Origin of the sequence: Mycolicibacterium neoaurum ATCC 25795 (assembly GCF_000691525.1) — a bacterium.
GTDB classification, from domain to species: domain Bacteria; phylum Actinomycetota; class Actinomycetes; order Mycobacteriales; family Mycobacteriaceae; genus Mycobacterium; species Mycobacterium neoaurum.
Genome location: NZ_JMDW01000008.1, coordinates 336,604 through 394,037 on the forward strand (window position 1 = coordinate 336,604; position 57,434 = coordinate 394,037).

Consider the following 57,434-nt stretch of genomic DNA (forward strand, 5'->3'; position numbering starts at 1 on the left):
AGTTCAACCGCCAGCTTTCGGCGACCGGCGCGGCGCGCGTCTGGGTTCCCGCGGTCGCACCGCTGAAACAGCAATGGGTGCCGGGGGCCGACCTGCGCGGCGAGCGCGCGCTGCCGGTCCTCGTCATCGCCGGCGGGCTCACCGCACTGATCGACGATATCGCCGACGCCGAGATCGCGGTGTCACAGCAGACGCCGGCCGGGATGGAACCCTTCGAACCGGCCACGGTCGCGCTGCTCAACCGCGGGGTGCCCGGCTTCGCAGTCGAACCCGACGGCACGCTGCACACGTCGCTCATGCGCTCGTGCACGGGTTGGCCCTCGGGAACCTGGATCGACCCGCCACGTCGCACCGCGCCGGACGGATCCAACTTCGGGCTGCAGCACTGGACGCACACCTTCGACTACGCGCTGGTCGCCGGTTCTGGTGACTGGCGGGACCGCGGAATACCGCGCTGCAGCGCAGAATTCGGCCACCCGTTGATCGCGGTGGTGAATCGGCGGGCGGGAGCGGATCTGCTTCCCGCGCACGGCGCCCTGCTCGATGTCGACGCCGAGGGTGTTCAGCTCGGCGCGCTCAAGGCCGCGGGGAACCCGATGGCGGCAGGCGCGCTCGCCGGTGTCGACGCCGGATCGGTGGCCATGCGGCTCGTCGAGACGCATGGCAGGCACACGCCGTTCGTCATCCGGTCGGGTATCTGCGCGGTCTCCGGTCTGCGCCACGGCGACCTGTTGGAAAACGATTCCGGCCCGGCAACCGATGCGCTGCACGGTTATCAGATCGCCACCATGCTGGCGCACCTGGACGCGGTGCAGATCCTGCACGCCGACCACGACCCCATCGGCCCCGAAGCCGAAGCGGCGCAACCGGTCTACGCGCGATACTGGCTGCACAACCGCGGCCCCGCACCACTGGGCGGGTTGCCCGCGGTCGCCCACGTGCATCCCCGGCAGGCGCAGGTGCAGCCGGGCACAGCGCTGCAGCTACGACTGACCGCCGCCAGCGACTGCACCGATGCCGCACTGCGCGGCCGGGTCCGGCTGATCTGCCCACCGCAATGGTCGGCCGACCCCGACGAAGTGACCTTCGTGTTGCCGCCGGGGGAGTACCTTGACGCCGAGGTCACCTTGGCGGTACCCGCTGCGGCGCAGCCCGGTCTGTACCCGGTGCGTGTGGAGTTGGCGCTCACCGGCGGGCGAGGTCTGCCGGCCGCGTGGCGTCAGGTGGTCGAGGATGTCTGCCTGGTCCACGTCGGCGAGGCGACTGATCAGGAGGTGCTGCGGTTGGTCGACGGGCCGAAGCAGGTGCGGGTCCGACCCGGCGGTCAGGGGCGACTGAGCGTCACCGTCGGCACCGACGCCCGCGCCGACCTCTCGGTGGAGGCGCATCTGATCAGTCCATGGGGCACCTGGGAGTGGTTGGGGCCCGCCGTGATCGGCGCGGAACTGCCGGCAGCGGGTCGGGTCACCCTGGACTTCGACGTCACCCCGCCGGCCTCGGTGGCACCGGGCCGATGGTGGGCGCTGGTCCGGGTGGCCGCGGCGGGTGCGCTGGTCTACTCGCCGGCCGTCGCGGTGGTGGTGACGTGACCGCGGCGCTGGTGGGCGGTGTCGCGATCACCGTCGCCGCAGTCGACGAAAGGGAAAAGCAACTACGAGAAGGTAATTCGGCGGCTGCGCTGCCACGGCCGGGTACCAGCGAGGGCCGGCAGCTGCGACGCTGGCTGACCCAGCTGCTGGCCGCCGAACGGGTCGTCGAACTCGAGACGGGCACCCCGGGCCACATCCCGACGCAGGAGGAGATCCTGCCCGATATGACCGCGCGCCTTGAGATCGGCAGCATCGCCGCGGCCGTCCTGAGCACGTCCGCGGGTCGGGCCGCGTTCGCCGCTGTCACCGCCCGCGTCGACGTGACCGATATCGAGATCGCCGACTACCACCGGCGCAACCCCGGCCGGTTCGGGCCACGCCGATCGGTGCCGCTGCCGCTGGATGAGGCCTATCTGCTGATCGCCGAGCACCTGCGATCGGCGGCGCAGCGGCGCGTGTTCCGACAATGGCTGGACGTCCGCACCGCCGAACTCGTGCAGCTGGCACCCGGATACGAGCACCCCGGCGATCCGCGTCAGCCCGACAACACCCACCGGCACTGATGACGGTCCTCGCGATCGACATCGGTGGCACCAAGATCGCCGCCGCACTGGTCGACGGCAACACCCTGGTGCACCGGACCCAGGTGCCGACACCGCAGACCTCGGCCGAGGACGCCTGGCACGCGACGGCCGACCTGATCACGACCACCCTCGGCGCCGGTGCCGGCGGGGCGGTCGAGGCCGTCGGCATCTCGTCGGCCGGACCGGTGGACCTCGGCGCCGGGGCGATCAGCCCGGTGAACATCGGTGTGTGGCGGGACTTCCCGATCGTGGCACGCGTCGCGGAGCTGACCGGGCTGCGCGTACGACTCGGCGGTGACGGGCTGTGTATGGCGCTCGGCGAACACCGGTACGGCGCGGGACGGGACGCACAGTTCGTGCTGGGCATGGTGGTCTCGACCGGTATCGGTGGGGGACTGGTGCTCGACGGCATGCCCTATGACGGCCGCACCGGCAACGCCGGGCACGTCGGGCACACGGTGATCGAGCTCGACGGGCAGCGCTGTCCGTGCGGGGGCCGCGGCTGCGTGGAGACGGTGGCCTCCGGGCCGTCGATGACCCGCTGGGCCCGCGCGCAGGGCTGGGCGGGCACCGATGCCAGAGAGCTCGCCGCGGACGTCCAACGCGATGATCCGATCGCCGTCGAGGCGTTCCGTCGCGGTGCGACCGCGGTGGCCGCGATGATCGCCTCGACCGGCGCGGTATGCGATCTGGATCTGGTGGTCATCGGCGGCGGGGTGGCCAAAGCCGGGCCGGTGCTGTTCGACCCGCTGCGCGCGGCGCTGGCCGACTACGCCGGGCTGACGTTCCTGCGCGATCTGCGGGTGGTGTCCGCCGAGCTGGGGTCGGATGCCGGGCTCATCGGGGCGGGGGTGCTGGCGATCACCTGACCCGGCGTTCGGCGCTGATTTGGGCTGAGGCCGCCGGGCAGGCTATCCTTCTGCAGTTCCACCGAAGACCGTAGGTCACCTGGTAACAGGTTGAAGGTCCGGGATTTCCCGGCGGCCCACGCAGGAGGACGAGGTAGAAGCATTCTTGCGCGCCCCGACCTTTCTGTGTCGGGGCGTTTGTGATTTCTGGCCCCTCATGCGGTGGACGACCCAACCATCACGAGGAGGCAAGCATGGCCAAGGCTGAAAAGGCCACCGCGGTCGCCGACATCGCCGAGAAGTTCAAGGAGGCGACGGCCACCGTCGTCACCGAGTACCGCGGCCTGACGGTGTCCAATCTTGCCGAGCTGCGCAGGTCGCTGGGCGACGGAACCACCTACACGGTTGCCAAGAACACCTTGGTCAAGCGTGCGGCTGCCGAAGCCGGCATCGAGGGTCTGGACGATCTGTTCGCCGGCCCGACCGCCATCGCGTTCATCAGCGGCGAGCCCGTTGACGCCGCGAAGGCGATCAAGAAGTTCGCCAAGGACAACAAGGCACTGGTCGTCAAGGGCGGCTACATGGACGGAAAGGCTCTTTCCGTCCATGAGGTCAACCGCATCGCCGATCTGGAATCGCGCGAGGTCCTGCTGTCCAAGCTGGCCGGCGCGCTGAAGGCGAAGCAGTCCCAGGCCGCGGCGCTGTTCGTGGCGCCCGCGTCCCAGATCGCCCGTCTGGCCGCAGCTCTGCAAGAGAAGAAGGCTGGCGAAGAAACCGCCGCCTGAGTCCGCACATACCACCACCACCCACAGAGATAAGGAATCACCATGGCAAAGCTGTCCACCGAAGAATTGCTCGACGCGTTCAAGGAAATGACCCTGCTGGAGCTCTCTGAGTTCGTGAAGCAGTTCGAGGAGACCTTCGACGTCACCGCCGCCGCTCCGGTCGCCGTGGCCGCCGGCCCCGCCGCCGGTGCGCCCGCCGAGGCCGCCGAAGAGCAGAGCGAATTCGACGTCATCCTCGAGGGTGCCGGCGACAAGAAGATCGGCGTCATCAAGGTCGTCCGCGAGATCGTCTCCGGTCTGGGCCTGAAGGAAGCCAAGGACCTCGTCGACGGCGCGCCCAAGCCGCTGCTGGAGAAGGTCAACAAGGAAGCCGCTGACGATGCCAAGGCCAAGCTCGAGGCCGCCGGCGCCACCGTCACCGTCAAGTAGTTCACTCGCACTACGGGCCGGGTCGATCATTCGACCCGGCCCGCAGTCGTTTCCGTGCCTGCGCAGGGCAACCGTTCGTAGTTGCTGGAAATGCGCGTAGGTTACAGTGACTCAAGCCACAGGTGCCCCAGGCGAGTGGTAATACCCGGGCTGCAATCGGAAGGAACATGTATGGGCGTCCAAATCGACGTGAACAACCTGAGCAAGTCGTTCGGGTCGTCGAAGATCTGGGAAGACGTCACGATGTCGATTCCCGCAGGTGAGGTCAGCGTTCTGCTGGGCCCCTCGGGTACGGGTAAGTCGGTGTTCCTGAAGTCGCTGATCGGTCTGCTGCGGCCTGAGCGCGGCTCGATCATCATCGACGGCACGAACATCCTGGAGTGCTCGGCCAAGGAGCTCTACGAGATCCGCACCCTGTTCGGTGTGCTGTTCCAGGACGGTGCGCTGTTCGGCTCGATGAACATCTATGACAACACCGCCTTCCCGTTGCGTGAGCACACGAAGAAGAGCGAGTCCGAGATTCGCAACATCGTCATGGAAAAGCTCGAGCTCGTCGGTATGCCCAACGACGGGCACAAGTTCCCCGGTGAGATCTCCGGTGGTATGCGCAAGCGTGCCGGCCTGGCCCGCGCGCTGGTGCTGGACCCGCAGATCATCCTGTGCGACGAGCCGGACTCCGGTCTGGACCCGGTCCGTACCGCCTATCTCTCGCAGTTGCTGATCGATATCAACGCCCAGATCGACGCGACGGTGCTGATCGTGACGCACAACATCAACATCGCCCGTACGGTGCCCGACAACATCGGCATGCTGTTCCGCAAGCAGCTGGTGATGTTCGGCCCGCGCGAGGTGCTGCTGACCTCCGAAGAGCCGGTGGTCAAGCAGTTCCTCAACGGTCGCCGTATCGGTCCGATCGGTATGTCCGAGGAGAAGGACGAGGCGACCGCGGCCGCCGAGCAGGCCATGCTGGAGCAGGGGCAGCACGACGGTGGTGTCGAGGAGATCGAGGGTGTGCCGCCGCAGCTTTCGGCCACCCCCGGCATGCCCGAACGTAAGGGTGTGGCCCGTCGTCAGGCTCGTGTGCGCGAGATCCTGCACACGCTGCCGCCGGCCGCCCAGGAGGCCATCCGCGACGACCTGGAGGGCACCCACCAGTACGCCTCGCACGAGCCCGGCCACGTTGCGGCGCGTCCGCACAACCAGGAGGACGACGCCCCGACGCAGTCCATCCCGGTGAGCAACCAGTAGAACCTGATCCGACAAAGAAACCGCGCGGGCTGTCGCCCGGGCGGTTTCTTTGTCGTGGCCGGACGCAATGTTCCGCTGACAGCTCCGTCGCGGATATATGGGCACGACGCGGCTGTCAGCGGAACATTGCGCCGAGCAAATCTGAAAACTCCACAGCCGACACGGCCTTATCTCTTGACGGACGGAGGCAAACGGGCCAGTCTGTTGGGCAGCAATGTATGAGGAAGAGTGCAGGATCCAGACGCCAGCCAGCGCCGGATGCACCCCATACATGCCGTGGTTGAGGAATGCGCCATGTTCCGCTATTGTTGGACGTTGCGCTGGCTGCATCCTGCCCACCCTTCTGTGCACCTGACATCGTGGACCTAGCCTGAGCCCTGCTCAGCGATCTAGACGCGTGCCGTGGTTCCCCGAAGATTCGGGCTTGAGAGCCAGCCGAACCGATGCAGATATAGCTGGAAGGGTGCATCTTGGCAGTCTCGAGCCAGAGCAAGTCAGATTCCACTAATAGCTCCGTTCCGGGAGCGCCCAATCGTATTTCCTTCGCCAAGCTCCGCGAGCCTCTTGAGGTTCCGGGGCTGCTCGACGTTCAGACCGACTCGTTCGAGTGGCTGGTCGGTTCGGACAAGTGGCGCACCAAGGCAGTCGACCGCGGCGACGTGAACCCCGTGGGCGGTCTTGAAGAGGTCCTTGCCGAACTCTCCCCGATCGAGGACTTCTCCGGCTCCATGTCGCTGAGCTTCTCGGATCCGCGCTTCGACGAGGTCAAGGCCCCGGTCGACGAGTGCAAAGACAAGGACATGACGTACGCGGCCCCGCTGTTCGTCACGGCCGAGTTCATCAACAACAACACCGGCGAGATCAAGAGCCAGACGGTCTTCATGGGTGACTTCCCGATGATGACCGAGAAGGGCACCTTCATCATCAACGGCACCGAGCGTGTCGTGGTGAGCCAGCTGGTCCGCTCGCCGGGCGTGTACTTCGACTCGTCGATCGACAAGGCGACCGAGAAGGACCTGCACAGCGTCAAGGTCATCCCGGGCCGCGGCGCCTGGCTGGAGTTCGACGTCGACAAGCGCGACACCGTCGGTGTGCGCATCGACCGCAAGCGTCGCCAGCCGGTCACCGTGCTGCTCAAGGCGCTCGGCTGGACCAACGAGCAGATCACCGAGCGCTTCGGCTTCTCCGAGATCATGATGAGCACGCTGGAGAAGGACAACACCGCCGGTACCGACGAGGCGCTGCTGGACATCTACCGGAAGCTGCGCCCGGGCGAGCCCCCGACCAAGGAGTCGGCGCAGACCCTGCTGGAGAACCTGTTCTTCAAGGACAAGCGCTACGACCTGGCCCGCGTGGGCCGGTACAAGGTGAACAAGAAGCTCGGCCTGAACGCGGGCCAGCCGATCACCAACTCGACGCTCACCGAAGAGGACGTCGTCGCCACCATCGAGTACCTGGTGCGTCTGCACCAGGGCGACAAGGTGATGACCGCGCCCGGTGGTGTCGAGGTGCCCGTCGAGGTCGATGACATCGACCACTTCGGCAACCGTCGTCTGCGCACCGTGGGCGAGCTGATCCAGAATCAGATCCGGGTCGGCCTGTCGCGCATGGAGCGGGTCGTGCGCGAGCGCATGACCACCCAGGACGTCGAGGCGATCACCCCGCAGACCCTGATCAACATCCGTCCCGTCGTGGCGGCGATCAAGGAGTTCTTCGGGACCAGCCAGCTGTCGCAGTTCATGGACCAGAACAACCCGCTGTCGGGTCTGACCCACAAGCGTCGTCTGTCGGCGCTGGGCCCCGGTGGTCTGTCCCGTGAGCGTGCCGGACTTGAGGTCCGCGACGTGCACTCCAGCCATTACGGCCGGATGTGCCCGATCGAGACCCCTGAGGGTCCGAACATCGGTCTGATCGGTTCGTTGTCGGTGTACGCCCGGGTCAACCCGTTCGGCTTCATCGAGACGCCGTACCGCAAGGTCACCGACGGTGTGGTCACCGACCAGATCGACTACCTGACCGCCGACGAGGAGGACCGCCACATCGTGGCGCAGGCCAACTCGCCGCTGGATGCCAACGGCCGCTTCGAGGAGGACCGCATCCTGGTCCGCCGTAAGGGCGGCGAGGTCGAGTTCGTCTCGGCCGACGATGTGGATTACATGGACGTCTCGCCGCGCCAGATGGTGTCGGTCGCGACCGCGATGATCCCGTTCCTCGAGCACGACGACGCCAACCGTGCCCTGATGGGTGCCAACATGCAGCGCCAGGCCGTTCCGCTGGTCCGCAGCGAGGCCCCGCTGGTCGGTACCGGTATGGAGCTGCGCGCCGCGATCGACGCCGGTGACGTGGTCGTCGCCGACAAGACCGGTGTCATCGAAGAGGTCTCGGCCGACTACATCACCGTGATGGCCGATGACGGCAGCCGCCAGACCTACCGGATGCGCAAGTTCGCCCGGTCCAACCACGGCACGTGCGCCAACCAGCGCCCGATCGTGGACACCGGACAGCGTGTGGAGGCCGGACAGGTCCTCGCCGACGGTCCCTGCACCGAGAACGGTGAGATGGCCCTCGGCAAGAACCTGCTCGTGGCCGTCATGCCGTGGGAGGGTCACAACTACGAGGACGCGATCATCCTCTCCAACCGTCTGGTGGAAGAGGACGTGCTCACCTCGATTCACATCGAAGAGCACGAGATCGATGCCCGCGACACCAAGCTGGGCGCCGAGGAGATCACCCGGGACATCCCGAACGTCTCCGATGAGGTGCTCGCCGATCTCGACGAGCGCGGCATCATCCGCATCGGCGCCGAGGTCCGCGACGGCGACATCCTGGTCGGCAAGGTCACCCCGAAGGGCGAGACCGAGCTGACCCCCGAAGAGCGCCTGCTGCGCGCCATCTTCGGTGAGAAGGCCCGCGAGGTCCGCGACACGTCGCTCAAGGTGCCCCACGGTGAGTCCGGCAAGGTCATCGGCATCCGCGTGTTCAGCCGCGAGGACGACGACGAGCTGCCCGCCGGTGTCAACGAGCTGGTCCGCGTCTACGTGGCCCAGAAGCGCAAGATCTCCGACGGCGACAAGCTCGCCGGACGCCACGGCAACAAGGGCGTCATCGGCAAGATCCTGCCCGTCGAGGACATGCCGTTCATGCCCGATGGCACCCCCGTGGACATCATCCTCAACACCCACGGTGTGCCGCGTCGTATGAACATCGGTCAGATCCTGGAAACCCACCTCGGGTGGGTGGCCAAGGCCGGCTGGAACATCGAGGGTTCACCCGAATGGGCGGCCAACCTGCCCGAGGGCATGCAGTCGGCCCCGTCCGACTCCATCGTGGCGACCCCGGTGTTCGACGGCGCGCAGGAGAAGGAGCTCGAAGGCCTGCTCGGCTCGACCCTCCCCAACCGCGACGGCGATGTCATGGTCAACGCACAGGGCAAGGCCGAGCTGTTCGACGGCCGCAGTGGCGAACCGTTCCCGTACCCGGTGACGGTCGGCTACATGTACATCCTGAAGCTGCACCACCTGGTCGACGACAAGATCCACGCCCGTTCGACCGGTCCGTACTCGATGATCACCCAGCAGCCGCTCGGTGGTAAGGCGCAGTTCGGTGGTCAGCGATTCGGTGAGATGGAGTGCTGGGCCATGCAGGCCTACGGCGCGGCGTACACGCTGCAGGAGCTGCTCACCATCAAGTCCGATGACACGGTGGGCCGCGTGAAGGTGTACGAGGCAATCGTCAAGGGCGAGAACATCCCCGAGCCGGGCATCCCGGAGTCGTTCAAGGTGCTTCTCAAGGAGCTGCAGTCGCTCTGCCTGAACGTTGAGGTGCTGTCTTCGGACGGCGCGGCGATCGAGATGCGGGACGGAGACGACGAGGACCTGGAGCGCGCCGCTGCCAACCTCGGAATCAACTTGTCGCGCAACGAATCCGCCTCTGTCGAAGATCTGGCCTAATTAGTATTTCTAGTCCCGCAAGGGGAAAGGGAGTTACGTGCTAGACGTCAACTTCTTCGATGAACTCCGCATCGGTCTGGCGACCGCGGACGACATCCGCAACTGGTCCTACGGCGAGGTCAAGAAGCCGGAGACCATCAACTACCGCACGCTCAAGCCGGAAAAGGACGGCCTGTTCTGCGAGAAGATCTTCGGACCTACTCGCGACTGGGAGTGCTACTGCGGCAAGTACAAGCGTGTCCGCTTCAAGGGCATCATCTGCGAGCGCTGCGGCGTCGAGGTGACCCGCGCCAAGGTGCGTCGTGAGCGGATGGGCCATATCGAGCTGGCCGCGCCCGTCACGCACATCTGGTACTTCAAGGGCGTCCCGTCGCGCTTGGGCTACCTGCTGGACCTGGCCCCGAAGGATCTGGAAAAGATCATCTACTTCGCGGCCTACGTCATCGTCGCGGTCGACACCGAGATGCGGCACAACGAGCTGTCCACGCTCGAGGCCGAGATGGTCGTCGAGAAGAAGGCCGTCGAGGATCAGCGTGACGCCGACCTGGAGGCCCGGGCCCAGAAGCTCGAAGCCGACCTGGCCGAGTTGGAGAAGGAAGGCGCCAAGTCCGACGTGCGCCGCAAGGTGCGCGACGGTGGCGAGCGTGAGATGCGCCAGCTGCGCGACCGGGCCCAGCGTGAGCTGGACCGGCTCGACGAGATCTGGACCACCTTCACCAAGCTGGCCGTCAAGCAGCTCATCGTCGACGAGGTGCTCTACCGCGAGCTCGTCGACCGCTACGGCGAGTACTTCACCGGCGCGATGGGTGCCGAGTCGATCAAGAAGCTCATCGAGACCTTCGACATCGACGCCGAGGCCGAGTCGCTGCGCGACACCATCAAGAACGGCAAGGGCCAGAAGAAGCTGCGTGCGCTCAAGCGACTGAAGGTCGTCGCCGCGTTCCAGCAGTCCGGCAACTCGCCGATGGGCATGGTGCTCGACGCCGTTCCGGTGATCCCGCCGGAGCTGCGCCCGATGGTCCAGCTCGACGGTGGCCGCTTCGCGACCTCCGACCTGAACGACCTGTACCGCCGCGTCATCAACCGCAACAACCGACTCAAGCGACTGATCGACCTCGGTGCTCCCGAGATCATCGTCAACAACGAGAAGCGCATGCTTCAGGAGTCGGTGGACGCGCTGTTCGACAACGGCCGTCGTGGCCGGCCCGTCACCGGGCCGGGCAACCGTCCGCTCAAGTCGCTGTCCGATCTGCTCAAGGGCAAGCAGGGCCGCTTCCGTCAGAACCTGCTCGGTAAGCGCGTCGACTACTCCGGCCGTTCGGTCATCGTCGTCGGTCCGCAGCTCAAGCTGCACCAGTGCGGTCTGCCCAAGCTGATGGCACTCGAGCTGTTCAAGCCGTTCGTGATGAAGCGTCTGGTCGACCTGAACCACGCGCAGAACATCAAGAGCGCCAAGCGCATGGTGGAACGTCAGCGTCCCCAGGTGTGGGATGTCCTCGAAGAGGTCATCGCCGAGCACCCGGTGCTGCTGAACCGTGCACCTACGCTGCACCGCCTGGGTATCCAGGCCTTCGAGCCGCAGCTGGTCGAGGGCAAGGCCATCCAGCTGCACCCGCTGGTGTGTGAGGCGTTCAACGCCGACTTCGACGGTGACCAGATGGCCGTGCACCTGCCGCTGTCGGCGGAGGCGCAGGCCGAGGCACGCATCCTGATGCTGTCCAGCAACAACATCCTGTCGCCCGCGTCGGGTCGCCCGCTGGCCATGCCGCGTCTGGACATGGTGACCGGTCTGTTCTTCCTGACCACCGAGATCGACGGTGACAAGGGCGAATACACCCCGGCCGCCAAGGACACCCCGGAGACCGGCGTCTACAGCAGCCCGGCCGAGGCCATCATGGCCATGGACCGCGGTGCGCTGAGCGTGCGCGCCAAGATCAAGGTGCGGCTGACCACCCTGCGTCCGCCGGCCGACATCGAGGCACAGCTGTTCCCCGAGGGCTGGAAGCACGGGGATGCCTGGACCGCCTCGACCACGCTGGGTCGGGTGCTGTTCAACGAGCTGCTGCCCAAGGGCTACCCGTTCGTGAACGCGCAGATGTTCAAGAAGGCGCAGGCGTCGATCATCAACGATCTCGCCGAGCGTTACCCGATGATCGTCGTCGCGCAGACCGTCGACAAGCTCAAGGACGCCGGCTTCCACTGGGCGACCCGCTCGGGCGTGACGGTCTCCATGGCCGACGTGCTCGTGCCGCCGCAGAAGACCGAGATCCTGGAGCGCTACGAGGGCGAAGCCGACGCGATCGAGAAGCAGTACCAGCGCGGCAAGCTCAACCATGACGAGCGCAACGGCGAGCTGGTGAAGATCTGGCAGCAGGCCACCGAAGAGGTCGGTAAGGCGCTGGAGGAGTACTACCCCTCGGACAACCCGATCATCACGATCGTGAAGTCCGGCGCCACGGGCAACATCACCCAGACCCGCACGCTCGCGGGCATGAAGGGTCTGGTGACCAACCCGAAGGGTGAGTACATCCCGCGTCCGATCAAGTCCTCGTTCCGCGAGGGCCTGACCGTGCTGGAGTACTTCATCAACACCCACGGTGCCCGTAAGGGTCTGGCCGACACCGCGCTGCGTACCGCCGACTCGGGTTACCTGACCCGTCGTCTGGTGGACGTGTCGCAGGACGTCATCGTGCGTGAGACCGATTGCCAGACCGAGCGCGGCATCAACGTCACGCTGGCCGAGAAGGCAGAGGACGGCACGCTGGTCCGCGATCAGCACATCGAGACGTCGGCGTACGCCCGCACGCTGGCCACCGACGCGGTGGACGCCAACGGCAACGTCGTCATCGAGCGTGGACATGACCTGGGCGACCCGGCCATCGACGCGCTGCTGGCCGCCGGCATCACCGAGGTCAAGGTCCGCTCCGTGCTGACCTGCACCACGGGCACCGGCGTCTGCGCCATGTGCTACGGCCGCTCGATGGCCACCGGCAAGCTCGTCGACATCGGCGAGGCCGTCGGTATCGTCGCGGCGCAGTCGATCGGTGAGCCCGGCACGCAGCTGACCATGCGTACCTTCCACCAGGGTGGTGTCACCGGTGGCGCCGACATCGTCGGTGGTCTGCCGCGTGTGCAGGAGCTGTTCGAGGCCCGCGTTCCGCGGAACAAGGCCCCGATCGCCGATGTCACCGGCCGGGTGCAGCTGGAGGAGACCGACAAGTTCTACAAGATCACCATCGTTCCCGACGATGGTGGCGAGGAAGTCGTCTACGACAAGCTGACCCGTCGTCAGCGCCTGAAGGTGTTCAAGCACGACGACGGTTCCGAGCGCCTGCTCTCCGATGGTGACCACGTCGAGGTCGGCCAGCAGCTCATGGAAGGTGCTGCCGATCCGCACGAGGTGCTGCGTGTGCAGGGCCCGCGCGAGGTGCAGATCCACCTGGTCCGTGAGGTCCAGGAGGTCTACCGCGCCCAGGGTGTGTCGATCCACGACAAGCACATCGAGGTCATCGTGCGGCAGATGCTGCGTCGCGTGACGATCATCGATTCCGGTGCCACGGAGTTCCTGCCCGGATCGCTGACCGAGCGCAGCGAGTTCGAGTCGGAGAACCGTCGCGTCGTCGCCGAGGGCAACGAGCCCGCGGCGGGACGTCCGGTGCTGATGGGTATCACGAAGGCATCGCTGGCCACCGATTCGTGGCTGTCGGCGGCGTCGTTCCAGGAGACCACTCGCGTGCTGACCGATGCGGCGATCAACTGCCGCAGCGACAAGCTGATGGGTCTGAAGGAGAACGTGATCATCGGTAAGTTGATCCCGGCCGGTACCGGCATCGCCCGTTACCGCGACATCCAGGTCAACCCGACCGAAGAGGCCCGCGCTGCGGCGTACACGATCCCGTCCTACGAGGATCAGTACTACAGCCCGGACTTCGGCCAGAGCACCGGCGCTGCCGTGCCGCTGGACGATTACGGTTACTCGGACTACCGGTAGTTCGTTTCGGAGAAGGCCCTCGGGATTCGTCCCGGGGGCCTTTTTCGTGCCCGGGTGCCGGCGAATTTGAATCGTCGTCGGAAACTTGGGCGACTTTCCGCAGCGGTTTCACACTCGGCGCTGCCACGCGTCACCGAGTCGGATCAGGACGCTGTCCTCAGTGTCGGCGGCCGTGACCCGGATGATGGTCCAGCCCTGATGCGTCAGCTCTTCGAGGCGGTGGATATCGCGCTCATAGGTCAACGGGTCGCTCTGGTGATGCCGCCCTTCGTATTCCATACCGATCCGGCGGTCGATCCAGCCGAGGTCGACGCGGGCGAATTCGTAGCCGTACCGATCGCGGATGCGGACCTGGGTCTGTGGACGTGGATAACCGGCGCGGATGACGACCAACCGTAGCCAGGTCTCGCGCGGTGACTCCGCTCCGGCGTCCACGAGGTCGAGGATTGCGGGTGCCCCGCGCAGCCCGCGCCTGCCCGGATACCGGGCCATCAGCTTCTGCACGGCTGTCAGGTCGAGCCGTGTCGTGTGGGCCAGCGCGTCGAGCGCAGCGACCGCCCGGTCCGGCGGGTATCGGCAGGCGATATCGAGTGCGGCCCGCGCCGGTGTGCACGTTGGCATCCCGCGTATCTCGACGATCTCGTCGTCCGCGATCCGATCGGCCCAGGTGTGGATACCCCGCGGTGGGCGACGGTTGGCGTGTATCAATTCTGCGGGGCGATGGGCGTCGACCCACTTCGCGCGATGCAGGGCAGCCGCCGAGTTGCCTGCGACGATGGCGCGGCGCCGGGACCACAGCCACGCGGCCTCGGCGCGCAGAGCCGCGGTCAACGCGATGTCCCTCTGGAGGTAGACGTTGGGATAGAGGGCGTCATGGTGAGTCCGTAACGAGTGGGCCGTCACCCTGCCTTGCGCGACGGCGTCGCTACCGAGAAACGGTCTGCTCATCGACCCAGTCTCGGGCCGCCCAGGTTGTGAGACCTCTGAGAGATCTGCCGCGCGCCGAGTGTGAATCGTCGTCGGACTTTCGGCGGGAACACCGCAACAGATGCACATTCGACGTGACGCCGCCCCCGTAGGCCCGTCGGTGCGCGCGCCTAGACTGGCCGCGTGCTCATCGGATCGCATGTGAACCCCGACGACCCGCTGGCCGCGGCCGCCGACGAGAACGCCGACGTGGTGCAGTTCTTCCTCGGTAACCCGCAGAGCTGGAAGAAACCCAAGCCCCGCGAGGATGCCGAAGCCCTCAAGGCCGCGGCCGTCCCGCTGTACGTACACGCGCCGTACCTGATCAACGTGGCTTCGGCGAACAACCGGGTGCGCATCCCGTCCCGCAAGATCCTGCAGGACACCTGCGATGCCGCCGCCGAGATCAACGCGACCGCGGTGATCGTGCACGGCGGGCACGCCGACGACAACGACATGGAGGCCGGGTTCGAGCGCTGGGCCAAGGCGCTGGACTACCTGGAGACCGACGTGCCGGTGTACCTGGAGAACACCGCGGGCGGCGACCATGCGATGGCGCGTCATTTCGACACCATCGGCCGGTTGTGGGAACGCATCGGCGACAAGGGGATCGGGTTCTGCCTGGACACATGCCACGCATGGGCGGCCGGTGAGGCACTCATCGACGCGGTCGACCGGATCAAGGCCATCACCGGCCGCATCGATCTGGTGCATTGCAACGACTCCCGCGACGCGGCCGGCTCCGGCGCCGACCGGCACGCCAACTTCGGTACCGGGCAGATCGATCCCGACCTGCTGGTGGCCGTCGTGAAGGCCGCCGATGCCCCGGTGATCTGCGAGACGTCCGAGGACGGCCGCAAGGATGACATCGCGTTTCTGCGCGACAACATCTGACACCACACCGCAACCTCGGGCAAACGCCGGGTGACCAGCAGGTGAACTAGGCTCCCGTAACGTGGCCACGATTGACGAGGAACAGTCGATCGTTTCGCTGCCGGACGGTACCGACCGTCGGCCTCAGCGCCTGCGGTACCTGCGCTACGCCGCGATCGCGATCTGGGCGGGCGTCGTCATCTATCGCACGGTGACCGACGGCTTCGCGTTCAACCGCGAGCTGCTGCTGGTCTATATCGGCACCGGTCTGATGGCGGCCAGCATCGGTCAGGGTCGTGCGGTGCTCTACGTCATCCGCGACTGGTTGCCTTTTGCGTTGCTGCTGATCGCCTACGACCTGAGCCGCGGGGCGGCAGATCTGGTCGGCAGACCGACGATGTGGCACTGGCAGGCCGACGCCGATCGATGGATGTTCTTCGGCCATATGCCGACGGTGTGGCTGCAGGAGCGACTCAAGCTGCCCGAGCCGCCGCTGTGGGAAGTGCTCATGAGCTCGGTGTACATGTCCTTCTTCATCCTGCCGTATGTCATTGCCGGCGTGCTCTGGCTGCGCAACCGCGACGAGTGGAAGAGTTTCGTCAAACTGTTCGTTGGCCTGAACTTCGCAGGCCTGCTCATCTACGCGCTGGTGCCCGCGGCGCCGCCGTGGGCCGCCGCACGGTGCACCGCGGCCGATGTGGCCGGGGGACCGTCGGGACCGGAGTGCATGTTCGGTTCCGCGCGTGGTGTGCCCGACGGCGGGGTGTTGGGCGCGATGAGCACCAGCATGGACGGCGCCAACGAGTGGATCGAACGCATCGTCGCGCGGGGCTGGCGCGCGCTGGATCTGCACACCGCAACGGCTCTGCTCGACCAGGGCCAGGCCAGCGTCAATCTGGTCGCGGCCATCCCGTCGTTGCACGCCGGCATGTCGGCCGCTCTGGCCGCCTTCCTATGGACCCGGCTGAGCCGGCGCTGGCGGCCGGTGCTGATCGCCTATCCGCTGGTGATGGCGTTCACCCTGGTCTACACCGCCGAGCACTATGTCATCGACGTCCTGCTCGGCTGGGGGCTGGCCGCGGTGGTGTTCTACGGCCTGCGGGTGCACGAAACGCGCCGCGCCGCGTCCATCGCGGTGGGCTGACCGAACCGCTCAGACACCGGCCGCGGCGATGACCATATCGGCCAGCACGGCGAGGTCGGCCTGCGCGCGCTCGTCGTCGGGGTCACAGGCGTACTGCATCGTCAGCCCGTCGACGCCGGCCAGGATGAGCCGCGCCAGCTGGTCGCAACCGACCGCGCTGTCCTCACCTGCGTTGGTGGCCGCACTCTGGCACCACTGCGCGATGGCCTCGGCGTAGCGCTGGTACTCCCATTGCGCCAGATGCTCCAGACCCGGCTGCCGCAGTGCGTAGTTGACCAGTTCGAATTGCATCAGCTGGGAGTCGACCTGTCCGATGACCAACTCGGACCAGAAGACCGTCAGCCCCTGTCGGATGGCATGTGCCAGCCCCCGGTCGACGTCGACGCTGGCGGTGAGGACGGTCGAGATCTGCTCGATGACGTCCTCGATGACGGCCCGCAGCAGCAGTTCCTTGCTGGGGAACACGTACTGCAATGTGCCGAGTGGCACCTCGGCTTCGGCGGCGACGGCGCGCAGCGCGGTGGCCGCGACACCCTGACGTGACATGACGGCGCGTGCTGCTGCCACGAATTGCTTGCTGCGTATGGACGCCTCGACGTAGGGCATGGCTAGGTGAGGTAGATCTTGCGCAGGGTCTCGGTGACCGTCCACGTGGTGTGAGCGCCGGCGGCGAGACGCCCGACGTCGCCGGCTCGGAGCTCCAGGGTGGGGGAGCCGTCGGCGAAGTCGACGGTGGCGGCGCCGCTGAGCACGACGAAGATCTCGTCGGCCTCGATGTCGGTCATGGTGCCGACGGACATCTCCCAGACGCCGACCTCCAGGCCGCCGAACCGGGTGAGCGCGGACGCCGCGGTGCTCGGATCGCCCGCGACCGATTGCCCGGCGGGCACCGGCTCATGGTCGAGCGGGAGGTCGACGGCGTGGACGACGGTGTTGGGTTGCACCGCACGAGTATGCACCTGTTACGTATCTTGTGCAGTTGTCGAGAAAATGTAACAGTGTCCGTATGGCCACTCATGTCGTCACCAATCAGGTCCCGCCGCTGCGCGACCATAATCCCGCCTCATCACCGGTGCTGATGGAGGCGCTCGTCCGCGAGGGCGGCGGCTGGGGCGCCGACGAGATCACCGAGCTCGGGGCGCTCAGCGGCACGGACAAGGCTCAGCGCTGGGGCGAGCTCGCCGACCGGCACCGTCCCGAGTTGCACACCCATGACCGGTACGGGCACCGCGTGGACGAGGTCGAATACGACCCGGCCTATCACGAGCTGATGAACGTCGCGGTCGGCCACGGCTTGCACGCCGCGCCGTGGGCCGATGACCGCGCCGGATCGCATGTGGTGCGGGCGGCCAAGACCTCGGTGTGGACGCCGGAGCCCGGCCATATCTGCCCGATCTCGATGACCTATGCCGTCGTACCCGCGCTGCGGTTCAATCCGGAGCTGGCCGCCGTCTACGAACCCCTGCTGACCAGCCGGGTCTACGACCCCGAGCTGACGGTGCCGAGCACGAAAGCCGGTATCACCGCGGGAATGTCGATGACCGAGAAGCAGGGTGGCTCCGATGTCCGGGCCGGCACCACCGAGGCGGTGCGCAACGCCGACGGCAGCTACACGCTGACCGGTCACAAATGGTTCACCTCGGCTCCGATGAGTGATGTGTTCCTGGTCCTTGCCCAGACCGCGCAGGGCGTCAGCTGCTTCTTCCTGCCCCGGGTGCTGCCCGACGGCACCCGTAACCGGATGTTCCTGCAGCGTCTGAAGAACAAGCTGGGCAACCACGCCAACGCCTCCAGTGAGGTCGAGTACGACGGCGCGACGGCGTGGCTGGTCGGCGAGGAGGGCCGCGGGGTCAAGACCATCATCGAGATGGTCAACCTCACCCGGTTGGACTGCACACTCGGCAGTGCTACCAGCATGCGCACCGGTCTGGCCCGCGCCGTGCACCACGCGCAGTACCGAAAGGCATTCGGCGCCTACCTGATCGACCAGCCGCAGATGCGCAACGTGCTGGCCGACCTCGCCGTCGAGGCCGAGGCGGCCACCATGTTGGCCATGCGGATGGCCGGCGCCACCGATGCCGCGGTACGCGGTGACGAACGGGAATCGCTGTTGCGCCGCATCGGTCTGGCGGCTGCCAAGTACTGGGTGTGTAAGCGCGCCACCCCGCACGCCGCCGAGGCGATGGAATGCCTCGGCGGCAACGGCTATGTCGAGGATTCCGGCATGCCGCGGCTCTACCGGGAGGCCCCGCTGATGGGCATCTGGGAAGGGTCGGGAAATGTCAGCGCGCTGGATACGCTGCGCGCGATGGCCACCCGGCCGGAATGTGTCGACGTGCTGTTCACCGAACTTGCGCAGGCATCGGACCCCCGCCTGAACGCCCATGTGGCACAGCTGAAGACCGCGCTCGGCGACTTCGCCGATATCGAGTACCGGGCGCGCAAGATCACCGAGGACATCGCGCTGGCATTGCAGGGTGCGCTGCTGGTGCGCCACGGGCATCCGGCTGTCGCCGAGGCCTTCCTGGCCAGCCGCCTCGGCGGACAGTGGGGCGGGGCGTTCGGCACCCTGCCGACCGGATTGGACCTGGCACCGGTGATCGAGCGCGCGATGGTCAAGGGATGAGCGTCGACTCGCTGGAAACCATGCCCTTGAAGACGATGACCTACGAGGTGACCGACCGGATCGCCCGGATCACCTTCAACCGCCCCGACAAGGGCAACGCCATCGTCGCAGACACCCCGGTGGAGTTGGCGGCCTGCGTCGAGCGCGCCGACCTCGACCCGAACGTGCATGTCATCCTGGTTTCCGGTGCCGGAGAGGGGTTCTGCGCGGGATTCGACCTGGGCGCCTACGCCGACGGATCATCATCGCCGGGTAACGACTACCGCGGCACGGTGCTCGATGGAAAGACCCAGGCCGTCAACCACCTGCCAGACCGGCCCTGGGATCCGATGATCGACTATCAGATGATGAGCCGGTTCGTCCGCGGCTTCGCCAGCCTGATGCACTGTGACAAGCCGACGGTCGTCAAGATCCACGGTTACTGCGTGGCCGGCGGCACCGATATCGCGTTGCACGCCGATCAGGTCATCGCGGCATCGGATGCCAAGATCGGCTACCCGCCGATGCGGGTGTGGGGTGTTCCCGCGGCCGGGTTGTGGGCGCACCGACTCGGTGACCAGCGCGCGAAAAGGCTGCTGTTCACCGGGGATTGCATCACCGGGGCGCAGGCCGCCGAATGGGGGTTGGCCGTGGAGGCGCCCGAGCCCCAGGATCTCGACGAGCGGACAGAACGGCTCGTCGCGCGCATCGCTGCCATGCCGGTCAACCAACTCATCATGGCCAAGCTCGCCTGCAATACCGCACTGCTGCAGCAGGGTGTCGCCACCAGCAGGATGGTGAGCACCGTCTTCGACGGTATCGCCAGGCACACCCCGGAGGGGCATGCCTTCGTCGCCGATGCCGTCGAGCACGGTTTTCGCGAGGCGGTCCGCCACCGTGACGAGCCGCTCGGCGACCACGGTCGCCGCGCGTCCGGAGTCTGATGCGGCTGACTGCGCGGTCGGTGGTGCTGAGCGTGCTGCTCGGCGCGCACCCGGCGTGGGCATCGGCAGCCGAGTTGATCACGCTGACATCCGATTTCGGCATCCGCGAGTCGACGCTGCGGGTGGCGCTGACCCGGATGGTCGGGGCAGGGGACCTGGTGCGTTCGGCCGACGGGTATCGGCTCTCGGATCGGCTGATGGCCCGCCAGCGCCGACAGGATGCGGCGATCGAACCGCGGGAACGTGACTGGGACGGGGTGTGGACGACGGTGGTGATCACCCGGGTGGGTGCCGATGCCCGCAGCCGCGCAGAACTCCGGAATATGTTGGCGCAAAATCGCTTCGGCGAACTGCGCGACGGGGTGTGGCTGCGGCCGGACAATCTGGAGGTGGCGCTACCTGCCGACGTGCTGGCCCGGACGAGGGTGTTGCACAGTCGTGACGATGATTCCGCCGGGTTGGTGACGCAGTTGTGGGATCTGGATGGTTGGGCAACCGAAGGTACCCGCCTGATCGACGAGATCGACAGCGCGGAGGACGTCCCCACGCGTTTCGTCGCCGCCGCGGCGATCGTGCGCCAGCTACTGACCGACCCGGTCCTGCCGGCCGACCTGCTGCCGGCCGGCTGGCCGGGGGAGCGGTTGCGCCGCGCCTACCGGAACTTCGCGGCCGAACTGGTCGCGCGGCGCGACGAGAAAGTGGAGGCGATATGAGCGCGGAGACCGGTTCGGTACGGGTGGAGCGCAATGGGCCCGTGACGACGGTGATCATGAACAGGCCCGCCGCACGCAATGCCGTCGACGGGCCGACCGCGGCAGAACTGTATGCGGCTTTCGAGGAGTTCGACGCCGATCCGGACGCCGCGGTGGCGGTGCTCTGCGGCGACAACGGAACATTCTGTGCCGGAGCAGATCTCAAAGCGATGGGCACCCCGCGCAGCAACCGGGTACGCCCCGACGGGCCAGGGCCGATGGGCCCGACGCGAATGGTGCTGTCCAAACCGGTGATCGCGGCGGTCAGCGGATATGCCGTGGCGGGCGGCCTGGAACTGGCGCTGTGGTGCGACCTGCGCGTGGTCGAACGAGATGCCGTGTTCGGGGTGTTCTGCCGGCGGTGGGGAGTCCCGCTGATCGACGGCGGCACGGTGCGGTTACCGCGGCTGATCGGACACAGTCGGGCGATGGACCTGATCTTGACCGGACGCGCGGTCGATGCCGACGAGGCGCTGCAGATCGGGTTGGCCAACCGGGTGGTACCCACTGGTCAGGCGCGTGCGGCGGCCGAAGAGTTGGCGGCCCGGCTCGCCGCGCTGCCACAGGGCTGTATGCGCGCCGACCGGCTCTCGGCACTGCACCAGTGGGGTGAAACCGAGTCTGTGGCAATGGCTTTCGAGTTCGACAGCCTGGAGAAAGCATCGGCCGAGCTGCTGGCCGGTGCCAAGCGGTTCGCCGACGGAGCGGGCCGGCACGGTGAGCAGGCCTGAGCTGTCGGGCTAACCCTTGTCGACCTTGTTGCCGCTGCCCAGATCCTCGATCTTCGGGTCCCCGGCGAGGTAGACGACGGTGTTGTCCAGGCCGACCACGCTGATCTTGGTCTCCACGTTGTCCAGCGTGATCTTGTTGTCCGCACCGCCCACGTTGACGCTCGAGCACGTCCCCTTGACCGTCAGCACGTTGTTGGACCCACCGATGTTCAGCGACTTGCCCTCGGCGCAGTCGATATCGGCGGTGGTGCCCACCGACCCGTAATTGATGGTGTTGCCGATCTGGACCTGCGCACCCGAGGTGCCCGCCGTGACCGACGCCCGGCCCGACTCGTCACCGGATCCGCACGCGGTCAAGCCCAGTGCGAGCAGAACCACCGCCGATACTCCGACGATCTGAGTGCGCATGCTTCCTCGATTCTCTTGGATGTGTGCGGCTAGCCGAGCGGCACGTTGATGATCGGTCGCGGCGCTCCGGCGCCGGGGCCATCGAAATGCCACCACTCACCGTCGTACACCGACAAACCGCCGGCGGCCATGGCCGCACGCAGCACGGCCCGGTTGTGCTGTGCGGCCTGGCTCACACCGGCGGTGGCGTAGGCCAGCGCGTCGGGGGTGAAGGAGTCGAAATCGGTGCCCATATCGGTCAGACCCGTCGCGCCATAGGTCGTGACGTCCACCGACCGGCCGGATTCGTGGCTCTTGGAATAGTCGCCGGGGCGAGCCACCCACGCCGGATTCGAGACGACCTCGAACATCCGTACCTGCACGTCATGCGGCCGGTAGCAGTCCCAGAACACCAGCCGCAGGCCTTGCGCGCGCAGTTGCGCGGCGGCCACGGCCAAACCCTGTGCCAGCGACTCGTGCACCAGGCAGCGGGCTCCCTGCGGGTACAGCGGCACCCCCACGAAGTTGTTCGGGGTGGCATAGCGCAGATCGATCAGGGCGTCGGGTACGGCGGCGCGGACGTCGATGAACCCGACGGCGCGGGCCGCGGCCGATACCGGGGGCACCGGTTGCGCGCCGGCCGCCGGGGACAGCTCGGGAGTCACAGCGAGGCCACCTATTCCGCACAGCAGGGCGAACAGTGTGAGGAGTCGGCGCACGGGTCAGGCGGGTGCCCAGTTGATCCGGTTGGTCATCCCCAGTTCGCGACCGCGGTCGATCAGTGCGGGCGCGCCGTTGTGGTAGATGACGGTCTGGTCGTACCCGTAGACGGTGATGTCGTTGACGACATTGTCGGCGACGACGATGTTCGACGAACCCTGCAGCGTCACCGCCCAGCAGCTGCCCTTGGCGTAGATGGTGTTGCCGGTGCCGTTGACAAGCAACGTCGCGTTGTTGCAGTCCAGCGTCTGGGTGATGCCCTGACCGGTGATGTGGGTGTCGCCGTTCTTGGCCTCGGCGGCAGGGGCGCCGGCCAGCGCCATGGCTGCGGCAAGGACACCCGCGGTCGCGGACCGGCTACGGACTGAGAGGCTCGCCATGGGTCAACAGCGTACGGTGCCGCGCCGCGGTCGTGGCAGGTCTGCGCCTAATCGCCGTCGGATCGTGTGACCGAGCTGAATCCGGTCCCGGTGAACTAGAGTCATTCGTCAGCCTCGCTAAAGATGTAGCCGGGGACGGGTGGGACTTCGGAAGGGGTAGCGATGGCAACGCGGGCGACCAAACTGAGCCGCGACGCCATCGTCAGCGCCGCGCTGGCGTTCCTGGACCGTGAGGGCTGGGACGCGTTGACCATCAACGCGCTGGCAACGCAGCTCGGCACCAAGGGCCCGTCGCTGTACAACCACGTGCAGAGCCTGGAAGACCTCCGCCGAACGGTGCGTATGCACGTGATTCAGGACATCATCGGCATGTTGCGGGCGGTCGGGGAGGGGCGCACCCGCGATGACGCGGTGGTCACCATGGCCAGCGCCTACCGCAGTTACGCCCACCACCATCCGGGTCGCTACTCGGCGTTCACCAGGATGCCGCTGGGCGGTGACGATCCGGAGTACACCGCGGCGGCCAGGGAGGCCGCGGGGCCGGTGCTCGCGGCGCTGGCTTCCTACGGATTGGCCGGCGATAACGCGTTCTATGCGGCCCTGGAATTCTGGTCGGCGCTGCATGGTTTCGTCCTGTTGGAGATGACCGGGGTGATGGACGATATCGACACCGACGCGGTCTTCACCGATATGGTCTTGCGGCTCGCAGCGGGCATGCAACAGCGGGAGCCGCAGCCGGGGCTCCGGTAGGCTCGAAGTTGGGTGCTGCGACGGGCGTAGCGTCTGACCTGCGATAAGGCCGCTACGCACGGGTTTGGTTCGGCGCGCCCACCCCTGGTATCGTGGAGCCTCGTGCCTGGCTGTCAGGGGGCACATGTGTCCGCTTTGTGGACCGCATCCCCTGCAGGTCGGGCGAATTCGTGTGTCTTCGTACGTCTGTCGGATGCATCGGGGCGAAAGCCGTGGTGCAGGCGCGTGCGACACGCCCGAACGCGGGGGACGCGATCGGGCGAAAACTGCAGTACAGAGACTTAGAAGTTCGAATAGCAACACAGAAAGCCGGTACATGCCAACCATCAACCAGCTGGTCCGCAAGGGTCGCCGCGACAAGGTCGCCAAGGTCAAGACCGCGGCCCTCAAGGGCAGTCCGCAGCGTCGCGGCGTGTGCACTCGCGTGTACACCACCACCCCGAAGAAGCCGAACTCGGCGCTTCGCAAGGTCGCCCGCGTTCGCCTGACCAGCGCGGTCGAGGTCACGGCCTATATCCCCGGTGAGGGCCACAACCTGCAGGAGCACTCGATGGTGCTGGTCCGCGGCGGTCGTGTGAAGGACCTCCCGGGTGTGCGCTACAAGATCATCCGCGGCTCGCTGGACACCCAGGGTGTCAAGAACCGCAAGCAAGCACGTAGCCGTTACGGCGCCAAGAAGGAGAAAAGCTGATGCCGCGCAAGGGCCCCGCGCCGAAGCGTCCGTTGGTCAACGACCCCGTCTACGGGTCGCAGCTGGTCACCCAGCTGGTCAACAAGGTGCTGCTGGACGGTAAGAAGTCGCTCGCCGAGCGCATCGTCTACGGCGCTCTCGAGCAGGCTCGGGACAAGACCGGCACCGATCCCGTCGTCACTCTCAAGCGCGCGCTCGACAACGTCAAGCCCGCCCTCGAGGTGCGCAGCCGCCGTGTCGGTGGCGCCACCTACCAGGTGCCCGTCGAGGTGCGCCCGGACCGGTCCACCACGCTGGCGCTGCGCTGGCTGGTGAGCTTCTCCAAGGCGCGTCGTGAGAAGACCATGGTCGAGCGCCTCGCCAACGAGATCCTCGATGCGAGCAACGGCCTCGGCGCCGCGGTCAAGCGTCGCGAGGACACGCACAAGATGGCCGAAGCAAACCGGGCCTTCGCGCACTACCGCTGGTGATCTTGTCCCTTTTGGGCACACCGGATAGCAATCAAGCAAGCGAAAGAGTGGGAATCTAGCCGTGGCACAGGACGTGTTGACCGACCTCACGAAGGTCCGCAACATCGGCATCATGGCGCACATCGACGCCGGCAAGACGACGACGACCGAGCGCATCCTCTTCTACACCGGTATCAGCTACAAGATCGGTGAGGTGCACGACGGCGCCGCGACGATGGACTGGATGGAGCAGGAGCAGGAGCGGGGTATCACCATCACCTCGGCTGCGACCACCTGCTTCTGGAACGACAACCAGATCAACATCATCGATACGCCGGGTCACGTCGACTTCACCGTCGAGGTGGAGCGTTCGCTGCGCGTGCTCGACGGTGCCGTTGCCGTGTTCGACGGCAAGGAAGGTGTCGAGCCGCAGTCCGAGCAGGTCTGGCGGCAGGCCGACAAGTACGACGTTCCCCGCATCTGCTTCGTCAACAAGATGGACAAGCTGGGCGCGGACTTCTACTTCTCGGTGCAGACCATGAAGGATCGCCTGGGCGCCAACGTCATCCCGATCCAGCTGCCGATCGGCTCCGAAGGAGACTTCGAGGGCGTCGTCGACCTGGTCGAGATGAAGGCCAAGGTGTGGAGCGGCGAGACGAAGCTCGGCGAGAAGTACGAGACCGTCGACATCCCGGCCGATCTGCAGGAGAAGGCCGAGGAGTACCGGACCGCGATGATCGAGGCCGTCGCCGAGACCGACGACGACCTCATGGAGAAGTACCTGGGCGGCGAAGAGCTGACCATCGAGGAGATCAAGGGTGGCCTGCGCAAGCTGACCATCACCTCGGCGGCCTACCCGGTGCTGTGCGGTTCGGCGTTCAAGAACAAGGGCGTGCAGCCCATGCTCGACGCCGTCATCGACTACCTGCCCAACCCGCTGGACGTTCCGGCCGCCGAGGGACATGTCCCCGGCAAGGAAGACGAGATCATCTCTCGTAAGCCGTCGGCCGACGAGCCGTTCTCGGGCCTGGCGTTCAAGGTCGCCACGCACCCGTTCTTCGGCAAGCTGACCTACGTGCGCGTGTACTCGGGCAAGGTCGACTCCGGTGCTCAGGTCATCAACTCGACCAAGGGCAAGAAGGAGCGGCTGGGCAAGCTGTTCCAGATGCACTCCAACAAGGAGAACCCGGTCGACACGGCCAGCGCGGGTCACATCTACGCGGTCATCGGGCTCAAGGACACCACCACCGGTGACACCCTGAGCGATCCGAACAACCAGATCGTGCTGGAGTCGATGACCTTCCCGGATCCGGTCATCGAGGTCGCCATCGAGCCCAAGACCAAGAGTGACCAGGAGAAGCTGGGCACGGCCATCCAGAAGCTGGCCGAAGAGGACCCCACCTTCAAGGTGCACCTGGATCAGGACACCGGCCAGACCGTCATCGGCGGTATGGGTGAGCTGCACCTGGACATCCTGGTCGATCGGATGCGTCGCGAGTTCAAGGTCGAGGCCAACGTCGGCAAGCCGCAGGTGGCCTACCGCGAGACGATCAAGCGGGCCGTGCAGAACGTCGAGTACACCCACAAGAAGCAGACGGGTGGCTCGGGCCAGTTCGCCAAGGTCATCATCAACCTGGAGCCGTTCGAGAGCGAAGACGGCGCCACCTACGAATTCGAGAACAAGGTCACCGGTGGCCGCATCCCGCGTGAGTACATCCCGTCCGTGGATGCCGGTGCGCAGGACGCGATGCAGTACGGCGTGCTCGCCGGCTACCCGCTGGTGAACGTGAAGGTCACCCTGCTCGACGGCGCATACCACGACGTCGACTCGTCGGAAATGGCCTTCAAGGTGGCCGGTTCCCAGGCCCTGAAGAAGGCTGCCGGACAGGCGCAGCCGGTCATCCTGGAACCGATCATGGCCGTCGAGGTCACCACGCCCGAGGATTACATGGGTGACGTGATCGGCGACCTGAACTCCCGCCGTGGTCAGATTCAGGCCATGGAGGAGCGCAGCGGTGCGCGCGTCGTCAAGGCGCAGGTGCCGCTGTCGGAGATGTTCGGCTACGTCGGCGACCTCCGGTCGAAGACCCAGGGCCGGGCTAACTACTCCATGGTGTTCGACTCGTACGCTGAAGTTCCGGCGAACGTGTCGAAGGAGATCATCGCGAAGGCGACCGGAGAGTGAGAATCGAGGCCGCCCGCGGCCGAGGCTCGGAGCGATCCGGGTGCCGAGCAGACGGCCACGCTAAGGCGACCGGAGAGTAATCCCCGGTGGTCTTGGCAGACCACACAACTGAACATCATCAATCTGCTTTGTAAGAGCACCAACAAGTCCAGGAGGACACAGAAGTGGCGAAGGCGAAGTTCGAGCGGACGAAGCCGCACGTCAACATCGGGACCATCGGTCACGTTGACCACGGCAAGACCACGCTGACCGCAGCAATCACCAAGGTGCTGCACGACCAGTACCCCGATTTGAACGAGTCGCGCGCATTCGACCAGATCGACAATGCGCCCGAGGAGCGTCAGCGCGGTATCACCATCAACATCTCCCACGTGGAGTACCAGACCGAGAAGCGTCACTACGCGCACGTCGACGCCCCCGGTCACGCTGACTACATCAAGAACATGATCACCGGTGCCGCGCAGATGGACGGCGCCATCCTTGTGGTCGCCGCCACCGACGGCCCGATGCCCCAGACTCGTGAGCACGTGCTGCTCGCGCGCCAGGTCGGCGTGCCCTACATCCTGGTCGCGCTGAACAAGTCCGACATGGTCGACGACGAAGAGCTGCTCGAGCTCGTCGAGATGGAGGTCCGCGAACTGCTGGCCGCTCAGGACTTCGACGAGGAGGCCCCCGTGGTCCGCGTCTCGGCGCTCAAGGCGCTCGAGGGCGACGAGAAGTGGGTCAAGTCGGTCCAGGAGCTCATGGCTGCTGTCGACGAGTCGATCCCGGACCCGGTTCGCGAGACCGAGAAGCCGTTCCTCATGCCCGTCGAGGACGTCTTCACCATCACCGGTCGTGGCACCGTGGTGACCGGTCGCGTCGAGCGTGGCGTGATCAACGTCAACGAGGAAGTCGAGATCGTCGGCATCCGCCCGGAGACCACCAAGACCACCGTCACCGGTGTCGAGATGTTCCGCAAGCTGCTCGATCAGGGCCAGGCCGGTGACAACGTCGGTCTGCTGGTTCGTGGCATCAAGCGCGAAGATGTCGAGCGTGGCCAGGTCGTCGTGAAGCCCGGCACCACCACCCCGCACACCGAGTTCGAGGGCAGCGTCTACATCCTGTCCAAGGACGAGGGTGGCCGCCACACGCCGTTCTTCAACAACTACCGTCCGCAGTTCTACTTCCGTACCACGGACGTGACCGGCGTGGTGACCCTCGCCGAGGGCACCGAGATGGTGATGCCCGGTGACAACACCGACATCTCTGTCAAGCTGATCCAGCCGGTCGCCATGGACGAGGGCCTGCGGTTCGCCATCCGTGAGGGTGGACGCACCGTCGGCGCCGGCCGTGTCACCAAGATCATCAAGTGATCTAGCCTCAACAAATCAGAGCGGCGCTCACCCGAAAGGGTGGGCGCCGCTTTGTTGTTCGGGTCACACGGAGGTGCGGTCGGCTGCAGCTGGTTCGGCGGTGACGGGTTCGGGTACGTCGGCTGCCGCGCACCGCACCGTCAGCCAGGCCATATCTGAGGTGATGGTCAGTTCCAGATCGTCTGCCCCGGCGGGCACGTGCGCGTGCAGACCGGTGGTGTCCTGGAGATCAGGACACACGATGCTCGCGGTGAGACCGTCCCGATCGCTGGTCAGTGCGATGCGTGCCGACGTGCGCGACAGTCCGAGGGCATAGCTCAGCACGTCGACGACGCGATCGATGGCGTGCTCATCGAGAGCGGGCACCGCACCGTCAACGTGCACCGAGACGTCGATCCCGCGGCTCTCGGCATTGTCGATGGCGGGCCGAAGCCGTTGCAGCAATGGATGATCGAAGCTTGCCGACTGGTCGAAAAGTACGCGCATGTGCTGACATTCCACGCGGGCCTTGCGGCGGAACGTCTCATCGAGCGGTTGCATGGTCGTCAACTGCTCAAGGAGCGGAACGACATTCGCGATCAGCTGCGCGTAACGACGGTTGTACTCTGCCGACAGTGCCTGCGCGACCTGATCTCTGGCCAGCAGCTGCACGCCGCGCACGGTCTCGGTGTGCGCCGCGGTCCCGGCGTCGGCAAGCAGACCGTAGATGAGCAGAACCCATACCTGGACGGTGAGGATGCTGGCGGTACCCAATCCGATGTTCACCAGCGTCTCCGCGCTCGGATTGCGGATCAACACCGCCACCGCAGGGATCACCCAGTACAGGATCAGGATGACGGCCGCACGCGGTGTCGGCAGCTTCAAGAGCAACGGCAGCAGGCACCAACCGGTCGCTCCCTGTGACCAGTGTGCCTGGGTGCCCACCGCGTCGGCAGGAATCGACATCGACTGGACGAGCATCAGTATCAGCAGGATGACCATCCCGATGGCCATCGGGATGCCGCGCCGTCCCAGCAACGCGGGCAGCGCGCTGAGAGTACAGGCCACCGCGCCCACGGCCAGCCAGCCCTGTAGTGCGCCGTGGTTCACCGAGAAGGGCGCCGTCGCAAGCACATTCAATACGGCATAGGCTGTCATCACCAGGATGAATCGGGTCCTGGTTCGTGCTATGAGGCGGTCCGGATCTTCGATGTCGGCGGAGCGATTTGCGTCGGCAAATTCCAGCTCGACGGTGGTACCCGCGCTGGGGCTTGAGTCTATCGTCGCGGTCCCACCACACTGCGTCATCCGCCCATGCACCGACGCCGAAAGGCCGAACCCGGCCGGAGTCATCCCGGCGTCGAAACCCACACCGTCATCAGTGAATCTGACTCGGCGCTGGTCGACATCGATGGTCACCAAGGTCGCCCGGGCATGCCTGTCTACATTGGTCAACGCCTCCCGGCTCGCAGCGATGACCGCGTTGGCGATGGGACCGTCCAGCCACATCTCGGCTCGGCCGGTGAACCGTACCGGCGTGGCCAGATGAGCGGCGAGGTCACGCAGCGCACCGACGAGTTCGGTGAGTCCCGCCGGGGGTTGTACCGGTTCGCGAGCGAGGACCGCCAGATCACGGCGGGCCTGTTCGGCAAGCCTGACGGCTGGAACGTCGGCGTCCTGGCCCGCCAGTAGCAGTGTCGAGGCCACCGTGTCATGGAGCAACCGGGTCTGCTCACGGTCGTAGGCGCGTACGGCGGCGCTGACGGTCTCGGCGATCTCGGCGGCTTTCCTGGCGTTGCGGGCACTGTCGACGGCGCCCGCCACCCGCAGGACGACGAACCGCATCACATACGACGCGGCCCATTGCAGTGCGAAGTAGTACAAGTTGAAGATCTCTTGGACGTGTGACCAGCCGATCACCTGGGCGGACCCGTAGGCGTACGCCGTGGCGATCGTCAACGTCATCGGTAGTGAGACGCGGGCAGGCAGCGAGAGCGTGAAGGAGATGACGGCTGTACCGGCGATGGCGACCGGCGCGCAGTTGGATCGGTGGAAGTCAGGCCCGGACACCAGCAGCGGGACAGCCATGCACACGGCCACGGTGACGAGGAAATCCGCTGCGATCAGCGCGCGCCGCGGTGACCGGGTCAGCAGGCGGTATATGGACCAGCCGCCGATGCCGATCAGCAGCAGTCGGCCCGCCGGTGCCGCCATGTCGGTCAGGTCCACGGCCACCGTCAGCGCGACAAGGACGTTGGCGGCGTGCCGCATCAGGAACGCGGCCGTACCGGTTCGTTCGAGGATATGGCGCCGCGCGGAATCCCGTGCGGCGCCCAGCGATATGGTGCTCACCTGGTCAGGAACAAGACGACGACCCCCCGGTTGCGTATTGCCGCATGGTAACGACGCGTCAACCGCTGTGCTGTCCTCCCTTTGACGTAATCACCGCAGCGGGCCTGCGATTCGCGTCACAGGTCGTCGACGTTGATCATCCCGTCCTGGATGGCGCGCGCAACCAACGCGGCCTTGGTCGGTGCCGGTCGGCCGGCGGCGGCGTACTTGGCCCGGATACGTTGCAGATGTGTGCGCACGGTGGCAGGGGAGATGAACAATCGCTGGCCGACGAGGTCCTTGCTCTCGGTCTGGAACCAGGCCACCAACACCTCGCGCTCCCGTGCGGCCAGCGCAGGCCGGCCCGCACGGGAGTCGCTGTGCAGGGCACCCGCCATCCGTGGCCCGACATAGGCAGTGTCGGTGCCGGCAGCGCGGATTGCGTCGATCAGGTGGCGTTTGCCCTCTGACTTCACCAGGTAAGTGACGGCGCCGTAGTCGAGGCACTGCAGGATCACCTCGTTGTGTTCCAGATGCGAGTAGACGACGACCCGGTGGCCGGCGTCAGCTATCCGGGCTATCGCTGCGAAATCTGGCTTTCGGCTGGTGAGTTCGAGATCCAGCACCACCGCCTGCACGTCGGCCGACGGGTGCGGGTGAGCCGCGAGGAAGGACTCGGAATCGAAGTAGCAGTCAGCTACCGCAATCGGAGGATCGGCGGCCGCACACCAGGATCGCACACCGCTGTGGATGACGTCATGGTCGTCGACGACGGCGATGGACAGCGTGGCGGTCGAGAGATCGGAACGGTCAGGCAATGCGGTAGCTCCCCCGGTGGTGACGACGCAAGGTGGTGACGACGCAAGGTGGTGACGACGCAGCACTATCGCATGAGCATCGGCGGCTACAGATCCTCGATGCTCAGGATCCCGTCCTGCACCGCGCGCGCGATCAGCGCCGCCTTGGTGGGTGCGGGCCGTCCGACCGCAGCATACTTCGCCCGGGCGCGTTGCAGATGCGTTCGCACCGTGGATGGTTCGATGAACAGTCGCTTCGCGACGAACTCCTTGTTCTCGGTCTGGAACCAGGCGATTAGCACCTCGCGTTCGCGGGTGCTCAGGCCGGGTCGTCCCACGGTCCGGTCGTTGAACAGTGCCTTGGCCATCCGCGGCCCCACATACGGGGTGTTGGCCCGCGCCGCGTAGATGGCGTCGAAGAGGTGCTGCTTGTCCTCACTCTTGGCCAGGAAAGTGCTGGCGCCGGCGTCGAGGCTGGTCAGGATCACCTCGTCGGTGGCCATATGTGAGTAGACGATCACCCGATGCCCGGCCTCGCAGACCTCGCTCAGGGTGTCGAACTCCGGCTGGAAGCGGTCGTACTGCAGGTCGAACACCACGACCTCGATATCGTGGCCGCCCTCGGGGTAATCGGTCAGGAATGTCTTCGGATGGTTGTATTCGGCGACGAGTTGTATCGGCGGATCTTGTTCGGCAAACCACGCCCGCACGCCGGCGTGGATCACGTCATGGTCGTCGATCAACACCACCGACACGGCGTCTGTCATGCTCCCCGCCCTGCGACTTACCGTCTCCATCATGTATTTCACCCAAGAATCAGCGTTCCAGCAAGTGGTCCGCACCCCGTCCCCGTGAGAGGACTGTACTACTCGCGCGCGCGTTTTGTTGCCCAAGATGAAGTTATGGCTAACTGAATTGTCGCAGCGGTAGATATTCAGGCGATATCGACGCGCTCGGCGTCGGCGGCGATCGCGTTGTCTTCCCGTTCCAGAAACCGGTGGTGGACACTCACCCAGATGGTGTCGTCGATCTCGGTGACCTCGATCCGCGGTGTGTCCGGGCCGCCGGGATGGGAGGTGATGTCGGTACCGCTGCTATCGCAGATGATGCTGGCGACGACCTCATCGGGTGCCGAAACCAACCCCACCCTGGCATGCCGGGCGGCCGTCGCCAGCGTGGCGGCCACCGGTTCCAACAACCGGCGGCGCTCCTCGGCGGCGAGCTCGGGCAGCTCGTGGTCGGTGTTCAGCGACACCACCACCCCGCGCTGGTCGGCGGCCTCGATGGCGGGGCGCAGGTCGGCGACCAGCGGATTGCCGGTGGTGCGGGCCTGGTAGATGTAGAGCCGGAGGCGGCGCGACTCGATACGCGCGCGCCACCGGGTATCGGCGTCGATGGTGCCGGTGCTGAGGGTCTGCAGCAGCGGGAAGACGCCCTGGATCAGTTCCGAATTGCGCCGCATGTAGTCCTCGTGCAGCGCTTGGGCGATACGTCGCTGGGCATCCTGAGCCCAGCGCTCCCGGCTCTCCTGCACGGCGGTGGCGTGGGCGCGCCGCAGCCACGCCGGGAACGCCAGGACCAACAGCTGCACGACGAACACCCCGGCGGTGTGCAGAGCGAGGTTGAATGCCGCCGCCATGCCCGGATACTGGACGAAGTTCAGTATGCCGGTGGTCAGCCAGAACAGCACCATCACCGACACCGAGATCTGCCAGGGTCTGCGCAGCAGGTAGGGCAGGACGCACAGCGTGGTCGCGGCCAGGGTCCACTGGATGGGGCTGCCGAGTTGATCGTCGGGCAGCAGCAGGGACTGTGCGCCGACCACCACACCCATGGTGGCCATGGCGGGGACCGTCAGATCGGGCGCGCGGCCGAGAACAGTGGGCAGCGCACCGAGGGCCACCAGCACCGCGATCGCGCCGAGGACCAGGTGCACAATCGGATCAGGGGTGCGAAATGCCGTGTTCGGCACCGCAACCGCGAGCTGCAGCACGGCGATCGCGATGATCGCGATACCGAATCGGACCAGGATGCGCTCGGTCAACTGGTCGACATACGCGGGTAACGGATCGTCGGCCGCTGTGCGTGTGCGATTCCAGGTGAGGGTGATGGCGGTGCCTTCGCCGGGTGCCGAGCGCACCGATGCGTTGCCCCCGGCGCGACGCATCCGGCCGACGATCGATTCGGCAACCCCATGGCCCAGGCTGGTGCGCATCGGGTCGAAGCCGACGCCGTCATCGGTGACGACGATGCGCGACGGTGTGATGTCGATCGTGATTCGTGTTGCGCGCGCGTGGCGTTCGGCGTTGTTCAGCGACTCGCGCACCACCGCGACGACGGCATGGGCGGACCTGCCCGCCAGGACGAGTTCGGGCACCCCGGTGAGATCCACCGGGGTGCTCACATGTCCTATCTCGGCCCGCAATGCCGCGACGATGTCGATCTCGGCATGCGGCGGAGCGCCAGGATTGTCCTGCGCCAGCAGAGCCAGGTCGCGTCGGGCCTGCGCGGCAATGCGGTCGGGGGAGATCTTGGCGCCCTCGCCGACGAGGTGCAGGGTGGAGGCCGCGGTGTCGTGCACGAGAGCCATGTGTTCGAGTTCGTTGTCGCGCATCGCCGCGGTGAGGGCATCGCGCAGGGCGGCTTCGTTGTTGGCGCTGCGCGCCTGGTCGACGCGGCGCGCGACGGAGCGTGCGGTCAGCAGCAGTGCGGTGGTGGCCACCCACTGGATGGGCAGCACGTAGTAGATCGTCGGCAGGTGGGCAACCCCGGCCCAGCCGATCACCTGCGCGCAGCCCGCGGCATAGGTCGCCGTGATGGCCAGTGCCGCAGGCAGACTCCATTTCGGTGGCGCGGCAAGGGCGACACAGATGACCCCGGTGCCGGCGATCACCTGCGGGACGGAGTTGGTGTAGAGCAATTGTGGGTCGAAGCCGAACACCGGGACGGTGGCAGAGACGGCCAGCACGTACCCGAAATCGATGGACAGTTGCAGCGGTGCCGTGGACCGGGTCAGTAAGCGGTAGATCGCCCACCACACCAGCAGCGCCAGCCCGATGACACCCACCGAGCTCTCTGGTGTGCCGGGTAGGAGCAGTGCGCTACCGCAGGCGACGAGGGTGGCGCAGTTGAGCAGGATGACTGCGATTTCCTGTGCACCGTTGACGACCTGCCGCTCGGACACGTCCGCTGCGAGGTCGTGGCCGCTCCTGGGCACAGGCATGTTCTTACCAAACATTCACGTCTAGGTCAGCCATATGGCCGACATCGCCATATGTTAGGGGCATCCGCAGAGCCTGTCCTGCGCTGCGGGTGATGCTCGTCTCCGTCCCATTACGCTGTGCCCGTCGAGGTGAGGAGCGTGCGATGGTGTGGCGTTACGTGAAAGCCCAGGCCTGGGTTCTGCTGTGCGGTGGACTCGTGGGGCCGATCTTCCTGGCCGTCTACTTCGGCACCGGCCAGAGCGAGCTGATGAAGTGGATGTTCTGGGTGGGCCTGTTGATCACCGCGATCGACGTGTTGGCCGCTCTAGGCCTGGCGACGTACGGGGCCAACGTGCAGGCCCGCACCGAGGCGCTGGAGGCCGACGGGGTGCTGGCGCTGGCCACGATCACCGGCTTGGCCGAGACGAACACCCGCATCAACGATCGACCGCTGGTGCGTCTGCAGTTGAACATCGCCGGGCCCGGCATCGCGCCGTTCGCGGCCGAGGATCAGGTGATCGCGGGGGTGGACCGGTTGCCGATGCTGACGGCACGTCGGTTGGTGGTGCTGGTCGATCCCGCGACGCACAAGTTCCAGATCGATTGGAACAGGTCGGGTTTGATCAACGGTTTGATGCCTGCGACGTTCTCGATCGCCGAAGACAACCGGACCTACGATCTGTCCGGCCAGGTGCAACCGCTGATGGAGATCCTGCAGATCCTGAAGGCCAACGGTATCGGGATGAACAGCATGGTGGACTTGCGTGACAATCCCGTCGCGCGCGCACAGGTGCAGGCCGTGGTGCGTCGCGCGGCCGCCCAGCGTGCGGCGGCACCCGAACCGCCGGCAGGCACTACCGCCGCGCCGCCGCAGCCCACTCCCTCGATCAGTACCGCCCAGCGGTTGCAGGAGTTGGAGACATTGCGCGCGACCGGCGCGATCACCGACGAGGAGTACACCGCCAAACGCCGGCAGATCATCGCCGAGTTGTAGCGCGCGGAAATACTAGAACACGTTTCAGTTTGGCTGCTAGCCTTGGCCCTCGTGAGTTCGGCGTACGAGGGAGGACCGGTCATGGCGGCAGAGAAGGCACTCGAGGGCCGGGTGGCATTCGTGACCGGGGCCGCGCGCGGCCAGGGACGTGCGCACGCGGTGCGGCTGGCCAACGAGGGTGCCGACATCGTCGCCTCCGACATCTGCGCGCCGGCGTCTCCGACGGTCACCTACCCGGCGGCCACCCCGGAGGATCTCGCCGAGACGGTGCGCGCGGTGGAAGCAACCGGACGAAAGGTGCTCTCGCGCGCCGTCGATATTCGTGATCTGGAAGCCCAGCAACAACTCGTCGCCGACGCCATCGAACAGTTCGGCCGCCTCGATGTGGTGGTGGCCAATGCCGGTGTGCTGAGCTGGGGCCGGATCTGGGAGCTGACCCCCGAGCAGTGGGACACCGTCGTCGACGTCAATCTCAACGGCACCTGGCGCACCATCCGGGCGACTGTGCCCGCCATGATCGAGGCCGGCAACGGCGGGTCGATCATCATCGTCAGCTCGTCGGCCGGGGTGAAAGCCACCCCCGGCAACGCCCACTACGCCGCGTCCAAGCACGGCCTCACCGCACTGACCAATTCGCTGGCCCTGGAGGTCGGCGAGTTCGGGATCCGGGTCAATTCGATCCATCCGTATTCGATCGACACACCGATGATCGAGCCGGAGGCGATGGGGGCGATGTTCGCCAAGCATCCCAGCTTCCTGCACAGCTTCGCACCGATGCCATATCACCGGGTGACCGACGGCAAGAGCGAAGGACTGGCCGCCTTCATGGCGCCGGAAGAGGTGTCCGATGTGGTCGCATGGCTGGCCGGCGACGGTTCGGCGACCCTGTCGGGCAGTCAGATCGCCGTCGATCGCGGCGTCATGAAGTACTAGCCAGCGCCTCGGCGAATCTGTCCAGCGCCCAATCGATCTCGTCGGCGGTCACCACCAGCGGGGGAGCCAACCGCAGGGTCTGACCGTGCGTGTCCTTGACCAGGACGCCCCGTTCGGCCAGCCGGCGGCTCACCTGTTTGCCGGTTCCCAGTGCCGGGTCGATGTCCACTCCGGCCCACAGGCCCTTCCCGCGGACCGCTCTCACCCCGGGGATCTCGGGCAACCTTGCATGCAGCCGTGCGCCGAGTTCGGTTGACCGGGCCTGGTATTCGCCGGTGCGCAACATCGACACCACGGTCGAGCCGACCGCTGCCGCCAACGGGTTGCCCCCGAAGGTCGAACCATGCTCACCGGGGTGCAGCACGCCGAGGACATCTGAGTCGGCCACCACCGCGGACAGCGGAAGGACACCGCCGCCGAGCGCCTTGCCGAGCAGATACACGTCCGGCACCACACCCCAGTGTGCGCAGGCGAAGGTCTGCCCGGTCCTGGCCAGGCCCGACTGGATCTCGTCGGCGATCAACAGCACGTTGTTCTGTGTGCACAGTTGCCTGACCCTAGGTAGGAAATCGTCGGGTGGCACGATGATGCCCGCCTCGCCCTGGATGGGCTCTAACAGGACCGCGACGGTGTTTGCGCCGATCGCGGCGGCCATCGCATCGGCGTCGCCGAATGGGACGGCACGGAAGCCCGGGGTGAAGGGCCCGAATCCGTCACGCGCTGCCGGGTCATCGGAGAAGCTGACGATCGTGGTGGTGCGACCATGGAAGTTGTTGCGCGCCACGATGATTTCCGCGCCACCGGCCGGAACGCCCTTGACGTCGGTGCCCCACTTGCGAGCGACCTTGATGGCGCTCTCGACCGCTTCGGCACCGCTGTTCATCGGCAGCACCATGTCCTTGTCGCACAGTTGGGCCAGGGCCGCGCAGAACGGGCCGAGTCGGTCGGAGTGGAAGGCTCGGCTCACCAGGGTGAGCATGTCGAGCTGGGCATGCGCGGCGGCGATGATCAGCGGATGGCGGTGGCCGAAGTTCACGGCCGAATAGGCGGCCAGAAAGTCCAGGTAGCGGTTGCCCTCCACATCGGTGATCCACGCGCCCGCCGCCGACGCCGCGACCACCGGTAGCGGTGCATAGTTGTGTGCGACGTGGCGGTCGTCGAGTTCGATGGCCGCCTGGGTGGCGCGGTGGTCGGCGAGCACGCTCATGAAAAGACCTCCAGCGTGCAGCACTTCACCGATCCGCCGCCCTTGAGCAGCTCGGAGAGCTCGATGCCGATGGGTCGGAATCCCGCGTCCCGCAACTGCGCGGCGAATCCCGTCGCGGCCGCAGGCAGCAGCACATGGCGACCGTCGGACACCGCGTTCAGACCCAGGACGAAAGCGTCGGCGGTCCCGACGGTGAGCGCATCGGGAAAGTGGCTGCGCAACAGAGCGAGTGCGCCATCGCTGAATGCCGGCGGGTAGTAGGCGATCAGCGGGCACGGGCCGTCGGTGAGCACCGTGAGTGCGGTGTCGAGATGGTAGAAGCGCGGATCGATCAGCTCCAGGCTCAGCACCGGCAGGCCGGTGATCTCGGCGATCTCGTCATGGGCTCGACGGTCGGTACGGAACCCATAACCCGCCAGCACCATGGTGCCGGCGACCAGGAGATCGCCCTGTCCCTCGTTGCGATGGCGAGTCCGCCGCGGTTGCAGGCCCGCCGCACTCATCCATGCGCTGTAGGCGTCGGCCTCGGCGGCGCGTTCGGGATAGGTGAAGTTGGCGACGATGGCGTGACCGTTGACCACCAGGCCACCGTTGGCGGCGTACACCATGTCCGGCAGACCGGGCACCGGGTCGACCAATTCGACGGTGTGCCCGAGCTCGGTGTAAGTGCGCCTCAGCCCTTCCCACTGCGCGACGGCGCGGCCGACATCGACTCCGATGGTGGGGTCCATCCACGGGTTGATCGCGTAATGCACGGCGAAATGGGTGGGTGCGGTCATGACGAAGCGGCGGGTGCGGGCTCGGCGGGTGGAGTCGATGGCGCTGGTGAGGTCGGAAACCGTCATGACCATGACGATATTGACCGCACATCACGCAATCAATCGCCAAATCTTGCGTTATATAGACGTATACATTGTGCGTGGAGGAGATTGTCGGTGATCCATTGTTCCGAGAAGGGAATGCTGATGGATGAGGTCGATGAGCGCATCATCGCCGAGCTGACCGACCACGCCCGCGCGACCTTCGCCGAGATCGGTGAGCGGGTGAATCTGTCCGCTCCCGCGGTCAAGCGCCGGGTGGACCGCATGCTCGACACGGGCGTGATCCGTGGTTTCACCGCCGTGGTCGATCGCCAGGCGCTGGGCTGGACCACCGAGGCCTATGTCCAGGTGTACTGCCACGGCACCATCGCGCCTGCCGAGTTACGGCAGGCGTGGGTGAACATCCCAGAGGTGGTCAGCGCGGCGACGGTCACCGGCACGGCGGACGCGATCCTGCACGTGCTGGCGCGCGATATGCGACATCTGGAGGACGCGCTGGAACGCATCCGGGCCAGCGCCGATATCGAGCGCAGCGAGAGCATCGTGGTGTTGTCCAACCTCATCGATCGAGGTAGATCCTGACGGGGTAGGCGGACCACACGAGCCGGTGGTGGTGTATGAAGACCCACGTGGCAAATACTGGTGAAATCGTCATCGTCGGCGGCGGCCTGGCGGGTGCCCGCACCGCCGAACAACTCCGTCGCGCCGAGCACGACGGACCGATCACCATTGTCAGCGACGAGCAGCACCTGCCGTATGACCGGCCGCCGCTGTCCAAAGAGGTGCTGCGCAATTCCGATCATGATGTCGTTCTCAAGCCGCAGGAGTTCTACGACGAGGCCCGGATCACGCTGCGGCTCGGCAACGGTGTGACCGCCGTCGACACAGCCGCGAAGACGTTGACGCTGGCCGATGGCTCGACGCTCGGATACGACGAGCTCGTCATCGCGACCGGCCTTGAGCCCAAGCGGATTCCGTCATTCCCCGATCTCGAGGGCATCCGGGTACTGCGTTCGCTCGGCGAGAGCGCCGAGTTGCGTGAGCATGCCTCGAGCGCCCGCAAGGCGGTCATCATCGGTGCCGGTTTCATCGGCTGCGAGGTCGCGGCGAGCCTGCGCCAGCTCGGCGTCGACGTCGTGATCGTCGAGCCGCAGCCCACCCCGCTGGCCTCGGTGCTCGGTGAGAAGATCGGTGCGCTGGTCACCCGGCTGCACGAGGCCGAAGGTGTGCAGGTCCGCTGCGGTGTCGGCGTCGATTCGGTGTCCGGTGACGGCAAGGTCGAGAAGGTGGTGCTCTCCGACGGCACCGAACTGGACGCCGACATCGTCGTCGTGGGTATCGGATCGCGTCCGGTAACCGGCTTCCTCGACGGCAGCGGTGTCGAGGTGGACAACGGTGTGGTGTGCGACTCGGCCGGTCGTACCAATGTCGAACACGTGTGGGCCATCGGCGATGTGGCCTCGTGGCGGAACGAGGCGGGGCATCAGGAGCGCGTCGAGCACTGGAGCAACGTCGCCGAGCAGGCGCGCGTGCTGGTGCCCGCCCTGCTGGGCCGGGAGCCCGCGTCGGCGGCCGTCTCCGTTCCCTACTTCTGGAGCGATCAGTACGACGTCAAGATCCAGTGCCTCGGTGAGCCTGCCGCCGATGATGTCGTGCACCTTGTCAGTGATGACGGCCGCAAGTTCCTTGCCTACTACGAGCGCGATGGTGTGCTCACCGCGGTGGTCGGCGGCGGGATGCCCGGCAAGGTGATGAAGGCGCGCGGCAAGATCGCCGCGGGCGCCCCCATCGCAGACGTCCTCGACTGATGAGCCTGCGATTTCGGTGAGTATGCGTGCGGTGAGCGTACGCATCCTCACCGAAATCGCTCAGAACTCGCCGAGGTAGAACACGCTGCCCTGGTCGTCGGTGCACAGCGCCGAACGCCCGTAGGACTGTGTCGAGGGTTCTTCGAGGATCGTGCCGCCGGCCGCGCGGACCCGCTCGGTCGCCGCCTCGATATCCGTGACGGTCCACATCGGCACGGCCGCAGGTCGATCCTGGCCCCCCACCATGCCCGCCATCGGGTGTGTGCCCTGGATTTCCCAGCCGTCCGGAACGCGGCCGTTGTCGAAGGTCCAGAACAGGAATCGGCTGTAGAACGCCCGGAATGCCGCAGATTCCTGCGCGTGGTAGGTGATGTACGAAAGGTCGCCGGAGCCTGCGCCGTTGAGTTCCGGGCGCGGGGTGCCGGGCGCCGGGCGGTACACCGCGAACGGCGAACCGGAAGGATCGGTCGCGTCGAGCGTCGTGCCGTACACGGACTCGGCTTCGACGCCCACCGCCCCGCCGCCGGAGATGATCGCCTGACGGACGCCGGCCAGGTCGTCGACGGCATAGCAGCAGCGCATCGTCGGGGTTCCCGCGCTGCGGGACAGCGTGATTCGAGTGGCGGTGTTGCTCACCCGGTCGGTCGCGGCGTCGAACTCCCAGCCGAGCACCCGACCGTAGAAGGCCGCGGCGCGTTCGGTGTCGGGGGTGCATATCGACACGACGCCGACATCGCCGTGCTGGATGCTGACCGCGGCACCGGTGATCGGTCCGGTCAGCATCCACCGGTGCCCGGACGGATCGATGATGGTCGCGGTGCGCGACCCGTGCGCCTCGTAGGGTTGGCGCTCGACGGTGGCGCCACGGCCGGCCGCGCGCAGCAGCGCCGCATCGGTGTCCGGCACCTGCAGCATCAGGCTCACCGAGACCGACTGTGGGGCCGGTGCTTTCAGGCCCATCTCGGGGAATTCGTCGGCCAGGTAGAGCACACCCGCGCCGATGGTGAGTTCGGCGTGCCCGACCCGACCGTCGTCCATCAGGATCGGGTCGCCCAGCAGCGTGGCGCCCAGTGCGTCGACATACCAGTCGATGGCAGTGCGGGCGTCGCGGACCGACAGGTAGGGCAGCGCTGCGGGGCGGGGCATGCCGGGCTCGGCGTTGTTCAGTTCGGCGATGGCGGTATCGGTGCCACTCATCTGGACTCCTCGGGTGTGGTGGGGGAGGGCGAGGGCCGATTCCAGGCGGGCGCGCAACCGGGCCGCGAACGCCGGATCGGGTGCCACCGGAAGCTCGTCACCGCGCAGTGCGGTCAACGGATCTGGTTCGTCGATCACGGGGTGCCTCCTTCCGGTGTCGGGTAGTGCGTTCGAAAAGCGCGGCGGGCGCGCACCAGCAGGGCTTCGGTCGCGTGCACGGTCCGCCCGAGCAGTTGTGCGCATTCGGGTACCGAGCAGTCGTCGAGATAACGCAATGCCAGCACGGTGCGGTGATGTTCGGGCAGTCGGGCCAGCACCGACTCGGCGACGATGCGGTCCAGTTCGATGTCCCAGTCGTCCACCGGGGCGGTGTCCGGCAGATCGGCGACCGGCACGGTGAATCTGTCATGCCTGCGGCGGTAGTGGTCGGCCAGTTTGTGTCTGGCCACCCCCACCAGCCAGGGCACCGTGATCGGCGGCGGCGTGGCCCGGCGGGCGGCATCCATGGCCGCCAGGAAGGTCTCCGACGTCAGATCTTCGGCGGTTGCGCGATCACCGCAGCGCCGGGTGAAGTATCCATACACCACCGGCAGCGCCTCGTCATAGAGCTCCAGGAGCTCCCGGGGCGCGTCGCGGGGTTCGGCGTGGACGCTCACACCCATATCGTCGCCGCCAGGGGCTCAACTCCGACACCCCAGTTTTCTGGGATTTGTGGAGTCTCGGCCGCCTCCAGCGCGGGCGAGACTCCACAAATCACAGTTCGGTCAGCCCGCGGCCCACCACATCGAAGGAGTCGCCGAGCAGTCTTGCCAGTGACACCGACTCGTCACCCAACCACTGCTCATAGGCGGTCAGCGCGACGCCCAGCAGGGTCCAGGCAGCTGTCTGGGGGACCAGGCCGTCGGGCTGCTCACCGCGGCGGCGTGCCACGTATTCTGCGACCACGGCGCGCCAGCCGGCATACATCGTCATCGAATGCGCCTGTAGTGCATCGGTTTTGAGGATCAACCGCATGCGTCGACGGTGCCGATCCTTATCGTCGAATTCGTTGAACGCGAGCAGTGCGGTGCGCAGTGCCTCGCCGACGCCGGCGGTCGGGTCGGCGTCGTCGAGCAGTTGGCGCATGTGGTTGAGATAGGCGTCGAAATCTCCCCATGGGATCGCGTTCTTCGACGGGTAGTAGCGGAACAGCGTCCGCCTGGCGATGCCGGCGGCCTTGGCGACATCGTCGACGCTGACCTCATCGAAGCCGTGGGTGGTGAACAACTCGAGTGCGACATCGGTGATGTGGTCCTGGTTCGTCGACGGGCGCCGGCCGACGCGAGACGCCACGTGAACCACCCCTTCCATTTGTGCACTGGATGCCATATTGTGTGCGACACAGGTCACACTCATCGAACATGGTGACCTGGTAACAGCCTAGAAAGGTATGACATGGACCAGAACCAGCAGGCCGAGAACACCACCGAACTCGTCACCGAATCGCTCGTCGAAGAGGTCTCCATCGACGGTATGTGCGGGGTCTACTGATCGTGACCGCACCCACTGCTGATGCAGTGGCGTTCGATCCCGATCGCGGCTGGCGGCTGCACCACCAGGTGGCGGTGCGGCCGGAGCCGTTCGGGGCGCTGCTGTACCACTTCGGTACCCGCAAGCTGTCTTTTCTGAAGAACCGGACGATCGTCGCGGTGGTCAACTCGCTGCCCGAGCACCCCGACGTCCGATCCGCCTGCCGCGCCGCCGGTATCGACGACGCCGCCCAAGGCCCGTATCTACATGCGCTCAGTGTGTTGGTGAAGTCCAACATGCTGGTCGCCAAGGAGACCTCATGACCGCCGTCCTGCCCCCGGCGCTTGCTCCCGTCAAGGTCGCTGAGCCGACCAAGGTTCCCAAGCTCGTCGAGCAGTTCGAACGCGGCCTCGACGCGCCGATCTGCCTGACCTGGGAACTGACCTACGCCTGCAACCTCTCGTGCGTGCACTGCCTGTCGTCCTCGGGTAAGCGCGACCCGCGCGAGCTGTCCACCCAGCAGTGCAAGGACATCATCGACGAGCTGGAACGTATGCAGGTGTTCTATGTGAACATCGGCGGCGGCGAACCGACGGTCCGATCGGACTTCTGGGAACTCGTCGACTACGCCACCGAGCATCACGTCGGGGTCAAGTTCTCCACCAACGGCGTGCGTATCGACAAGAAGGTGGCCGCCAAGCTCGCCGCCAGCGATTACGTCGACGTGCAGATCTCGCTGGACGGCGCGACCGCCGAGGTCAACGACGAGGTCCGCGGGCCGGGTTCGTTCGCCATGGCGATCCGCGCGCTGGAGAACCTGCGTGAGGCGGGCTTCAAGGACGCCAAGATCTCGGTGGTGGTGACCCGCCACAACGTCCGACAACTCGACGAATTCAAGGCGCTGGCAGACACTTACGGCGCCACCCTGCGCATCACCAGGCTGCGCCCATCCGGTCGCGGTGCCGACGTCTGGGACGAGCTGCACCCGACCCCCGCCCAGCAGGTCGAGCTCTACAACTGGCTGGTCGCCCACGGCGAGCGCGTGCTCACCGGTGACTCCTTCTTCCACCTGTCGGGTCTCGGGGAACCGGGTGCGCTGGCCGGACTGAACCTGTGCGGCGCCGGCCGGGTGGTCTGCCTGATCGACCCGGTGGGTGACGTGTATGCCTGCCCGTTCGCCATCCATGAGAAGTTCCTGGCCGGAAACATCCTGACCAGCAACGGTTTCAAAGATGTGTGGCAGAACTCGGTGCTGTTCAACGAGTTGCGCGAGCCGCAGTCGGCCGGTGCGTGCGCCAGCTGCAATCACTACGACGCGTGCCGGGGTGGCTGCATGGCCGCCAAATTCTTCACCGGTCTGCCGATGGACGGGCCGGACCCCGAATGCGTCCAGGGCTACGGCGAACCCGCCCTGGCCGCCGAGCGTGACAAGCCCAAGTCCAGCGTCGACCACTCCCGTAGTGGCGGGAGGAAAGGTCCCATCCCGCTCAAACTCCTCACCGTCCCTCCCAAGAAGTTCTGTAACGAAAGTCCTGTGTAGAGATCATGGCCCGTGATACCTGGTTCGAGACCGTTGCCATCGCCCAACAGCGCGCGAAAAAGCGGCTACCCCGCTCCGCCTACTCCTCGCTGATCTCGGCCAGCGAGAAGGGCGTCTCGGTCTCCGACAATGTCGAGGCGTTCTCCGAATTGGGCTTCGCGCCCCACGTGATCGGCGCCACCGAGAAGCGTGAGATGTCAACAACCGTGCTGGGACAGGACATTTCGATGCCTGTCGTCATCTCGCCGACCGGGGTGCAGGCCGTCGACCCCGACGGAGAGGTCGCGGTGGCCCGTGCCGCCGCCGCCCGCGGCACCGCCATGGGGTTGTCTTCGTTCGCCAGTAAGCCGATGGAGGAAGTGACCGCGGTCAACGACAAGATCTTCTTCCAGATCTACTGGCTTGGCAGCCGTGACGACATCCTGGCCCGGATGGAGCGTGCCCGTGCCGCCGGGGCGAAGGGCCTGATCCTCACCACGGACTGGAGCTTCAGCCACGGCCGGGACTGGGGGAGCCCCAAGATCCCCGAGCAGATGGATCTGAAGACGATGATCAAGATGAGCCCGGAGGTCATCACCAAACCCCGCTGGTTCTTCAGTTTCGCCAAGCACCTGCGTCCGCCGGACCTGCGGGTCCCCAACCAGGGGCGGCCCGGCGAGCCCGGCCCTACCTTCTTCGAGGCCTACGGCCAGTGGATGGGCACCCCGCCGCCCACCTGGGAGGATGTCGCCTGGCTGCGCGAACAGTGGGGCGGTCCGTTCCTGCTCAAGGGCATGGTCCGCGTCGACGATGCCAAACGTGCTGTGGATGCCGGGGTTTCGGCGATCACGGTGTCCAACCACGGCGGCAACAACCTGGACAGCACCCCGGCCGCCATCCGCTGCCTGCCTGCCATCGCCGACGCGGTCGGCGACCAGGTGGAGGTGCTGCTCGACGGTGGTATCCGCCGCGGTAGCGATGTCGTCAAGGCCGTCGCACTCGGTGCGCGCGCGGTGCTGATCGGGCGGGCCTATCTGTGGGGCCTGGCGGCCAACGGGCAGGCCGGTGTCGAGAACGTCCTGGACATCCTGTCCGGTGGTATCGACTCCGCACTGCGGGGGCTCGGCAAGTCCTCCATTCACGACCTCACCCGTGAGGATGTGCTGATACCGGAGGGCTTCACCCGCACGCTCGGTGTCTGACAGCCTCGACCTCGATGAAACGGGCGTGGCTGACGTTACGGACGTGACCGAATGTCCGCCGAGTGGGCGACAGTGCCACCACGATTTCCGTCGCATGCGCCAACAATCGGTGCATCACAGGTGAACTCGGCCTACCATCGGCGGGTGGCTTTACCCGCCGATCTCGGTAGCGAGACGTCGACCGGACTCGTCGGTGGCACATCCGGCGACAGGCCGGCGCTGATCATCCCGGTCGGGTCCCTCGAACAGCACGGACCGCATCTTCCGTTGGATACCGACACCCGCATCGCAGCGGCCGTCGGGCGGGCGGCGGCGGCTAGGCTGGGCGACGGCTGGCTGCTGGCCCCCGCCCTGAACTACGGCGCCAGCGGTGAGCACGAGGGTTTCGCGGGCACCATCTCGATCGGCACGGCCGCCCTGCAGCAGGTGTTGATCGAGTACGGCCGGTCAGCCGGGATCTGGGCGGGCCGGATGGTGTTCGTCAACGGACATGGGGGCAATGTCGAGGCGTTGGCCGGGGCGGTCAGCGTGCTGCGCTATGAGGGCCGCGATGCCGGGTGGTGTTCCTGCACGGTGCGTGGTGCCGACGCGCACGCCGGGCACACCGAAACCTCGATATTGCTGCATATTTCACCCGAGGATGTGCGTGCTGACGCCGTGGTGCCCGGGAACAGCTCCCCGCTGGCGGAGCTGATGCCCGCCATGCGGGCGGGCGGGATCGCCGCGGTGAGCGCGGTCGGCGTCCTCGGCGATGCCACCACCGCCACCGAAGCCGACGGCGCCCGATACGTTGCCGCTATGGTCGACGAGTGTGCCCGCAAACTGTCGGCCTGGGCACCGAACGGACGGGGGATGCTGACATGACGGGGCCGCGGCTGCCGGACGGATTCGTCGTCCAGGTCGACCGGCGGGTCAAGGTGCTCGGTGCCGGCTCGGCGTTGCTCGGTGGTTCCCCCACCCGGTTGCTGAGGCTGGCGCCGGTGGCCCAGACGATGCTCGACGATGGGCGTCTGGAAGTCCACGATGCGCTCTCGGCGCAATTGGCGCGCGCTCTGCTCGATGCCACCGTGGCTCATCCGCGCCCGGCGACGGGTCCATCGCATCACGATGTCACCGTGGTGATTCCGGTGCGCAACAATATCTTCGGAGTCAGCAGACTCGTCAGGTCGCTGCGCGACATGCAGGTCGTGGTGGTCGACGACGGGTCGACGGTGCCCATCTCGGAAGCGGACTTCGCCGGGGCGCACTGCCCGGTGCGGGTCGTGCGGCACCAGCGCAGCCGGGGGCCCGCCGCCGCCCGGAACACCGGTCTGCGGGCATGTGACACCGATTTCGTGGCCTTTCTGGACTCCGACGTGGTGCCGCGGCGCGGTTGGCTGGAAGCCCTGCTGGGCCACTTCTGCGACCCGGCGGTCGCCCTGGTGGCACCGCGCATCGTGAGTTTGCGCGAACCCGAGAACCTGCTCGCCCGCTATGAAGCCGTCCGCTCCTCGCTGGACCTCGGCATGCGTGAGGCGCCCGTCGTCCCGCTGGGATCGGTGGCCTATGTGCCGAGCGCGGCCATCATCTGCCGACGCTCTGCGCTGATCGAGGTGGGCGGATTCGACGAGACGTTGCGTTCCGGTGAGGATGTCGACCTGTGTTGGCGGTTGGTGGAAGCCGGCGCCCGGCTGCGCTACGAGCCCATCGCGCTCGTCGGCCACGATCACCGCACCCAGCTGCGGGAATGGTTCGCGCGCAAGGCGTTCTACGGTGAGTCTGCCGCGCCGCTGTCGGTGCGCCACCCTGGCAAGACGGCGCCGATGGTGGTCTCGCGCTGGGTGCTGTTGTTGTGGATGCTGGCCGCGACGGGGTCGCGCCTAGGGTACTGCGCGGCCGCGGCGATCGCCGTGCTGTTCGGACGCAGGGTGGCCAACTCGCTGGAGACGGTCGAGACGGCGCCCCGCGATGTGGCCACTATGACGGTGCACGGTCTGTGGGGTGCGGCGTTGCAGGTCGCCTCGGCGATCTGCCGGCATTACTGGCCGGTGGCGCTCATCGCGGGGGTGTTGTTCCGGCGCTGTCGCCGAGTGGTGCTGACCGCGGCGGTCCTCGACGGTCTGGTCGACTGGGTGAGCCGGAACAACAGCATCCCCGAGGACGCCCGGCGGGTCGGATTCCTGAGCTATCTGGTGCTCAAGCGTCTCGACGACATCGCCTACGGGTTGGGGTTGTGGACAGGGGTGGTCCGTGAGCGCCACCTCGGTGCGCTCAAACCGCAGATCCGTACCTGAGCGCCTGTGCGCATCGTCATCGTCGGAGCCGGTAGCGCCGGTTCTGTTCTGGCCGAGCGGCTTTCCCGCGACCCCGATTGTCAGGTGACCCTCTTCGAGTCGGGACCGCCGGCCGACGGTCCGGGTTTGCGGGCAGCCCACCGACTGCCGATCGAGCCGGCCAGTCCGGTCGCCGCCCGATTCGCGGCCACGCTGACCGATCACCCGGCGAGGCCGGTGAGCCTGGTGCGAGGCGCGGTGGTGGGCGGATCGGGGGCCATCAACGGCGGTTACTTCTGCCGCGGCCGGGCGGCCGATTTCGACGGGTGGAAACTGCCGGGGTGGTCCTGGGACGATGTCCTGCCGGATTTCCGCGCCATCGAAACCGATCATGACTTCACCGGCCCGCTGCACGGTGCCGATGGTCCGATCCCGGTCGTCCGTACGCGCCGGTTCGGTGCCGGCACCGAGAGGTTCGTGGAAGCGGCGCTGGCCCATGGCTTCCCCTGGATCGACGACCTCAACGGTGCACCTGATGGGGACGGGGTCGGCGCTCTCCCACTCAACGTCGTCGACGGTCAGCGGTGCGGGCCGGGCGCGATGGCACTGGCCCCGGCGTTGGACCGACCCAACCTCGATCTGCAGACCGGCACCCGGGTGGTGGCGGTCCGGTTCGCCGGGCACCGGGCGGTCGGTGTGCAGGTACTGGGGCCCGATGGGGCGGCGGTGTGGGACGCCGACCGGATCGTGCTGTGCGCGGGCGCCATCTCCACCGCGCAGCTGCTGATGCTCTCGGGGTGTGGACCGGCCGGGGTGCTGTCGCGGGTCGGGGTGCCGGTGCGCGTCGACCTTCCCGTCGGGCAGAACTTCGCCGACCATCCGGAGTGGTTGCTGCCGACGAGGTGGCCCGCGACCTCCGGGCGTACCCCGCTTGAGGCGGCGCTGTCGCTGGGCGACGTCGAGATAAGGCTCTACACATCAGGTTTCGCCGAGATGGTCGGTGATCCACCGGCGGATCCACCACATCTGGGCGTGGCTCTTATGCGTCCCAGGGTTCGTGGCACGCTGACATTGGTGTCGGCGGATCCACTGGTCGCGCCCGAAATCGCACACCACTATGACTCGGTGGCCGCCGATGTCACCGCTTTGCGGGACGGGGCAGAGCTGGCGCGCGACCTCGCCAGGCTCGGCGATGTCGAGGCCAACTGGTCCACCACCCAACATCTTTGCGGCACTGCGCCGATGGGATCTGTACTCGATGCACAGTGCCGGGTACTGGGAGTCGACGGACTGTGGGTCGCCGACGGTTCGATCATGCCCACCATCACCTCGCGTGGGCCGCATGCCAGTATCGCGATGATCGGCCACCGCGTCGCCCCGTTCGTGGCGCGTTAGCGGCGATGCCTGCCCGAGCGGCGCAGCCTTCGGACCAGGGCCAGCTGCCGGCCGTCCCGACCCGGTGCCCACAGTCCGATGGCCACGGCGCTGATGCCCACGATGATGGCCAGCCCGAGTACCGATGAGGCCATCGACTCGACGAATGCCGTCCTGGCCAGGTCGGCGATACCGATGCCGGGGGCGCCCAGCGTGGACGCCACCTCCAGGGCTTGGCCGAGCGAGCCGACCGCAGCGTCACGGACGGGCGGGGGTAGTTCGGCTGGCAGTCGGGCTGTGAGCGTTTCGCTGTACGTGGCCGCCAGCAGTGATCCGGCCAGCGCGATGCCCAGGGCGGCGCCAACCTCTCTCGTGGTGTCGTTGACCGCTGACGCGACGCCCTGTTTGTCATCGGGCACCGTATTCATGATCGCCGAAGTGGTTGGCGCGGTGAGCAATCCGATTCCGAGGCTCAACACCAGCATTGGCCAACCCACGGCTCCGTAGCCATCGTCGGCAGTCACGCGGGCCATCAGCAGGAAACCCGTCGAAATCAATGCCAGACCCGTGAACACCACCAGACGCAGGCCCAGTCGCGGTAGGTACCAGAACGACGTCGCTGACAGCAACATGACCGGGCCGATCAGTGGCGTCAGCGCGAATGCGGTTCCGATCGGCGTGTAACCGAGGATCAACTGCATGTGTTGCATCGCGATGTAGAAGTATCCGAACATCGACAAGAAGAACACCGTGATGGCGGCGGCGCCGGTGGCGAAGGTGGGATTGGCGAACAACCGGATATCCAGAAGTGGATTCCGACAGCGTGTTTCGACAATTCCGAAAGCCACCGACAACAGGACGGCCACGACGATACATCCGATGACCAGTGCATCGGACCAGCCGCGGGCGGGCACCTCCAGGATTCCGAACACCAGGGCCGCGACAGCGCCGGCGATCAGCACCGCTCCCCGCCAGTCGAGCGGTGTGGCCACCGATTCCTTCGACGTCGCAACGGTCAGTCCGAGAAGGAACAACACGCCTGCGGTGCCGGCGAACGCCCAGAAGATCGCTTGCCATGGCCAGAAGTGCAGTAGGGCGCCGGTTCCGAGCATGCCGACGATCGCTCCGGAACCGGCCGCCGCCGCCCAGACGCCAACAGCCTTGTTGCGCTGGACCTTCGGATAGGCGGCAGTGATCAGGGACAGCGTGGCAGGCATGACGAACGCAGCACCCGCCCCGGTCACCCCGCGCGCGATGATCAGGTGCATCGGGTCCGACCAGATGGCCGGCGCGATCGAGGCGATCCCGAAGATGGCCAGACCCAGCAGTAGCGCGCCCCGGCGGCCATAACGATCACCCATGGCGCCGGCGGGCAACAACAGGCAGGCCAGCACCAAGGTGTAGCTGTCCACGATCCAGGTCAACTCGGTCTGGGTGGCCGAGGTCGCGGTCGCGAGATCGGGAAGGGCGGTATTGAGCGCGACCATCGACGAAACGACAAGCAGAACACCGAGACACGCGACGAGTAGTGTCCAGGTGCGGGCTCGGGGTGAAAGATCTGCCAGAGCTGCATCGGTCGGCCGGTCCGACTCGGCGATTGTGTCGACCATTGTCCCACTTTCGACGAGTGCGTTATTTTTGGTACTGCCCGTCTAGTTTCGAGACTAACAGTCTCGTAGGTGTGGTGGGAGGGAGAATCGCAATGTCGTCCGAGCACGCCGACCCACGGCCCGCGCGCTCGCGAGCGCGCCTGCTGGATGCGGCGACCACGTTGCTGCGCACCGGCGGGCCGAGCGCGGTCACCGTCGACGCCGTCATCCGCGCATCCAATGTCGCGCGGGCCACCCTCTACCGGCACTTTCCCAGCGGTAACGACCTGCTGGCAGCCGCATTTCATGCGCTCATCCCGCCGGTGCCACCGCCGCCGGAGGACGGCACCCTGCGTGATCGGTTGATCGCCGCGCTGGACGGTTTCGCGACACTTGTCATCGAGGCCCCGATCAGCCTGGCGGCCACCTCGTGGTTGGCCCTCGGGGGTGGACTGGAGTCGTCGTGGTGGCCCCGGGGAGGCCCCGATACGGAAAGCGCCGAGGTGCGGACGTTGCGAGAGCGCGTGGCCGAGCAGTACGCGGCACCGTTCGATGCCATCCTCACCAGCCCTGATGCGATCGCCCAGGTCGGCGATGTGGACCGCGCGCAGGCCGTGGCCCTGCTGTTGGGTCCGGTCGTGCTCGGCAAGCTCAGCACCCTGGCCGATTTCGACTACCACCAGGTGGCCAGGGCCGCCGTCGACGGCTTCCTGGCCACGCACCGCCAGGGCGGGAAATCTAGCGCAGCGAGTACCGGATCGGTAGGTGCTTGAGCCCGCCGACGAACGTTGTCGCCGACAGTTCCGGGGTGCCGGCCAGTTCGATCGAGTCCAGGCGGGGGATGAGCTCGGTGAACAGACTGTTCATCTCCATCCGCGCCAGAGCCGCCCCCAGACAGAAGTGCACCCCGTAGCCGAAGGACACGTGCTTGTTGTTCTCCCGGCCGACGTCGAAGCGGAACGGCTCGGCGAACACGTCCTCGTCCCGGTTCCCCGAAGCGTAAGCCAGATAGACGGATTCGCCCTCGGCGATGGGTACCCCGCGCACCTCGGTATCGGCGGTGGCGGTGCGCATGAACTCCTTGACCGGTGTGGTCCAGCGGATCATCTCCTCCACCGCGGTGCCCATCAGATCGGGATGGGTACGCAGCCGGTCGAGTTGGTCGGGATTCTCGATCAGCGCCAGCAGGCCGCCCGAGATCGCGTCCTTGGTGGTGTCATGCCCGGCGCTGGCGACGATCACGTAGTAGGAGGCGGTGTCCACATCGGAGAGCGGTTCACCGTCGATGCGGCCGTTGGCGATCGCCGAGGCCAGGTCCTCGGTCGGATTGGCCCGCCGTGAGGCGGTGAGGGTGGAGAAGTAGGCGAAGAAGTCCATCAGCACGGCGAGCTGGTCCTCCAGCGAGCCGCCATCGCGCTTGTACTCGTCGTCGTCACCGCCGAACATCTCCTGGGTCAGCATGTGCATGCGCTCGTAGTCCTCTTCGGGCAGTCCGAGCAGCGACATGATGACGTAGAGCGGGAACTGCACGGCGATCGCGGTGACGAAATCGCATTCGGGCCCGATATCACGCATCCGGTCGACGTAGCGCTTGGCCAGCTCATCGACGCGAACCTTGAGGTCGCGCATGGCCTTGGGGCGGAACCAGTCCGCACCGATGGCGCGCACCTTGCGATGGTGCGGATCATCCATGTGGATCAGGGTGCGCAGGCCCATGCCCGCCTCGAGCTGTTGCTTGGCCAGGTCGTCGGCGGCCGCGGTGGCCAGCAGTGGCCGCGGCTCGCTGATGAACAGGTTGTTCTCCCGCTCGACGGCCATGATGTCGGCGTGCTTGGTGATGGCCCAGAACGGGCGATACAGCCGCGACTCGACCTTGACCACGGGTTCGTGGCGGCGCAGGTAGGCCATGGCCTCGTGCAGCCGCGCATCGTCGGCGTACGCCTTCGGCTCGACGAAAACCTTTGCGTACTCACTGGCCCGGCCGTCCTTGGTCGGAGTGCTCATCACGGGGCTCCTTCGTGGTGTCTTGACGGCTGTCAAGTCCGAGTCTAGGCGGGCTCCGTAGGAGGCACGGCCAGATTGTCCGAATCGTCGTCAGTAGGCTCGATCCGTGCTCCTGTCGTCGCGATCCGTCTTGCGCGCGCTGGCGCTGCTGGTGGCCGTGCTGCTCGCCTCCGGGTGTGGACTGGGCGGTGACGGCGAACGGGCATCGTTGCCGCCCGACCCGTCGGTGGTCCGGACCGCCGACGGCCTTGTCCGTGGGGTAGCCACCCTGGACAAACGCAATTTCGCGGGAATCCCTTATGCGGCACCACCGGTCGGTCCGCTGCGTTGGCAGCCTCCGCAGCCGGTCGCCCCGTGGCAGGGCGTCCGCGACGCGACCAAGGCCGGCCCGCGGTGCCTGCAGGGCGAGAGCGGAGAAGTGGAGTTCGGCAAGCAGACCGACGAGGACTGCCTGACGCTCAACGTCTGGACGCCGGCACCCGAGAACACCCTCCGACCGGTGATGGTGTGGATCCACGGCGGCTCCTTCGTCAACGGTAACGGCGCCATGTACGACGCACGCTGGCTGGTCGACCGTGGCGACATCGTGGTGGTCACCCTCAATTACCGGTTGGGCGCCTTGGGATTTCTCGCCCATCCTGCGCTGGGGGAGCCGGGCAGCGTCGGAAACTACGGACTGGCCGACCAACAGGCGGCGTTGCGCTGGGTGCACGAGAACATCGCGGCGTTCGGGGGCGACCCGGACAAGGTGACCATCGCCGGGGAGTCGGCCGGCGGGATGTCGGTGTGCGATCACCTGGTCGCCCCGCAATCCCAGGGCCTGTTCCGGGCTGCGATCGTCCAGAGCGGACCGTGTCAGGCACAGGTGGCGCTACCTCGGGCCGAGAAGATCAGCAGCGACTTCGCTCGGGATGTGGGGTGCGGCGACCCGGCCACCGCTGCCGCCTGTCTGCGCGCCCTGCCGGCCCATCAAGTCGATAAACCGGTGTGGTACGGCCGAATCGGCGAGGACACGCTCAGTGGACCGGTCTACGGAAGCACGACGTTGCCCGAAGACCCGATGGTGGCGTTCCGCGAAGGTCGCGCGGCCGACGTGCCGATACTCATCGGCACCAATCGCGACGAGTTCACCCTCTTCGCCGCCCTGCAATACCTGCGCGGGGCCAGGCAGTACGCCGCCGGGGAGTACCCCGACCTGCTGGCCGACACCTTCGGCGCGGATGCCCCGGCGGTCGGGGCCCGTTATCCGCTCGACAAGTACGACGGCAGTGCGGCACTGGCGTACTCGGCGGCGGTCACCGACGGCGTGTTCGCCTGCGTCGCCCAACGGATGGCCGGCCAATTGGCCTCGAGCCGGTCGATTTTCGGCTACCAGTTCGACGATCCTCGACCGCCGACTCCAGAACCGATGCGCACGTTGCCGTTTCCGGTCGGTGCCAGTCACTCGTTGGAACTGCGCTATCTGTTCGACGTCGGTGGGGCACCACCGTTGAGTCCGGCCCAGCAGCAACTGTCGAACCAGATGATCGACTACTGGGCGGCGTTCGTCCGTTCCGGTGCGCCCGATGCCGACGGCGCACCGGACTGGCCGGCGGTGGCCGGTTCGGGTCCGTGGATGTCGCTGCGACCCGACGGATCGCGGATGGTCACCGGTTTCGGAGCCGAGCACCGATGCGATTTCTGGGCAGGCCTGTCCGGCCGGTAGGCCGACGCGGTCAGGACGTCCGGCCGGCGGGGGTGACCCAGGTGGTGATCTCGGCGTGCACCACCTCGGCACCGGAGCGGTCGGTGATGCGGACCGGCACGACGATCTCGGTGCCGTCGGTGATGGTGGCGAAGTCCGGCGGGTCGAACCGGGCCGTGGCGCGCAGCGAGGTCGTCGCCTTGGCCAGGTACTGGACCGTCATCCCTTTCGGGATCCAGCGATGGGTGGCCGGCACGGTGGCCTCCATGGCCATTCCCATCGCCACCTCGGCCGCATTGCACGACGCGATGGCGTGCACGGTGTGCAGGTGGTTGTAGACGTAGAACCACTTCGGTACGTCGACCTCGGCCAGGCCGGGCTCCATCCGGCGGATGTGCGGGAGGACCGATGCGAAATAGGGGACCCGGACCATCGCTGCCGCCGAGAACAGGCGGCTACCCAGCGGTTTGTCGGCCAGCTGCTGCCATGCGCGGTAGGTGGGACTCGTCATGTTCGGCAACCTTACTCGGCGGTAAGATCGGTCGGTCCCGCTGCGCCGAGCGCTCCGGCCCGGCGCCCGGCAGGTGGGCGGTCGACCAGGTCAAACGGAGATTTGTGGGACGCCGCGATCTGAGGCATACTGTTCGGGTTGCCTTGAGCCGGGTTCGCCCGGGCGAGGCATCCGACCGGCGCCCTCGCGGGCGCACCCGGTTCCCAATTCGATCGCGACAATTTTCGACGCGGACGAGTATGCGCGAGGGCGACACGCCCGAGTGCGGGGGTCGGTGAACCAGAGACAGGTAAACAGCGGCGGCAACAGGCTGCGCGCGCCCCGGGACACCGGAGCACGCGCACCGAGGCCAGACCAGAGACAAGGCCCAACCATGGGCCCGTTAGTAGTGAGGTAGGAGAAGCGTGGCGGGACAGAAGATCCGCATCAGGCTCAAGGCCTACGACCATGAGGCGATTGACGCCTCGGCGCGCAAGATCGTCGAGACGGTCACCCGGACGGGTGCCAGTGTGGTTGGCCCGGTGCCGCTGCCGACCGAGAAGAACGTGTACTGCGTCATTCGGTCTCCCCATAAGTACAAGGACTCGCGGGAGCATTTCGAGATGCGTACCCACAAGCGCCTTATCGACATCCTCGACCCCACGCCGAAGACCGTTGACGCCTTGATGCGCATCGATCTGCCGGCCAGTGTCGACGTCAATATCCAGTAGGAGATTCCAGAACTCATGGCACGAAAAGGAATTCTGGGCACCAAGCTGGGCATGACGCAGGTGTTCGACGAGAACAACAAAGTCGTCCCGGTGACGGTCGTCAAGGCCGGCCCCAATGTGGTGACCCGCATCCGTACCACCGAGCGTGACGGCTACAGCGCCGTGCAGCTCGCCTACGGCGAGATCAGCCCGCGCAAGGTGAACAAGCCGGTCACCGGTCAGTTCGCCGCCGCCGGTGTGAACCCGCGCCGCCACCTCGCCGAGCTGCGTCTTGCCGACGAAGCTGAAGCGGCTGCCTACGAAATCGGCCAGGAGCTGACCGCCGAGATCTTCGCCGACGGTGCTTACGTCGACGTGACCGGCACCAGCAAGGGCAAGGGTTTCGCAGGCACCATGAAGCGGCACGGCTTCGCCGGCCAGGGCGCCGCGCACGGTGCCCAGGCTGTGCACCGCCGCCCGGGCTCGATCGGTGGCTGTGCCACCCCGGGCCGCGTCTTCAAGGGCACCCGCATGTCGGGCCGGATGGGTAGTGACCGCGTCACCACCCAGAACCTGAAGGTGCACAAGGTCGATGCCGAGAACGGCGTGCTGCTGATCAAGGGTGCCGTCCCCGGACGCAATGGTGGACTCGTCGTGGTCCGCACCGCGATCAAACGAGGTGAGAAGTAATGGCTCTCAAGCTTGACGTTCACACTCCGGACGGCAAGACGGACGGTTCCGTGGAACTTCCCGCTGCCCTGTTCGATGTGGAACCCAACATCGCTCTGCTGCACCAGGTGGTGAATGCGCAGCTGGCCGCCAAGCGCCAGGGCACGCATTCGGCCAAGACCCGCGCCGAGGTCTCCGGTGGTGGCAAGAAGCCGTACCGCCAGAAGGGCACCGGCCGCGCCCGTCAGGGCTCGACCCGCGCACCGCAGTTCACCGGTGGTGGCATCGTGCACGGACCGAAGCCGCGTGACTACAGCCAGCGGACCCCCAAGAAGATGATCGCCGCCGCCACCCGCGGGGCGCTCTCGGACCGGGCCCGCAACGACCGCATCCACGCCGTCACCGAACTGGTGGCCGGTCAGACTCCGTCGACCAAGTCGGCGAAGTCGTTCCTGGCCAGCCTCACCACGAACAAGAACGTGCTGATCGTCATCGGTCGCAGCGATGAGGTCGGCGCCAAGAGCGTGCGGAACCTGCCCGGCGTGCATGTCATCTCGGCGGACCAGCTCAACGCGTACGACGTGCTGCACGCCGACGACGTGGTGTTCTCGGTCGAGGCCCTGAACGCCTACATCACCGCGCACACCAAGAAGGAAGAGGTGTCTGCCTGATGGCCACGATCACCGACCCTCGCGACATCATCCTCGCGCCGGTCATCTCCGAGAAGTCCTACGGGCTGATCGAGGACAACGTGTACACGTTCGTCGTGCACCCGGATTCGAACAAGACGCAGATCAAGATCGCCA

Annotated in this window: 54 protein-coding genes (2 of these 54 only partly in view); 36 read left to right on the top strand and 18 right to left on the bottom strand. The window is 66.6% G+C overall.

What is annotated here, in order from left to right; all coding sequences use genetic code 11:
* From IC40_RS0109110 to IC40_RS0109145, 8 genes are all read left to right on the top strand, one after another.
* Window positions 1-1,589 carry the 3' portion of a glycoside hydrolase family 38 N-terminal domain-containing protein gene (locus tag IC40_RS0109110; protein ID WP_030134416.1) on the top strand. The gene continues 2,515 nt to the left of window position 1, outside the view, so only the last 1,589 of its 4,104 coding nucleotides appear in the window; its start codon lies off the left edge, out of view; the stop codon is at window positions 1,587-1,589.
* Complete coding sequence (locus IC40_RS0109115; RefSeq protein WP_372493986.1) at window positions 1,514-2,152, top strand: DUF7158 domain-containing protein; 639 nt, start codon at window positions 1,514-1,516, stop codon at window positions 2,150-2,152. Before IC40_RS0109110 ends, IC40_RS0109115 begins: the two co-directional genes overlap by 76 nt.
* Window positions 2,152-3,042: an ROK family protein gene (locus IC40_RS0109120; protein ID WP_030134418.1), complete on the top strand. Its 891-nt coding sequence runs from the start codon at window positions 2,152-2,154 to the stop codon at window positions 3,040-3,042. Before IC40_RS0109115 ends, IC40_RS0109120 begins: the two co-directional genes overlap by 1 nt.
* 233 nt (window positions 3,043-3,275) lie before the next feature.
* A complete protein-coding gene (gene rplJ, locus IC40_RS0109125) occupies window positions 3,276-3,806 on the top strand; it encodes a 50S ribosomal protein L10 (RefSeq protein ID WP_030134419.1) in 531 nt (176 codons plus the stop codon).
* Window positions 3,807-3,848: 42 nt separating this feature from the next.
* Window positions 3,849-4,235 (top strand): 50S ribosomal protein L7/L12, encoded by a 387-nt coding sequence (rplL, locus tag IC40_RS0109130; protein ID WP_030134420.1) that lies wholly within the window; start codon window positions 3,849-3,851, stop codon window positions 4,233-4,235.
* A 171-nt stretch (window positions 4,236-4,406) separates the two neighbouring features.
* Complete coding sequence (locus IC40_RS0109135) at window positions 4,407-5,483, top strand: ABC transporter ATP-binding protein (protein WP_030134421.1); 1,077 nt, start codon at window positions 4,407-4,409, stop codon at window positions 5,481-5,483.
* A 455-nt stretch (window positions 5,484-5,938) separates the two neighbouring features.
* A complete protein-coding gene (rpoB, locus tag IC40_RS0109140) occupies window positions 5,939-9,433 on the top strand; it encodes a DNA-directed RNA polymerase subunit beta (protein WP_081843373.1) in 3,495 nt (1,164 codons plus the stop codon).
* A 37-nt stretch (window positions 9,434-9,470) separates the two neighbouring features.
* On the top strand, window positions 9,471-13,424 hold the full coding sequence (locus IC40_RS0109145; protein ID WP_030134423.1) for a DNA-directed RNA polymerase subunit beta': 3,954 nt from the start codon (window positions 9,471-9,473) through the stop codon (window positions 13,422-13,424).
* Between the two features lie 108 nt (window positions 13,425-13,532).
* Here IC40_RS0109145 and IC40_RS0109150 read toward each other — a convergent pair whose 3' ends face one another.
* The gene (locus IC40_RS0109150) at window positions 13,533-14,372 is read right to left on the bottom strand and encodes a putative endonuclease domain-containing protein (protein ID WP_030134424.1); all 840 of its coding nucleotides are present in this window, start codon (window positions 14,370-14,372) and stop codon (window positions 13,533-13,535) included.
* A 162-nt stretch (window positions 14,373-14,534) separates the two neighbouring features.
* Between IC40_RS0109150 and IC40_RS0109155 the strand changes: the two genes are divergently transcribed.
* Complete coding sequence (locus IC40_RS0109155; protein WP_030134425.1) at window positions 14,535-15,284, top strand: deoxyribonuclease IV; 750 nt, start codon at window positions 14,535-14,537, stop codon at window positions 15,282-15,284.
* A gap of 61 nt (window positions 15,285-15,345) precedes the next feature.
* Window positions 15,346-16,407: a phosphatase PAP2 family protein gene (locus tag IC40_RS0109160; RefSeq protein WP_030134426.1), complete on the top strand. Its 1,062-nt coding sequence runs from the start codon at window positions 15,346-15,348 to the stop codon at window positions 16,405-16,407.
* 9 nt (window positions 16,408-16,416) lie between these two features.
* Here IC40_RS0109160 and IC40_RS0109165 read toward each other — a convergent pair whose 3' ends face one another.
* On the bottom strand, window positions 16,417-17,013 hold the full coding sequence (locus IC40_RS0109165) for a TetR/AcrR family transcriptional regulator (RefSeq protein ID WP_030134427.1): 597 nt from the start codon (window positions 17,011-17,013) through the stop codon (window positions 16,417-16,419).
* Window positions 17,014-17,015: 2 nt separating this feature from the next.
* Window positions 17,016-17,351, bottom strand: a complete 336-nt coding sequence (locus IC40_RS0109170; RefSeq protein WP_030134428.1) for a cupin domain-containing protein — start codon at window positions 17,349-17,351, stop codon at window positions 17,016-17,018.
* 62 nt (window positions 17,352-17,413) lie between these two features.
* Between IC40_RS0109170 and IC40_RS0109175 the strand changes: the two genes are divergently transcribed.
* From IC40_RS0109175 to IC40_RS0109190, 4 genes are read left to right on the top strand one after another with little or no spacing between them, the layout of a single operon-like run.
* On the top strand, window positions 17,414-19,033 hold the full coding sequence (locus IC40_RS0109175) for an acyl-CoA dehydrogenase family protein (RefSeq protein WP_030134429.1): 1,620 nt from the start codon (window positions 17,414-17,416) through the stop codon (window positions 19,031-19,033).
* Window positions 19,030-19,956, top strand: coding sequence for a crotonase/enoyl-CoA hydratase family protein (locus IC40_RS0109180; protein ID WP_030134430.1), 927 nt, complete (start codon window positions 19,030-19,032; stop codon window positions 19,954-19,956). Before IC40_RS0109175 ends, IC40_RS0109180 begins: the two co-directional genes overlap by 4 nt.
* A complete protein-coding gene (locus IC40_RS0109185; RefSeq protein ID WP_030134431.1) occupies window positions 19,956-20,669 on the top strand; it encodes a PaaX family transcriptional regulator C-terminal domain-containing protein in 714 nt (237 codons plus the stop codon). The genes IC40_RS0109180 and IC40_RS0109185 overlap by 1 nt, the downstream gene beginning before the upstream one ends.
* Window positions 20,666-21,439: a crotonase/enoyl-CoA hydratase family protein gene (locus tag IC40_RS0109190; RefSeq protein ID WP_030134432.1), complete on the top strand. Its 774-nt coding sequence runs from the start codon at window positions 20,666-20,668 to the stop codon at window positions 21,437-21,439. The genes IC40_RS0109185 and IC40_RS0109190 overlap by 4 nt, the downstream gene beginning before the upstream one ends.
* Window positions 21,440-21,448: 9 nt before the next feature.
* On the opposite strand, the gene IC40_RS0109195 is transcribed toward IC40_RS0109190, so the two are convergent.
* The 3 genes from IC40_RS0109195 to IC40_RS0109205 are packed head-to-tail and all read right to left on the bottom strand — an operon-like array spanning window position 21,449 to window position 22,926.
* Window positions 21,449-21,847 (bottom strand): DUF3060 domain-containing protein, encoded by a 399-nt coding sequence (locus IC40_RS0109195; RefSeq protein WP_030134433.1) that lies wholly within the window; start codon window positions 21,845-21,847, stop codon window positions 21,449-21,451.
* A 29-nt stretch (window positions 21,848-21,876) separates the two neighbouring features.
* Window positions 21,877-22,491 carry a M15 family metallopeptidase gene (locus IC40_RS0109200; RefSeq protein WP_234411700.1) on the bottom strand — a complete coding sequence of 205 codons (615 nt, stop codon included), beginning with the start codon at window positions 22,489-22,491 and terminating at the stop codon, window positions 21,877-21,879.
* 57 nt (window positions 22,492-22,548) lie between these two features.
* The gene (locus IC40_RS0109205; protein WP_030134435.1) at window positions 22,549-22,926 is read right to left on the bottom strand and encodes a DUF3060 domain-containing protein; all 378 of its coding nucleotides are present in this window, start codon (window positions 22,924-22,926) and stop codon (window positions 22,549-22,551) included.
* 162 nt (window positions 22,927-23,088) lie between these two features.
* Between IC40_RS0109205 and IC40_RS0109210 the strand changes: the two genes are divergently transcribed.
* The 5 genes from IC40_RS0109210 (at window position 23,089) to tuf (ending at window position 28,356) form a co-directional block, all read left to right on the top strand.
* Window positions 23,089-23,676 carry a TetR/AcrR family transcriptional regulator gene (locus IC40_RS0109210; RefSeq protein ID WP_030134436.1) on the top strand — a complete coding sequence of 196 codons (588 nt, stop codon included), beginning with the start codon at window positions 23,089-23,091 and terminating at the stop codon, window positions 23,674-23,676.
* A 316-nt stretch (window positions 23,677-23,992) separates the two neighbouring features.
* A complete protein-coding gene (rpsL, locus tag IC40_RS0109215; RefSeq protein ID WP_019514018.1) occupies window positions 23,993-24,367 on the top strand; it encodes a 30S ribosomal protein S12 in 375 nt (124 codons plus the stop codon).
* The gene (gene rpsG, locus IC40_RS0109220; protein ID WP_018601866.1) at window positions 24,367-24,837 is read left to right on the top strand and encodes a 30S ribosomal protein S7; all 471 of its coding nucleotides are present in this window, start codon (window positions 24,367-24,369) and stop codon (window positions 24,835-24,837) included. The genes rpsL and rpsG overlap by 1 nt, the downstream gene beginning before the upstream one ends.
* Window positions 24,838-24,898: 61 nt before the next feature.
* On the top strand, window positions 24,899-27,001 hold the full coding sequence (gene fusA, locus IC40_RS0109225; protein WP_030134437.1) for an elongation factor G: 2,103 nt from the start codon (window positions 24,899-24,901) through the stop codon (window positions 26,999-27,001).
* Between the two features lie 164 nt (window positions 27,002-27,165).
* The gene (gene tuf, locus IC40_RS0109230) at window positions 27,166-28,356 is read left to right on the top strand and encodes an elongation factor Tu (protein ID WP_019514020.1); all 1,191 of its coding nucleotides are present in this window, start codon (window positions 27,166-27,168) and stop codon (window positions 28,354-28,356) included.
* Window positions 28,357-28,419: 63 nt separating this feature from the next.
* Here tuf and IC40_RS0109235 read toward each other — a convergent pair whose 3' ends face one another.
* The 4 genes from IC40_RS0109235 to IC40_RS0109250 form a co-directional block, all read right to left on the bottom strand.
* Window positions 28,420-30,687: a sensor histidine kinase gene (locus IC40_RS0109235; protein ID WP_051644295.1), complete on the bottom strand. Its 2,268-nt coding sequence runs from the start codon at window positions 30,685-30,687 to the stop codon at window positions 28,420-28,422.
* 116 nt (window positions 30,688-30,803) lie between these two features.
* Complete coding sequence (locus IC40_RS0109240; RefSeq protein WP_030134439.1) at window positions 30,804-31,484, bottom strand: response regulator transcription factor; 681 nt, start codon at window positions 31,482-31,484, stop codon at window positions 30,804-30,806.
* 86 nt (window positions 31,485-31,570) lie between these two features.
* Window positions 31,571-32,230 (bottom strand): response regulator transcription factor, encoded by a 660-nt coding sequence (locus IC40_RS0109245; protein WP_030134440.1) that lies wholly within the window; start codon window positions 32,228-32,230, stop codon window positions 31,571-31,573.
* Between the two features lie 167 nt (window positions 32,231-32,397).
* Window positions 32,398-34,686 (bottom strand): sensor histidine kinase, encoded by a 2,289-nt coding sequence (locus IC40_RS0109250; protein ID WP_030134441.1) that lies wholly within the window; start codon window positions 34,684-34,686, stop codon window positions 32,398-32,400.
* Window positions 34,687-34,829: 143 nt separating this feature from the next.
* Here IC40_RS0109250 and IC40_RS0109255 point away from each other — a divergent pair, with 143 nt between their 5' ends.
* Both IC40_RS0109255 and IC40_RS0109260 read left to right on the top strand, forming a co-directional pair.
* Window positions 34,830-35,660: an SHOCT domain-containing protein gene (locus tag IC40_RS0109255; RefSeq protein WP_030134442.1), complete on the top strand. Its 831-nt coding sequence runs from the start codon at window positions 34,830-34,832 to the stop codon at window positions 35,658-35,660.
* An 81-nt stretch (window positions 35,661-35,741) separates the two neighbouring features.
* A complete protein-coding gene (locus tag IC40_RS0109260) occupies window positions 35,742-36,593 on the top strand; it encodes a mycofactocin-coupled SDR family oxidoreductase (RefSeq protein WP_030134443.1) in 852 nt (283 codons plus the stop codon).
* Here IC40_RS0109260 and rocD read toward each other — a convergent pair.
* Window positions 36,580-37,800 (bottom strand): ornithine--oxo-acid transaminase, encoded by a 1,221-nt coding sequence (gene rocD / locus IC40_RS0109265; RefSeq protein ID WP_030134444.1) that lies wholly within the window; start codon window positions 37,798-37,800, stop codon window positions 36,580-36,582. The two genes, IC40_RS0109260 and rocD, sit on opposite strands and share 14 nt — an antisense overlap.
* A complete protein-coding gene (gene ddaH / locus IC40_RS0109270) occupies window positions 37,797-38,645 on the bottom strand; it encodes a dimethylargininase (protein WP_030134445.1) in 849 nt (282 codons plus the stop codon). The genes rocD and ddaH overlap by 4 nt, the downstream gene beginning before the upstream one ends.
* A gap of 120 nt (window positions 38,646-38,765) precedes the next feature.
* On the opposite strand from ddaH, the gene IC40_RS0109275 reads away from it, so the two are divergent.
* Window positions 38,766-39,203 (top strand): Rv2324 family transcriptional regulator, encoded by a 438-nt coding sequence (locus IC40_RS0109275; protein ID WP_234797798.1) that lies wholly within the window; start codon window positions 38,766-38,768, stop codon window positions 39,201-39,203.
* A 35-nt stretch (window positions 39,204-39,238) separates the two neighbouring features.
* Entirely contained in the window at window positions 39,239-40,429 is a 1,191-nt protein-coding gene (locus IC40_RS0109280) for an NAD(P)/FAD-dependent oxidoreductase (protein WP_030134447.1), read from the top strand.
* A gap of 60 nt (window positions 40,430-40,489) precedes the next feature.
* Here IC40_RS0109280 and IC40_RS0109285 read toward each other — a convergent pair whose 3' ends face one another.
* The 3 genes from IC40_RS0109285 to mftR form a co-directional block, all read right to left on the bottom strand.
* Window positions 40,490-41,764, bottom strand: coding sequence for a VOC family protein (locus IC40_RS0109285; RefSeq protein WP_030134448.1), 1,275 nt, complete (start codon window positions 41,762-41,764; stop codon window positions 40,490-40,492).
* Window positions 41,761-42,288 carry an RNA polymerase sigma factor gene (locus IC40_RS0109290; RefSeq protein ID WP_030134449.1) on the bottom strand — a complete coding sequence of 176 codons (528 nt, stop codon included), beginning with the start codon at window positions 42,286-42,288 and terminating at the stop codon, window positions 41,761-41,763. The genes IC40_RS0109285 and IC40_RS0109290 overlap by 4 nt, the downstream gene beginning before the upstream one ends.
* Before the next feature lie 91 nt (window positions 42,289-42,379).
* Window positions 42,380-42,994, bottom strand: coding sequence for a mycofactocin system transcriptional regulator MftR (gene mftR / locus IC40_RS0109295; RefSeq protein WP_081843375.1), 615 nt, complete (start codon window positions 42,992-42,994; stop codon window positions 42,380-42,382).
* Window positions 42,995-43,060: 66 nt separating this feature from the next.
* On the opposite strand from mftR, the gene mftA reads away from it, so the two are divergent.
* From mftA to mftG, 7 genes are all read left to right on the top strand, one after another.
* Window positions 43,061-43,156, top strand: coding sequence for a mycofactocin precursor MftA (gene mftA, locus IC40_RS27245; protein ID WP_019514032.1), 96 nt, complete (start codon window positions 43,061-43,063; stop codon window positions 43,154-43,156).
* Entirely contained in the window at window positions 43,141-43,458 is a 318-nt protein-coding gene (gene mftB, locus IC40_RS0109305; RefSeq protein ID WP_199900939.1) for a mycofactocin biosynthesis chaperone MftB, read from the top strand. Before mftA ends, mftB begins: the two co-directional genes overlap by 16 nt.
* Window positions 43,455-44,675 (top strand): mycofactocin radical SAM maturase, encoded by a 1,221-nt coding sequence (gene mftC, locus IC40_RS0109310; RefSeq protein WP_030134452.1) that lies wholly within the window; start codon window positions 43,455-43,457, stop codon window positions 44,673-44,675. The genes mftB and mftC overlap by 4 nt, the downstream gene beginning before the upstream one ends.
* 5 nt (window positions 44,676-44,680) lie before the next feature.
* On the top strand, window positions 44,681-45,856 hold the full coding sequence (mftD, locus tag IC40_RS0109315; protein ID WP_030134453.1) for a pre-mycofactocin synthase MftD: 1,176 nt from the start codon (window positions 44,681-44,683) through the stop codon (window positions 45,854-45,856).
* Between the two features lie 120 nt (window positions 45,857-45,976).
* Window positions 45,977-46,720: a mycofactocin biosynthesis peptidyl-dipeptidase MftE gene (gene mftE, locus IC40_RS0109320; protein ID WP_030134454.1), complete on the top strand. Its 744-nt coding sequence runs from the start codon at window positions 45,977-45,979 to the stop codon at window positions 46,718-46,720.
* The gene (gene mftF / locus IC40_RS0109325) at window positions 46,717-48,129 is read left to right on the top strand and encodes a mycofactocin biosynthesis glycosyltransferase MftF (protein ID WP_030134455.1); all 1,413 of its coding nucleotides are present in this window, start codon (window positions 46,717-46,719) and stop codon (window positions 48,127-48,129) included. The genes mftE and mftF overlap by 4 nt, the downstream gene beginning before the upstream one ends.
* 6 nt (window positions 48,130-48,135) lie before the next feature.
* On the top strand, window positions 48,136-49,503 hold the full coding sequence (gene mftG, locus IC40_RS0109330; protein WP_030134456.1) for a mycofactocin dehydrogenase MftG: 1,368 nt from the start codon (window positions 48,136-48,138) through the stop codon (window positions 49,501-49,503).
* On the opposite strand, the gene IC40_RS0109335 is transcribed toward mftG, so the two are convergent.
* The gene (locus IC40_RS0109335; RefSeq protein ID WP_234411699.1) at window positions 49,500-50,969 is read right to left on the bottom strand and encodes an MFS transporter; all 1,470 of its coding nucleotides are present in this window, start codon (window positions 50,967-50,969) and stop codon (window positions 49,500-49,502) included. The two genes, mftG and IC40_RS0109335, sit on opposite strands and share 4 nt — an antisense overlap.
* A 215-nt stretch (window positions 50,970-51,184) precedes the next feature.
* On the opposite strand from IC40_RS0109335, the gene IC40_RS0109340 reads away from it, so the two are divergent.
* The gene (locus IC40_RS0109340; RefSeq protein WP_030134458.1) at window positions 51,185-51,844 is read left to right on the top strand and encodes a TetR/AcrR family transcriptional regulator; all 660 of its coding nucleotides are present in this window, start codon (window positions 51,185-51,187) and stop codon (window positions 51,842-51,844) included.
* On the opposite strand, the gene IC40_RS0109345 is transcribed toward IC40_RS0109340, so the two are convergent.
* Entirely contained in the window at window positions 51,810-53,075 is a 1,266-nt protein-coding gene (locus tag IC40_RS0109345) for a cytochrome P450 (RefSeq protein WP_030134459.1), read from the bottom strand. The two genes, IC40_RS0109340 and IC40_RS0109345, sit on opposite strands and share 35 nt — an antisense overlap.
* A gap of 106 nt (window positions 53,076-53,181) precedes the next feature.
* Here IC40_RS0109345 and IC40_RS0109350 point away from each other — a divergent pair, with 106 nt between their 5' ends.
* Window positions 53,182-54,780: a carboxylesterase/lipase family protein gene (locus IC40_RS0109350; RefSeq protein ID WP_042510057.1), complete on the top strand. Its 1,599-nt coding sequence runs from the start codon at window positions 53,182-53,184 to the stop codon at window positions 54,778-54,780.
* 10 nt (window positions 54,781-54,790) lie between these two features.
* Here the strand turns inward: IC40_RS0109350 and IC40_RS0109355 are convergent, their stop codons facing one another.
* The gene (locus IC40_RS0109355; RefSeq protein WP_030134461.1) at window positions 54,791-55,270 is read right to left on the bottom strand and encodes a hotdog fold domain-containing protein; all 480 of its coding nucleotides are present in this window, start codon (window positions 55,268-55,270) and stop codon (window positions 54,791-54,793) included.
* Window positions 55,271-55,674: 404 nt separating this feature from the next.
* On the opposite strand from IC40_RS0109355, the gene rpsJ reads away from it, so the two are divergent.
* The 4 genes in view from rpsJ to rplW are tightly spaced (at most 15 nt apart) and all read left to right on the top strand, a layout consistent with a single transcriptional unit that may run on beyond the window.
* Window positions 55,675-55,980, top strand: a complete 306-nt coding sequence (rpsJ, locus tag IC40_RS0109360) for a 30S ribosomal protein S10 (RefSeq protein WP_003883485.1) — start codon at window positions 55,675-55,677, stop codon at window positions 55,978-55,980.
* Window positions 55,981-55,995: 15 nt separating this feature from the next.
* Window positions 55,996-56,649, top strand: a complete 654-nt coding sequence (rplC, locus tag IC40_RS0109365) for a 50S ribosomal protein L3 (protein WP_030134462.1) — start codon at window positions 55,996-55,998, stop codon at window positions 56,647-56,649.
* Window positions 56,649-57,299: a 50S ribosomal protein L4 gene (gene rplD, locus IC40_RS0109370; RefSeq protein ID WP_019514045.1), complete on the top strand. Its 651-nt coding sequence runs from the start codon at window positions 56,649-56,651 to the stop codon at window positions 57,297-57,299. Before rplC ends, rplD begins: the two co-directional genes overlap by 1 nt.
* Window positions 57,299-57,434 carry the beginning of a 50S ribosomal protein L23 gene (gene rplW / locus IC40_RS0109375; RefSeq protein WP_019514046.1) on the top strand. 167 nt of this gene lie beyond the right edge of the window, so only the first 136 of its 303 coding nucleotides appear in the window; the start codon lies at window positions 57,299-57,301; its stop codon lies off the right edge, out of view. Before rplD ends, rplW begins: the two co-directional genes overlap by 1 nt.

Coding starts and splice junctions, on each gene's coding strand:
- IC40_RS0109115 (WP_372493986.1), top strand. CDS start 1,514: ATGGTGGGCGCTGGTCCGGGTGGCCGCGGCGGGTGCGCTGGTCTACTC.
- IC40_RS0109120 (WP_030134418.1), top strand. CDS start 2,152: ATGACGGTCCTCGCGATCGACATCGGTGGCACCAAGATCGCCGCCGCA.
- rplJ (WP_030134419.1), top strand. CDS start 3,276: ATGGCCAAGGCTGAAAAGGCCACCGCGGTCGCCGACATCGCCGAGAAG.
- rplL (WP_030134420.1), top strand. CDS start 3,849: ATGGCAAAGCTGTCCACCGAAGAATTGCTCGACGCGTTCAAGGAAATG.
- IC40_RS0109135 (WP_030134421.1), top strand. CDS start 4,407: ATGGGCGTCCAAATCGACGTGAACAACCTGAGCAAGTCGTTCGGGTCG.
- IC40_RS0109150 (WP_030134424.1), bottom strand. CDS start 14,372: ATGAGCAGACCGTTTCTCGGTAGCGACGCCGTCGCGCAAGGCAGGGTG.
- IC40_RS0109165 (WP_030134427.1), bottom strand. CDS start 17,013: ATGCCCTACGTCGAGGCGTCCATACGCAGCAAGCAATTCGTGGCAGCA.
- IC40_RS0109175 (WP_030134429.1), top strand. CDS start 17,414: ATGGCCACTCATGTCGTCACCAATCAGGTCCCGCCGCTGCGCGACCAT.
- IC40_RS0109180 (WP_030134430.1), top strand. CDS start 19,030: ATGAGCGTCGACTCGCTGGAAACCATGCCCTTGAAGACGATGACCTAC.
- IC40_RS0109185 (WP_030134431.1), top strand. CDS start 19,956: ATGCGGCTGACTGCGCGGTCGGTGGTGCTGAGCGTGCTGCTCGGCGCG.
- IC40_RS0109190 (WP_030134432.1), top strand. CDS start 20,666: ATGAGCGCGGAGACCGGTTCGGTACGGGTGGAGCGCAATGGGCCCGTG.
- IC40_RS0109195 (WP_030134433.1), bottom strand. CDS start 21,847: ATGCGCACTCAGATCGTCGGAGTATCGGCGGTGGTTCTGCTCGCACTG.
- IC40_RS0109205 (WP_030134435.1), bottom strand. CDS start 22,926: ATGGCGAGCCTCTCAGTCCGTAGCCGGTCCGCGACCGCGGGTGTCCTT.
- IC40_RS0109210 (WP_030134436.1), top strand. CDS start 23,089: ATGGCAACGCGGGCGACCAAACTGAGCCGCGACGCCATCGTCAGCGCC.
- rpsL (WP_019514018.1), top strand. CDS start 23,993: ATGCCAACCATCAACCAGCTGGTCCGCAAGGGTCGCCGCGACAAGGTC.
- rpsG (WP_018601866.1), top strand. CDS start 24,367: ATGCCGCGCAAGGGCCCCGCGCCGAAGCGTCCGTTGGTCAACGACCCC.
- IC40_RS0109245 (WP_030134440.1), bottom strand. CDS start 32,230: ATGACAGACGCCGTGTCGGTGGTGTTGATCGACGACCATGACGTGATC.
- IC40_RS0109250 (WP_030134441.1), bottom strand. CDS start 34,686: ATGCCTGTGCCCAGGAGCGGCCACGACCTCGCAGCGGACGTGTCCGAG.
- IC40_RS0109255 (WP_030134442.1), top strand. CDS start 34,830: ATGGTGTGGCGTTACGTGAAAGCCCAGGCCTGGGTTCTGCTGTGCGGT.
- IC40_RS0109260 (WP_030134443.1), top strand. CDS start 35,742: ATGGCGGCAGAGAAGGCACTCGAGGGCCGGGTGGCATTCGTGACCGGG.
- rocD (WP_030134444.1), bottom strand. CDS start 37,800: ATGAGCGTGCTCGCCGACCACCGCGCCACCCAGGCGGCCATCGAACTC.
- ddaH (WP_030134445.1), bottom strand. CDS start 38,645: ATGACGGTTTCCGACCTCACCAGCGCCATCGACTCCACCCGCCGAGCC.
- IC40_RS0109275 (WP_234797798.1), top strand. CDS start 38,766: ATGGATGAGGTCGATGAGCGCATCATCGCCGAGCTGACCGACCACGCC.
- IC40_RS0109280 (WP_030134447.1), top strand. CDS start 39,239: ATGAAGACCCACGTGGCAAATACTGGTGAAATCGTCATCGTCGGCGGC.
- IC40_RS0109290 (WP_030134449.1), bottom strand. CDS start 42,288: ATGGGTGTGAGCGTCCACGCCGAACCCCGCGACGCGCCCCGGGAGCTC.
- mftR (WP_081843375.1), bottom strand. CDS start 42,994: ATGGCATCCAGTGCACAAATGGAAGGGGTGGTTCACGTGGCGTCTCGC.
- mftA (WP_019514032.1), top strand. CDS start 43,061: ATGGACCAGAACCAGCAGGCCGAGAACACCACCGAACTCGTCACCGAA.
- mftC (WP_030134452.1), top strand. CDS start 43,455: ATGACCGCCGTCCTGCCCCCGGCGCTTGCTCCCGTCAAGGTCGCTGAG.
- mftD (WP_030134453.1), top strand. CDS start 44,681: ATGGCCCGTGATACCTGGTTCGAGACCGTTGCCATCGCCCAACAGCGC.
- mftF (WP_030134455.1), top strand. CDS start 46,717: ATGACGGGGCCGCGGCTGCCGGACGGATTCGTCGTCCAGGTCGACCGG.
- IC40_RS0109335 (WP_234411699.1), bottom strand. CDS start 50,969: ATGGTCGCGCTCAATACCGCCCTTCCCGATCTCGCGACCGCGACCTCG.
- IC40_RS0109340 (WP_030134458.1), top strand. CDS start 51,185: ATGTCGTCCGAGCACGCCGACCCACGGCCCGCGCGCTCGCGAGCGCGC.
- IC40_RS0109345 (WP_030134459.1), bottom strand. CDS start 53,075: ATGAGCACTCCGACCAAGGACGGCCGGGCCAGTGAGTACGCAAAGGTT.
- IC40_RS0109355 (WP_030134461.1), bottom strand. CDS start 55,270: ATGACGAGTCCCACCTACCGCGCATGGCAGCAGCTGGCCGACAAACCG.
- rplC (WP_030134462.1), top strand. CDS start 55,996: ATGGCACGAAAAGGAATTCTGGGCACCAAGCTGGGCATGACGCAGGTG.
- rplD (WP_019514045.1), top strand. CDS start 56,649: ATGGCTCTCAAGCTTGACGTTCACACTCCGGACGGCAAGACGGACGGT.